This is a genomic window from Pedobacter petrophilus (genome assembly GCF_009674725.1).
Classification (GTDB): domain Bacteria; phylum Bacteroidota; class Bacteroidia; order Sphingobacteriales; family Sphingobacteriaceae; genus Pedobacter; species Pedobacter petrophilus.
This window is the reverse complement of sequence record NZ_WKKH01000002.1, coordinates 1-57,281: the sequence shown is the minus strand read 5'-3', so window position 1 is coordinate 57,281 and position 57,281 is coordinate 1. Positions and strand designations below refer to the sequence as shown.

The following is a 57,281-nucleotide window of genomic DNA, read 5'->3' as shown; positions in this document are numbered from 1 at the left end:
TCCGCTATGGTATTTAGTTTTGTCTGCATTTGTTCAAGGCATATTTATCTAGCCAGATCATGTTATTTTTAATTGGCTAAGATAACATGTAACAGCTTTTGCCAGCACAAAGGTACAACCTTAATAGACAAAAAAATCCAGGAAATATCATTTATAAGTAAAGGATATGGACTACCGTTTTTGCCTGATCCGGAACAATTTAAAGAAAAGCTGTTTGTAATAATTGATATCGAATAAAGCCGAGTCTACCGTGGCTTTATAGGTAAGAAAGGCAGCCAGCGGCGACAAAACAATCACGGCAATCCACATGGCTACAATCGGGTTGGTGGAACCTTCCCGGGCAGATTTTTCAGCAACGGTGGTAATGATATGGTAGATTAAAAAAAACGAAATTGCAATAACTACCGGTAAACCCATACCGCCTTTTCTGATGATCGCCCCTAACGGCGCACCAATAAAAAACAACAGGATACAAGATGCTGCCAGCGTGAACTTCCGCTGGTATTCTATTCGGGTAAAGATGTATTCGCCAACCAGATCGGTATGGCGTGGAGCCGTATTAGACAGATTCTGAACCATTCCAGATACAATGTTTGAGGCATTATCCAGGCTGGATTTTTTTGATCCGTTTGGAATATCTTTGACAATGTTATCACTGATCACTTTTGGCGCAACTTTCAGTTTGGAATATCCTTTAGCCGAATTGAATTGTTTGAAATTCGACGATGCCATTCTGGCCGAATACTGCCCCAAAGTATCCAGCAGTTTAGATAAAGAATCGCCCTTTTTACTAATTCCCCTTAGATTGAGCATTGGTGTACTGTTTCCAAACGCATTGGGATCGGTACGGTTCATATCGAAAGATTCCAGACTAAACCTGGGTTCTGTTTCTTTAAAACGGGTTCTGTTTAAAATCTGACGTGGATTATAGGCGCCGCTGGTGCTTGCCTGCTCTTCATATTGCACCCCATCCTTCAGTTTCAGCAGCAGGTATTTACCATCGGAAGTTTTATTCATCTCCCCTTCCCTCGCCATAATTACCTTCGGAATGCCATTGGTACCGCGATGGTCATAAATCAGGATGCCACTTAGTTTTCCGTTTTCATCTTTTGAATCTACCCGGATGGAAAAGTTCGGAATACTATTATTGAATACGCCTGGCTTAATTAGAAAGGAGAGCTTCTTGTTCCGGATATCATAAAGCAAAGAACTGAATTTCAGGTTTGCTTTAGGCAACATGTAGTTCGAGAAAAGAAATGAACTGATGGTGAGCAAAATGATCACCACAAATAATGGCCTCATGGCTTTCTGAAGGGAGATCCCGGCAGATTTGATGGCAACCAACTCGTAATTCTCACCGAGGGTACCAAACGTCATGATGGAGGAAAGCAATACCGAAAGCGGCAATGCCATGGCCACATTGGCGGCAGAGGCATAGTACATCAATTCTAAAATGGTGTACCATTCAAACCCCTTACCGATTAAATCATCGATCCACTTGAATAAGAAAAACATCAAAAGAATAAACATTACTACAAAAAATGTAGCAAGGAATGGCTTTATGAATGCTTTTATTAAAAGAAGATGTATTTTTTTCACCCTACAAAGGTAAGCAATACGGTTTTAAACTAGGCACCTAAAACGCTAATCAAATAGTCAATCTGGTTATCCCAGATTAATTTTTTCTCTGCCAGCAAGTCGTCTGTGGTGAAATCTGTTATAGAAAGCGCTACATCATTGGTCAGCTCATCCTGTACAATTTCCATCTCGAAGTAACACTGAGGTTCGTCGTCCAGCCACTTAAATTTAACTAATTTGTTCTCTTTGATCGAAACCAGCTTCGCTTTGAGTTGTTCGTCATCCCAGGTAAATGTGTAAACCTGGTCGCGAAAATTTACATCATCAGCGAACCATTGCGACAAGCCATTAGGCTCACTGATAAAGGTATACAATATTCGTGGTGACGATTTAACCTCGTACTCCAGTGTAAATTTTTTCTTTTCTGCCATGTTAATTCATTACCAGAATAAATCCGGATGTATTTTTTTTATTTTATTTTTCTAAAGAAAGGTAATTTATTCTATATTTGCAACTCCAAAAAATAACCAGCTAAATATTTGATAATATACACAAATATTTCAACCCGGCGGGGTAGCTCAGATGGTTAGAGCGCAGGATTCATAACCCTGAGGTCGGCAGTTCGATCCTGCTCCCCGCTACCATAGTAGGCAAATCAAAATTATCCTTTGATTTGCCTTTTTTTTTGCCCTCAAAAACCCCCTTTAAGGCGCCTAGAACGCGGATTGCTTCGTTTACCCGAACAGTTCGATGTAGCTCTCCGTCAAAAGTCCAATTTTCGGGATACATCGAACTAATTAAACGTCTCTTCCCTTCAGAATCTGCATTTAAATATGTTTTAGACAGGTTTGTGAGCATTCCAGTCGCTTTTGCAATAATCGGCCCTAAATTTAAATTTCCCCGCGAAATTTCTAAGAGTTTTCCTTCAAGAATTGTGATACTTCTTTCGCATTCAATCTTAATTTTACGATACTCGAAATCTAAAATTACATCCTGTAACATTTTATCTCGAGCCCGTATTATCTTTTGATTCAATTCTCCTATTTTATTTTTGAAGGTGATGGTCTCATCCTTTTCACCTCCTGAGATCGAATTATAGACCTGTGAGATTACCATATTATAAAGTTCATTCATTTTTGGATCCAGCGAATGCTTCTCTAGTTCTTTCACAAAGGCATCATTTACTTTATTAGCACTATGTCGCACCTTACATGCAGAAAAACAATGATAATAAAAGTAATACTTACTATATCCTTTAGAAGCACTGCCAGTCAATTTAAACCCGCATTTAGGGCATAATAAAAAACCTCTCAATGGCAATTCATCAGGAGCAAGGTGTTTATTTTTAGAATTTTTCTTCCTTCCGTCAAGAATATCCATTACAGTATAAAAAATACTTTCCGATACTATCGGCACATGTTGTCCTGTAACGATATGTGCCTCTTCATCTTTATATTTGGATATTTGAATCTGACCGCAATAAACTGGGTTACGTATAATTTGCCAAAAATTTTTACGCCCACACTTTAGACCCTTTTTGTGAGCTTCCTTCCAAACTTGGTCAATAAACCATTTGCCAGTGGCCAGTTCTTCGTAGGCCCACTTCATAATAGATGCTTGAGGTTCGATTGGACAAATGTATTTTTTCCCGCCTTCTGTGATTTTATTTGTGTAGCCAATTGGCGCTGAGCCCATGAAACGCCCCTCCTTCCTTGCCCTTCTCATTCCGAAAAAAGTATTCAGAGCTCTTCTATCGTTTTCCACCTCTGGTGCTGCAAGATAAAAAGCAAGCATCATTTTGTTTTCGGGAATAGAGATATCAAGCGGCTGTTCTATGGCTTGAGGCTCAATTTCCATATCGGAGAGGATCTTGATCATCATATAGGCATCGCCTGCATTTCTCGAAAACCTGTCCCATTTTGTAAAGAGAATAAGGTCAACTTGCCCTCTCTTTTTTTTAAGCTCTAAAAGCAACTTTTGCCATGCAGGTCTGTTAAATGTTTTTGCAGAATGATCTTCAAACACAACTTTCCTTACCTTAATTCCTTTCGATAGGCAATAGCGCTGTAAAACTTCTTCCTGGTTACGCTGAGAGTATCCCTTATCGGCTTGTTCTTCGGTACTTACCCTAATATATAGATCTGCTGTCATGGCTTTTTCATTGCTTGTTCTACTTCTAAAATAGCTAATGTATATAGCAATTCCAAGATTTCCTTGGCCTGTTGCTCATTAATTTCAAGACCTTTTTTCTTTAGTATAGCGATAGCAGTTTGTGGACTAATTTTCTCATACAGGTATTTTTTCATATGATTCAACCCTTGATGTGAAATAAGAAAAACCACCCATTAGGTGGTTTTTAGATTTATTGATTAACTTAAAAAAAAGCCGATTAACTCCTTAAAATGAGATATTTGGATCAATTATTGATGAATTTAGAGCATATCAACTGGTAGCTTATGAAGACATTATTTCTATTTCTATTGACCTGTTTCATTTCCACAGGCGCATTGTTGGCTTCGCTAAACTTGCATTATCCAATAATTGGATTCATTACTGCAGGATCTGCATGGCTTTTATTTGCCAAATATATTAGCAGGAGAAATACAGTAAGATTGAAAAGATCTAGACAACGGTAATTCATCTTTCAATATCCAGGATAAAGACTTCCTTATTCGGCACATAAATCCTACCATCGCTGATCAACTCATACCCTGATATCACTTCCGGATTGTACAAAGCCAAGGTTTTTGGGGGCCATCCCTTTGTAATATCTGACCCTTCCCAGTCTATCCCAATATCCTGCGGATAATAGTCATAGCTATCCCAAGCTCGTTCTTGAATCAACAGTCCATCGAATCCTAGTGCTTTGGTAAGATATTCGTTTCGGTTTCCTTCCCAACCGGCACCATAACATAAGAGGTCAGCAGACTTATAAAAATCTGTTAATTGGTCATCATTTCGATGCTCAAGGTATCGCTGTGGAATTCCAGCACGCGTCAAAATACTCCGGACGCGGTTAGCGTCCAGAGCCTTATCAGCATCCAGGATGCTTGAATCTTTATGTAACAGCACTTTATAGATTTTTGCAAAACCTACATTATTAAACGTCTCCTCTCCCTTTAATCTTGATTTCTGTAGCACTAGATGGCTAAAGAGGCGAGCGGCATCAACACTTACAGAAGTATAAAAGGCATTTCCCAGTGTAAGCGCGTTCCACCCAACTCCAATGCTCGAGCCAATCATTATCTTTCCTCCTTTTAATTCTAAAGAACCGTGAAAGAGATCTAAGGCCTCAGGTTTAAAAACCATTGCGTTATCCATTCTTAAATTTCTATTCCAAATTCTACCTCAAGATCGATTGGATAATTAGCAGTCAATACTTCTATTTTGCTCTTCCTCTTCCCTCCCTTGGCATTTACAGACACCTGTTGCTTTATTGACCATTGATGCCAACCATTTACCTTCGCGTACTTTTCCAGTAGCGGCGACGGATAGGAAGAAAGCAAAAATTTGCCCTTGATACCTGCCAACAAAAAAAGAAGGGCTTCGAAATCCTGCTCCGAATAGCCATCGTAATGGCCACAGTCAGAATTATAATAAGGCGGATCACAATAAAAGAAACTGTCTGTAGTATCGCGGCTAGCAATAATATAAAGCGCATCAGCGCATTCAATCTGGCAATTTTGTAGCCTAATAGCCATTTCTTCAACGAACCCCTCTTTTTTAGAATTTATTTTCTTGGTGGTCGTATTACTGGATTTATCATAGCCCCAGCTGCTGTCCAGCTGAGACGAAAAGCTCTGTGAAGAAGTCAACCAGACTGCCCATGCCCGTTTGATTTCCGAGAACATATCAGGGTTATTGTATATAACAGAAGCCTTCCTGTGCAGATCTCTGGAATGAAGAGAGATCCGAATTTCCTTCTCCAGCGAAGTAAAATCTTCCTTGGCTATCCTATAAAAGTTTATCAGTTCTTTATTGGTATCATTGATCACCTCTACCGTTGAAGGTTCTTTGGCAAAAAATACTGCCGCTCCTCCAATGAATGGTTCGCAATAAAGCACGTGGGGCGGAATCACCGAAACGATACGTTTGGCTAATTTTTGTTTACCCCCATAATAGCTTATGGGGGTTCGTAATTTAAATTTGGTCATAAATTTTAGTACAAATCATCAATGGTAAAATCAACCTTTTCACTATCAATCAATACTGAAACACGGCATTTAATATCCGGCTTAGCCATACTTTCCACTTGACACCGCTTACCGTTTAACTCATATAGAGGATGATCTTCCTTAAGATCGAGGGTAACCCATCCGCTTGCGCGGATATGGTCTATCTTAGCTAAAAGCTTTCTCATTTTTTCTTTTACCGTTAGAAGAATTATCGTTCTATTTCACTGCTTTTAGAAACATCGTCATCCCGCTGGTTTTCCCAGGGAAAGCGCTCCTCGGTATTGGATGCGTTGATCTCACTTTTTTGAGAAACCGTTTGCTGTATAGACGTATCGGTGCTCTTTTCCTTTTCTACTTTAGGGAAGATTTCATCCTGGCGAATAGGCACCATATTTTTATCATAAACATCGAGCCCCTTATATTGAGGATTCGCAGTTATAAATACTGGAACTGTTTTTTTGCCCACTAACATATCAGCCTGTGCCATATGACCACTTCGAAGCATTTTCATCAAACCATCTTTACCCGGATCTGTCAATCCCTTGAAAGGATACTTATCAATAGCATCAGATAGCTCAAATTTAAACTCAGGATAGAATTTTTTCAGGGGATGATTGCCATAAGCATCCTGCACATCAAGGCTCAGCTTAAACCACACCTTTTTCTTTTCAGAGGCCTCGCTGCTCTCTGATTTGATATAAACATCCCTTTCAAGAGAATTCCCAGAGAGAAGTTTATATGCCTGAAGGGCGGTGATACGGTTGTCCCTTTCCAGATCAAAAACCTGTTTGATTGGTAAAGCACTGCCGGCTTTCAACAGGCTTACTTCGTAATCATTCAAAAAATACATATCGCTCTGCTTCGAGCGGTTGAAGTTTAGCATGAAGCGGACCTGATCTGTCCCAAGTGCTGGGTTCTTTTTCATCTGGGCAGATGAGTAGGCTTGATTCACCCCTAGCGTAAATGCTGGGATCTCCCTGGATATTGCGGATTCAAGCACATCGTTAAGCTTGATTCCAAAACCAAGATAATCAAGGCTCTTTTTTAGGTATTCTAAATTTTGCTCATTCATAAAAAATAAAAAAATGGTTAAAAAATTAAAAGAGGCTGAGCTGCTGCTCAGGCTGAGGAGGTTCATAACCATTTTCTCTTGCTAGATGTTCACCAAGAGAAACGGCCAGCTCCTCAATGGATTTGTACTCGCAATCCTTTAAGAAAGCTGAAAAGAGAAAATGCGAACGGTAACCTGTTGAAGATATCACGTGTGAATTTGATCTGAATTCTAAGTGTACCACTAATGGTTCCTTGTCATCTTTTCTACTCTCAGGCCAGTTGTATACGTAATCTACATTTACCTCAAATCCAAATACTTTGATATCAAGACTGATATTCTGCTTAAAAATTTCCGGTATCATGAGGGGCAATTATTATAGACTTTTAGAAGCTTCACATTGGTTCTAAAGCCTGTGAGCCTGCAAAATCTATTAAGAGAAAAAATAGAAGCAGCACATGAAAATTCTGCATATCTGAATATGAAATGCACATGATCCGAATAGACACAAAAAGTTGCATCCAGGCCTTTTAGCCATAAAGAAATTTTGCAGGTTAAAACAATAGCCGGTAGATCGTTTCCGAAAACAGTTATAAATTTTGCATTGCGGAAAGCTGCACGGATAGTATCTATATTTCTGGGAGTGATCAGAAAATCCACTGCCACCAAAGCGACATACTTAAATCTCAATATAATTCGCCCGTACAAAATTTCTAGGACATCTCCCTTCTCATAAAATAGATAGACTGTACGAATACTAATCTTCGGCAGCCCTCCTGGGATTAAGTAACGAAAACTATCTTGGTCAATCCAATCATCGTCCATTTTTATCTGGATATACCATGAGCATATCCTCTGGAATATTCGCTTTTAAATTCTTCAAGTTCTCTCTGTTGCAACAGCTCATCGGAAGCTAAGCCATCAGCTTTCTTCATCTCAAGGAACGCAATTTCAAAGCCAGGTGAAAATGGAGTTTGATGGATACTTTCATCCATGATGGGCGAGATATCCCTCACTAAAAAACTCGTGGCATCACCATCTTTTATAATAGTGAGGATAAGGGCCGTCCGACTGGATAATATTCCCCTGGGCTCACAGGCCCTATGCTGGATCATTGTCCCGTCCGAGAGCTGAACAATACGACCCAAAGCAAACTCTTCCTTTTTCTTTGCATCTAATTTCTCTCCGTTAACCTTAAATGGAACCTCTACTCCTGCCGGGTCATAGGATATAAACTCCCTGGTTTCACTATCATATTCAAATACAACAATTTTATTTGTGCCATCCGGAAAATTGATGGGTTTTGCGATATTCCTAAATTCTCCTGCAATCAGCGCTTTGGCTTCGTGATCCAATAAATCTGGAGACAGTTTCGGCTCCTTGTAAATAGGATGCAATCTAATATCGTGGACACTATCTTCATCTAGATTAATGGATAGTTTAGCATCAAGGCTGTCTATTACAAAAGCCTCACTGACGAGGTTTTGAAGGTTTATCAGGCCAGTTCTCCTTCCTGAAAGAAGTGCGGTGAGGTCTGTTTCATTCAGTAAGTGCTTGGCGCCATCGTATAGCCCTAACTTAGAGAGCTCTGCTATTGGCAGAGCCTCTTCAATAATTAAATGTTTCATAATTGCTTGTTATCTGTTTAAATCAGTTAATGACTGGTGCTCTCCTTGATCAATGTTACTTTGGGACTGCTGACTTCCAAGCTCGATGCCTGTCTCCCGCTTGAGATATAGTAGCGCCGCGTAAAGCTTATCCTCCCGGCTTAATGTAAATGCATTACCATTAAGACTTTCCTGCATTTTGAGTCTTCCCTGCTTTAAGTGACCAAGTACTTCATATACCGAGCCGTTATAGTGTATTTTATCTCCTGTGGTGAGATAGCTCTGCACCTTTAAGGGAACTGGTTTGAGTGCATTTAAGGAATCATTTTCTTTGGTGAGCTCCTGTTTAGTTTCCAGCCCCATGATATAGCCAAGAATACGCTCAGCATCCATTGCCGCCGAAAAAATCTCAAAGGGGTTGTTCTCTAAGATTGATATCCAGCTTTCCACATAAGCGTAATGCTGCCCCGGATCATGCCCAATACCAAGCTCCTGGCCTAAAAGCATGGACGCGATCTCCGCCTTCAACTCCTCGCGGGCGTATGTTTGATCGCCAAAACCCTTGCCCATATCTCGGTTGAGTCTATCGGGGTGACCAGTCCAGTGCCCCAGTTCATGAAGAAGTGTCGCGTAATATTTGTGGCTTTCAGAGAACCAGTCCTTATACGGTAGCGTTATTGAATCTTTCCTAGGATCATAAAAAGCATTTGCCGTATATTGATGAAGCACTACTGCTCCGGAGGATGCGATAAGTTTTTCTGCCCGCTCAATTGGTTCCCAGGTTGCTCCGGGTTTCCCGAGTTCCAATTTCGGCATTCCTTCAATCTGGGAAGCATTAAAAACATAGGCATTTCTGACGATTGCGCGGGAAAGTTCATGTTTTTCTTTTAGCGGGTTTCCAAGCTCATCATGAAGTACTTTTCCCGAAGCATCGCGTTTGGTTCGCTCATCTGAAGTTTTTACAAACTGAATGAGCATGGATTTTTCTCCTTTTCTTACCTGCATTCCACTTTCTTCCGCCTGCCTGTAGGTCATCCATCTTGGATCTTCCTTACCTGACATCAATAGCGAAATGACATTTATTCCCCTATATCTCTTACCGCTCTGAAAATTATAAGGTAGTAACATCGGTAAACCTGCGGAATCCCAGGGGATTTGCCAGGGGGCTGTTCCTGCTCGAAGCGCTTCGATAACTTTCTCTGCAACCTGAACATGCAGGGGCTTATGGACTCCTTCATTATTCATCATCCAGATCCTCCCGGTCTGCAAAGTCAGCTCCATAAAGCCAGGCCTCCTCTAGGTTAAGTTCGACCTCTTCCACCATTGCGAGCAGTTCCAGCTTTTGCCTCAATGATAAATAAGCTGTACTTTCCATATTATTAGATTGATTAATTTTGGATACTTCTAGGTAGCGAAGAATAAAAAGCAGAGGATTGATATAGACACCTCCACTTTTTAGGCTGAAATGCAGATGCTCACCTGTTACCCTCCCAGTTGATCCTGTAACTCCAATAGCTTGCCCGGAATAAACCTCCTCACCTATTTCAACCAAAATAAAAGATAGGTGACCGTAAATACTTTCCAGTCCTCCATGTTCAATCCTTATGAACTTCCCGAGTATGGGATTATAACCGGTAGATGATACCTTTCCTGCAAAAAAAGCAAATACCGGCTCATTTCTGGCCCTTAGGTCAATGCCCCTGTGAAAATCCAATTTATGGGTAACAGGATGTATCCTTTTACCAAAACGGCTATTGATCTTTATTGAATTTAGCGGCATGGAAAGTTGGGCACAGCAAAGAATAGAGGATAGAATGAGCGGTAGCGCACTGCATATTGAAACGCTAGCGCTCAACAGAAGCCTCTTCGCTGACATCAATGATCCTGTTTTGGGATATATAATCTTCCAGGGAGATCATGCTTCTTTTCATGACCTCAGGATTTTCGATAGCAATTTTCATTGCCGCAGAGGTATGCCCATAATCAGAATATTCCTGTTTCATATTGATATCGAGCAGTTCTTTAAATGTATTGCTGTCCATGCCCATTACTCCGGTCATGATTTCCTGATACAACTCCCTCTTATCTTTTAGCACAAGAAGGGCATCTGAGGAATATCTGCCCAGAGGGCCGCCACCAAAGCCAACACTAATGGTATCGTTTTTTAAATCAGCCATTGCGATTACCCCAATCTGGCCCTGTCTGGAAACAGGGTCTATAGTCAGCTCGGGATGTACCACCGCAAGCCGGCCAGTTAGTTCTTCCATAAGAATTGATTTTAAGAATTAGAAAATAGATTTGTTTACCGCTTCATTCCCCCGGCCATAGATGCCTTAGGGAATTCTTCTTTTTTAGCTGATGCTGAATCCGATCGGAACTTTAAGACAAGTGCCTGAATCTCTTCGTTTATGCGAAGAAAGTTCTTTCTTAAGGTTTCCTCCTTCTTCCCAGCAAAATCATAATAGACTGGCATATCGGGATACGCTTTTTCTTCCATCGCTATCGCATCCATGTCCAAATTCACCCTGCAGTTGATTGCTGAGGTCTCATACTTACCCGTATATTCTTCGACTGCATCTGCCGCCAGCATACCAACAAGCTCGCCAGCTTTCAGCGATGCAATCTTTCCGGCAGGAATCAGTGATTCGAGCTTTTCTGAAAGCGAAAGGGAGGTCTTAGTTCTATCAATAGATAAGCTTTCTGATTGCTGCTTTACCTTTCCAAAGAGCCGCTCCAGCCACTCGAGGGTTTCTTTATTCCTAACTGAACCCGATAGCACATTCCCTACGACCGAGGTGATCGTTGTTGCGGTATCCTTTCCATATTGCTGCTGAAACTGGGGCAATTCCTGAAGCCCCATTAGCACAGCGACCTTATTGGATCTTGCGGTAGCAATAAGATTTTCGATGCGGTGAACAAATAGCGTTGGCAGCTCATCAATAATCAAAGCCGAAGGCCTATTGCCTTTAGAGTTGATCAGCCTAGTCAACCTGTTTAATACAACCGAATAGCAGGCAGAATTAATATTCTGTGTATTGGGATCATTCGCCAGAACCAGCATGGACGGTTCGTTAAGAGAAGATATTTTCAAATTGAAATCATCTCCCGAAAAAACCCAGAACGTTTCTTTAGTCGCTAGTCTGGAAATGAAAACTTTTAGCGTGCCAATCTGTCCCTCAAGTTGATTGAAAGCTTTTGCCTGCCAGGCTGTAGCAAAAGGGGAAAGCAGACTTTTGAGTTCAGGATTTGTAAAGAGCACCGAAAAAATCTGCTCATAACTGCAGTTCAGAAAGGATAATACGTGTGGAAAGGTAGAGTATTTACCGCCCTCATACTGAGAAAAAAAATAGATACAGGAAGAGAGAAAGTTTACCGCACTTTGGGTAAAGAACTGATCGCTCCCACCTGATTTATCGCCTTTTTTCAAGGCTTCCACTAGTGCTTCTGCCGTTTCCCCGGCATCGGCAAGCGTAAGAATGTAATCGGGACGGAGTACATTTATCCTTCGACTGCGCTCGACCTGGGTTAGATTGATAACATGAAAATCAAATCCTTCTAGCCTGCCCGCTTTTTTTCCCAGCAGATAATGGTAATAGGCAATCTGACCGAGATCGGGAAATTTAAAATCGTAACAGCATATACAAAACTGCTTATAAATCAGTTGCCGAATGAAGGGCATAACCACTCCAAAGCTTTTTCCCGACCCAGGGGTTCCGATCAAAAGCGTGCCGCGAAAAATGTTCTCTACACAAATAAAGCCGGCATGTACTTTTTTCCTGTAGTAAAAAAGGGAAGGTATGTTTACCGCAAAAGGGCCATTCACAGGCCTCCTTGCCTGCATAAAGGATTCCTCTTCTGTGTTCCATTTATCCTTCCCGAGCGAAGAGCTGATAATCTTGGAAACATTGTCCATAGCTACATGAACGAGTATTGTTCCCACAAGCAAGAAACCCATATACCCTACATCGGGCCAATTAGTGAGGTAGAAAACCTGCTCCCCAGATCCAGCGAAAAAAAAGATACTGGCGGCCATGAAGACCAAACCAAAGCTGAGCGGATAGATAATTGCTTTTTTAGCGTCAAGATCCTTTTCCTTTTTACTGAGCGTCCCGATGGATACCAGAGAAATAAGAATAAGTGAGAAAAACCGGCTGTACAGAGGATGCTCATAAATGACAATCCTTGACATGCGAATCAAAAACCTGCTCAACCCAACTTTTTGTGCACCCGCTTCTATTAGCAGTTTGGGCGCGTAGACAAACATGAGCACATCTATCAGTAACGCTAGATAAATGGCAAATTGGAGGAAGCGGTGCAGGCTTTGTTGTTCCTTGCTTTCTTCCATATTAACTTATCTAAAAGGTGTCTGCGCCCAGAATATCCGAGTAGCGAAGTGTTGCACGAAGGTTTCTACCTGAAATCTGCTTCTCTGATAATTCGATACTGAATACCTTATCGCCCGGAAATGTTGCTTTCTTGAATGCATAGATATTCCTGAAAGATTTTTTGAACCGCTCGAAAGGATAAAGCTGAAATGTCGGTTTTAGCTCCACCGACTGTACATTGGTGGATTTATTGATCTTTTTATCCTCAATTTTGAACCTTAGCTCGTCTACCTCAAATCCCAGGTTGGTGGTGTTATTAAAACTAAGGTCAAGAAGAACATAATCGCCAAGGGTAAAAACCTGGTTGACTGTTAATGATAATCCAAATGCAGAAACACTTTGCACATGACCATTTTCTCTTCGCTTTAAAAGGGAAAGTGCATTAATTTTCAGCTCGGTTTGCGATAGACCGACACCCGAAACATCCAATGGCCGCATGTGTTGGGGAATAATTTCAAGCTGTGAGGTAATTAAATCAGTACCTTTAGGATTAGTAAAGGTGAGCCTGTACTGCGCAATAAAGGTTTCGCCAACAATGGTAACAATCCCAGCTTCCCCACTTGAAATCAGCGATCTGGCAGAATCCGGAACTGCTTTGATCCGCAGAACGTTTTTTTCCGGAAGATCACCAATTAGCGAGCTACTGGAAAGATCAACATAAGAAATCTTTTCAGGAGAGATAATGTGCAGAGATACCCCGTCAGATATTGCGATGACCGGAAGTTCTGCAATTGAGACTTGAGGTATTTTTTGGGCATAAAGCGCCAGTGAGCTCAATAAAACTTGAGCTATTATCAAAATTCTTTTCATAAAAATCTAGTAGGATTGTTGTTTTCTTTTCAGCTCTTCGGGATCGATTAGATAAACCTGGGTGTTGTACTTAACCTTAACCTTGTTAGACCGGATCAGCTTATTTACGGCTGTTGTGGTAGATTGGAACATTTTGGAAAGCACCCCCATAACCAGCTGATTGTTGTTTTCGGCCATTTGCTGTATGGAAATCCCCTGCGAACTTGAGCTGCCCATATCCCGGGTAAACTCCCTAAATGCAGAAGAGGGAACATAAATTCCGGCAAGACCATCATTGTCATAGATTTGCAGATTTACCGGCAAAATTTCCCCGGCATAAAAGACAGAAGAAATCACCAAAGATACCCTTTGAGCTGAAAAACCGGAAATAGTTGCATACAGGTATGTCCCTTTTCGGATCAGAAACTTGCCGGCCATAATATCATCGACGAGCCGGATACGGAGCCTTGACCCTGAAAATCCGGTAATATCCTGGTCTATAATGGCGGCAATAGGACGCTGTTCATCACCAGAAACTATGGTATTAAAGCCAGCTGTTGCTCCAACAGCCCTTTTGACCGAAATGCTTTTTTTATCTTTAGCATCGTTTTCAGTCTTCCTCGCCAGTCTCTCCTTTTCTCTTTTTTCAATGAATGCGGGATCATTCGCTTTTCCCATGCTATCCACCAAGGCCATCTGTGCCCGAAAAAGCTGCATAGGGTCAGCTAGGTCCCTAGCGTTATTAGTTTCTGAATTCACTTTGTTCCCCTGCTTGATTTTAGCTAATGCGGTGGCGAGCGCAAGGTCCTGCTCGGAGCGGCTGGGACTACGTGAATAACCTTGTTCCTGCCTGATTGAAGAGTATTTTGGGGAAAAATTTTCTGCACTGCCCGCCTGTCCATATCTTTTTTTCATCACCTGATCAATGGAATCGAGCATCTGCTTCTCTCTTGAATTGTAAGATGAGCTTATCTCTGCCCGCTCCTTTGGTTCTTCGCCAATACTCCCAACAGCGGTGTAACCATCTGCCTGCTTAAATTTGTTTCTAAAAGCATCAAGCTTGCCAGATAGTTCCTGGTTTTTAACCTGTTCAGAAACTCGGGCCACATTGGTCTGCAATGAATCACGGCCAAGCACCATTGCGCCTGGTTTCCCAAAACTGCTCTTGTAAACATAAAAGAAAAGTAAAAGGAAGGGCAGACAAATTATGGGCAGCGCATAACGCGGCTTTTTAACATCTATTTTTTTCATAAATCTTGATTTATTTTTTTTGTCCTCTGGTTTTCTCCAACTCGACAATCATAGTCACCATTAACAGGCTATCCTGGCTATTCAGGGAATCTTTGGCCAGCAAAACTTTCAGCGCTTCCCGCAGTTCAAGTGTTCTTTGGAGTCTGCTGACTGTTGCGCCAATCTCAGTTAAACCACTTTCAACTTTCAAAATTGCCTTTTTTTCTACCGGTGATTTTTTATTTTCTATCCGAAACAGGGTAAAGCATAAAAGAAATGAACTGACCATCAATATCACCATTCCCGCAAAGATCACCTTGGGATATTTCACAAAATACCTCGACAGCGTGGCCCAGTGCCGACCGATCAGCTCAGAGAACTCGTTTCGGAGCTCGGAAAAAACAGTAACTTTTCTCATTGGAATGCATTTTTATCTGTGGTTGAAATATCCCTGTTCTCTAGTGTTTTCCACCTGGTGATGAGCACTGCGTGAGGATTATTATCCGATCTGGTTTCCAGATCAACCAGACTGCCTTCAGTGATCAGAGACCTGGTAACACTCGAACTCCTCCTGTCAATTTTTTGGGTGCCGTAGTAGCGGAAATACATCCGCTTTTCATCCAGAAAAATAGAATCGGTGCGCAGCGTAAGTACAGCAGAAGAGGATAAAATAGAGGTAAAAAAACCTTTCTCCTTCAAATTATTATACTGAAGTGCACCGCTTTCATCGATTAGGTACATAGCCTGCTTCATCTGATATTCTATAAATTTATCATCGGGCACCAGGGAAAAGAATAAGGAGTGGAATTTTGCGATATGGGCCCGGTATTCAGCGGCCCTGTTCATTGCCACATCGGTTTGTTTAGCCAAGATCGGCGTTCCTGAAGGATCAAGAATATAAATGCTCTTTCTGGAATCCCTCACATAGCCATAGGCAAAAAAGGAAACGACCGTAACAACGGCGAGGCAAAGCGTAAAGCTTCCAAGAGAAAGAAACGTAGCCAGCCGGATTTTGGATTCGATACTTTTTATCATCATTTTATTATCCTCCCATAATTTGTCCGGCGACCCTGGTCATACTGGATGCGCCCCTGCCCATAGAACTAGCTGCCGAGGATACCCCCGAGGTTGAAACAATCCAGGTCGAGATGCTTGGTACGGTTAGCATGGTTAACGCCCCAATAATAAAGGTCACGATCACCATTCCAAAAGAGAGCACGCCATTACTGGCAAACCATCCCAGCTTTTCTAGACTTGCTTCTCCAGTGCCGATAAGTTCCTGGTAGCGGGTTATCTCCGCCTCGAGCGCATAATGCTGGAATAAAGAAGCTACATACATCACCAGATAGGCAATTCCTGAGTAAAGGTTTACAGAAATAAATCTGGCCACCCAGGTTGAAAATGAATCCCTGAAAGCAGGGAGAATGGATACAGCTACCGAAAAGGGTCCGAGAATAATAAGGATTGTCGAAAATATGATCTGTATAATAAAAATAATATAGGTACAGACCCTGAGTATCCATATTGCAAGGGTCTCCAGTAGCGAGGTGGCAAACAGCTGAAGACCAACCTCAAGTCTGTTTCTCATCTCGACAATCGGGTTCCAAACTTCTGAAAAGCCTTCCTTAACCGAAGATTTAACAGATTCCCATGCATTTTCATACCAGGTATCTGCTTCTGTTTTTGCCGTTTCGCTTTGGGCCTGGACTTTCAAAAGCTGATCGGCTACTTCTACCATGAGCTTCGCCCGCTGGAGCCTAAGATCATTTATCTCTGCCTGGCTCCCATCAAACATCGCCGATGTCTTTTGCTCAATCACCTCGGTCGGATAAGCGAGTACCCGGGTAAAAATACTCCACCATAAAATAACCATGGTCAATCCAAAAGGCCGAAGCAGCGGCATAATTTCAAGCTGCTTATCCCCGGAAATCATTTCATAGCTTTTGATGGCAAAGAAAATAAGCATAAAAATAGCGGCCAGCGCCTGGGCATCTGCTATAAAGGCATCATAATGTGTCCAGATCGTGTTTTTCATCTCATGCAAGAAGTGCATCATCCCTTCCTCATAGACTCCATTCCCCTGGAGAAAATTGAAGGTATCCTTGAAAGAATCAGGGACTGCCTGCACCAAAAAACCGGCTGTGCCGGTTATCATATTTAAAATATCCATTAATTAGAGTTTTGATTTTTTAAGGATATCATTTGCAATCTGGATATCGCTTTTTGATGATATTGGTTTGGGGACTTCACCAGTTCTGACTTTCTCCACTGATGAGCGGATAGCGAGATAAGTCTTTACCCTGGATTTTTTACTTTCCCAGCTTGCCGAAAGTTTCCTGAATTCGGCCAGCATCCTATGATAAGCCATAATCCTTGATCCCCTATCTAAAGTCGTTGACCGCGCTATTTCCAGCCTTTCCAGCAGTGCATGGCTTTCCTCTTTATACCAATCAAGCAGGCCCGTAGAAATCAGATATTTTTGTTCGGCAGCTGAAAGTCCTGAAAGAAGTTCAGCATCAGCCTGGGACAACAATCCCTCAAACTCATTGCGATAATAAATTTGCCATAGGGGATCTGCGAAGGACAATGCCGAGGAATAATTGGATGCTTCGCTTAGTGCAGTGTTTCGTAGCGTGTCTGCGTGCAGTTTGTAAACATTATCAGTGTTCTGCATAGCTGCGGCAAACATCAGCCGCTGTGTCTGTGGTCCCACCGGCCCTAGTGGCCTTAAATCGGTCTTCGGGTAGTTGGGATGCAGCGCCCAGGTAATCCAATATTCGGGATTGAGTCCCAAAAAACCTGATTTGGGCGTAAACTTAGCTGCATCCCACTGCTTGAAGACCATCCGCTCCTGTTGATAGGTAATGTGCTTATCGGTAATTTTCTTTTGAGAATGCCCCAGTAAAGAAAGTCCGCATAAAAGCAATAGCAATAAGAAACTTTTCATCGTTTTAATAATTTTGATTTGAACAGAATATCGTTTCCTAAACGAAGATCCTGGTTTATGAAGCCCTGATAAGGATTAAGAGATCTGAACACGCCATTCATTTTTGCCCAATACATGGATTTTTTCATGCTAAATACCAGTGCCCGGATAACGCGAAGTTCCAAGGCAATTTTTTTCAGCAGCGCGTCGCGCTTTTCAAAATCCATCAGGACGTTCTCACCTTCTTTTAGCACAAAAACCGAAACTTCTGATAATAGATTCATTCCCCTATCCCTTACCTGCCTGGAGACATCCTCTGCAAATAATAGAAGGCGCGGATCCGATCTGGCGATATCAATCATGCCGACAGTTTCAGAAGAAATTTCAGCAACCAAAGTTCCAATCTGACTTACCGCAATGGCACTCTTGAGCCCCTGGTCAACTTCTCTGAGCGAAGAGAGGATTAGTGACTGGACAATCACAACAGCGCCGAGATTCAGGTTAATATCTGAAAGGCGATTATTGATCGTATTCAAATAGCTGTTGTAGGTGTTTTCCGCTGCTAAGCGGACGGCGCCATTTTCATTCACTATATTAAAATGGCCCCGGTCAAAAACTACCCGTTGCGCCTGGCCTTGAAAAGATAAAAAGAGGATAAGAATAATTGAAATGGATAACTTCATAAGATCAGTTTTTTAGAATGTCTCTTTTTCGCAGGATATCATCCACCAGTTTTTTATCGGTATTGATAAAATCTGAAAAAGGATTGAGTCCATTTAGCACCTTTTTTCTCGATGAGTACTGCAGGGTCACCGCGAGTCCGCGCGACGCACCAGCAATTAGCCGCAGCTCAGCCAGCACATGAGAAAAGAGCAGCTTTCGATTACTTGGCTTCATCTGATTAATATCGCCGGCTGACAGTGCAATCCCATATAAAAAATTTAGCAGCCTATAGGCCTTATCTCCCATATCGATTTCAGACTCAATTGCCAGAATGGAGAGTATAGGGTCATTTTTGCAGAGCGTATAAATACGCTCCTGACTTCGCGAGATATCATTTATTAAGGGGTAAGCTTCAATTCCAATCTGGGCGGCATCAATAGCAAGGCCTAGTGTTTTAAACCTGGACTGAATATCCCGGTACTTATCCTTTAGCCTCACCATTAATGTTTTGTTTACCTGCTCGTTTGCCGCAGATTCAACCTGCCTATCCCTGGCGTCTGACTGTTTGCCATGCTCGGTTTTGCTATCCCCCACGAGCTGGTGCAAAAGTCCAACATTTAACTGCGCCTTTCCTGTTAGTGAGAGAAAAAGTAGTATCGTTATAAACACTGCATTTTTCATTGCTTTAGCATTTTGGCATTCCTTAAAATATCATCCGCTATCCGTTTATCAATATTAATATACCCGGCATAGGGATTTAGCGAATTGAGAATGCCGCGCTGTTTAGCCCAGTACATCGTTCGATACATCCCATATGCTACTCCCCTAAGGATGGTCAGTTCAGTAACGATCCTATTGAGCAGTTTTGCCCTTTCCCCAGAATCCATCAACGCATCCTTACCATCCTTCAACACAAAGGCGCTTACCTCGGCGGCGAGATTTATAGAACGTGTTTTAAACTCCCGAGCGCCTCCTTCGGCGAAAAGTAGAAGTACCGGGTCATTGGAGGTTATATTTATGGCCTTATTCACATCAATAACGATATCCTGCGAAATCTCATAAATATCCTTCACCGCAAGCAGGGATCTCATTACCCCGGAAACTTCAGAAAGCCCTCTGTAAATAGTTGACTGGAGATCATTTACAATTCCAAGCTGTCCCGTTACGGCAAGCTGAGCTCTTTGAACTAATGTGAGGTTATTGCTCGTGCGCGACAAACCGCTATTCATAACCCCTGCGTGCGCGGCAGTGGCAGCAGCTGTCGTTGGGTCAACATAAATTTGGGCAGATGCACCTAAAGCAAATAGACCAATTAAAAAACAGATGAATATCTTTTGCAAAATCATATTATAAAAATTAGCTGGTGATAGATGAATTGACTTTTTTGACGAAATCAGGCAGCACAAGACAGCTGATTTTCATGTCTGCAACGAAGGCCTCGAGGCCTAACGGGTAGGAACCATATCGGCTTACGTAGGATTCTACAGCCGTCTTTTCCGGTTTTTCTGTCGTGAAAGTGAGATACTGAAAAATCGACACCTCTACCCCATACACCTCGCCAGTGCTTCCTCGCTTGATGTAAACCTCTTTAAATTTCCCTCTGCCAGCCTTATTATCAAGGGCATTAATGGTAAAGATCTTTCTTTGTTCCACATCATTCAGGGCCAAAAGTTTGGCCACCTCATCATAATTGCCTCTGAACTTAGACTGGTCTAGCAAGCATATGGTATCCGAGCTTGCCAGAATTGAGTCCTTGATCACCGCATTCCCGACTATATCACCAAGTTCCTGGGTCACCACTATCGGTTCTCCCCAAAATTTCCTCATGGTTTTATAGAGGTATAAAATGTAGTTTGCCATTAACGGAGAGGCAATTGCTTTCCACGCTTCTTCAATTATGAGTGCTTTTCGCTGGCCTGAACGGTGCCTCATTTTCTGCAAAACCAGATCCATAATGACCAGTGTTACAATTGGAAAAAGAACCCTATTTTCTTTTATGGAGTCGATTTCATAGACAATAAACCGCTCGGTAAAATCAGAAGAATCAGCACTTTCATTCAGTAGCCTGCCGTACTCGCCCCCCACACAAAACTTTTTAAGCACGTACCTGTATTCATCGAGATCAAAACTGATTTTTTCATTTCGCTTAATTTCTTCAATCTTTGCTACCGAATAATGGTAAAAGGAATCGAAGCAAAGCTCGAAATCACCTTCCCCTAAAAAGAAATCTGAATAGTAGGCGGAAAGCACATTTGAAAATACGGTATCCTCAATCTGTGAAACATTCCCATCTGCCCCTTTCAACAGCAGTCCGATCAGCGTTTTTAAAAAATCCTTTTTCTCTATGTTGTATTCTGGCTCGGAAATCAGAAAAGGATTCATTGTGATGGGATTGCCTTCAGTATAGGTATAATACTTTCCACCGAAATAACTGCAAAGACCTGAATAGGAGTGGCCTACATCTACAATCACCACATCATAGTTGTAAAGCATATATTGCTCCAATAAACTATTCATGAAGAATGATTTACCTGTTCCTGAGCTCCCCAGAACAAACTTTGAGCGGTTGGTAATCCGTCCGGAATCCATTGGAAGATCAGCAGGATCTATGCCAACTGGAATCCCTCGTCTATCTGTAAAACGCATCAAGAATTTGGACGGCTCATCGCGCATCAGTCTTTCTTTATAAAACAGGCAAAGCGCAGCATCCGAAGTAGTCAGGAACCAATCGTATTTTTTTAGTTCGACCGCATTGCCGGGCATGCAGCTCCTGAAAAGTTCCATCTGGTTATATGCATTTTTAGATGGAATGATTCCCTGTCCAAATAGCGAAGCTTCGATAAAATTACAGCTGGTATCCAGCTGGGTCGCGTCAGAACAAACTATTATAGAATAATGAGCGTTGACCAGTAGCTGATTCTCCCGTGCAACATCTACCAGTAATTGATCTATATCCTCTACGCACATCTGATTGGCCGGATCGGGAACTCCCGAATGGCGCTTTCGCTTAAGTTGAAGCTTGCTTAAGGTTATGCCTTGCGAAGGAATTTCGATCAATTGGTTATAAACAAGGCTAGAGATTCCCGGAACCGTGGATAAAAAGGAAAGATTATCCATCGGAAATTCAACAAGGCCTTTACCATCATTGACTGTTAGGTATGGCCCAATGGATTCAGGCATATCGATGGAGTCGATATTAACCAGGCTCATACAGCGGATAGCCTTTTTTCCCAAACCAATTTCGCTTTCACCAGCCTTCAGGTTATTTAGCGAAAAATGCTCAGAAGAAAAATCCATGGCAAGCATCCGCGACACATAGCGTTCGATTTCTCCCCGGGATAACACCTTTGAAAAAACTGATGCACCCTTTAGCAATTCACTGACTTTTGCAACGTTGGAGATGAAATCAAGAAGGGCTTTTTTGTCATAAACATACATAGCTCTTCGCTTCACTTGCCTGGTCAAAACCAGATAGCTTGAATGATTTATATATCCCCGGCCTGCGAAATGCTCATCATATTTTTGTTGCAAAGGCTCACTTTGCGATGTTACCTGAAAAGTCTTTTTGGCAAATACATCCTGTTTCTGCAGGATATACCCCTCTTCAAGAATTTTGATAACGTTCAAGAGCAGATGGTGAAAAGCCCGGTAAGCAGCCGGATCGGCTGAATAGATGAGCACCGGATTTTCAATCGAGATAATTACCGAAAAATCCCCTGCCTCACCATAAAGGATGGCAAGCCCGTTCATCTCTTCTATTCCAGCGTATGGCAATTTAAATTCCTGTTTTCCCATAACCCCGCCTTAAATGAATATGATGAATAAAAATTCCTTTTGACCTTGTTTTGTCATGCAGTCCTGATGACTGTTTTGAAAAAGTATAAAAGAGTCCTGCAGCAATTGAAAGAATTGTAACTAGACCACCTATGTACATATTTACAATTGCTCCGGTCATCCCGCCCATTACCAGTCCAAGCCCTAGAGAAGAAATTCCATAGGCAATAAACTTTCCCTTGAAACCCCGATACACAAGGGGCTTTTGCAGCCCCTTGTAAACTGGATACATCCTCATAATTAGACCCCGAAAAAGGCCTTGATCACTACCGACACCAAAACCAGAAATAGGCAGGATCCACCCCAGCCCATGATCTCTTTATTGATGTCCTGATCGCCAGAGTTCCATTTAATATAAACACGTACGCCGCCTATGATACCAACCACGGCACCAATCGCAAGGGTAAGTGTAGAAACCGGATCTACATAAGAGGTCAGCGAGGAAGTCGCTGCGTTGATCCCTGTTGTTCCGCCGCCAGTCTGGGCAGTAACCGTCTGCACTAAACCTAATACCGTGGCCAATGACAAAAGTTTTTTGCTTTTTCCTGTCATAAAAAAATATTAAAAAGTGAATAAAAAATTGCGTTACAGTCTGAATAGTCCACGCAGGAATACGCCGATGAGCGATAAAAAGAGGCATGAAAAGAACCAGCCCATAACCTGCGCATCGATGTGGTGCTTGCCCATCTGCCAGTTGGCATAAACCCTTAATCCCCCAAGAATTCCTGCTATTGCACCAATAACCAGTACCAGATCGGATAGAGAAAAATACCACCGGTTTACCTCAGCAGATGCTGAATAGAATTCTGAGATTCCAGGCTGGGCGTTGCTCGAAAAAGTGAAGAGCATAAAAAAAGCAGCTAGCGCTGCTCTTAAATAAAACAAATAAACCCTCATGAAGATTTAGTAAGGTATTGCCCTGGTATGTTCAATTAGGTTATCCTTAGCAAGAGCGAAAAGATGTTTCAGGCTGATGCCTCCACTGGAAGCGACCGTACCTGTTGAAATAGAGGTAATAGGCTTTTCTTTTTTGTAGGCCTCGTCCACAGAAGTAACCTCCTCTATTTTCTCATCCGGTGTAATAAGTTCCGGAGTAAAGGTCTGGGTAAAGAAAAGTTCATCTTCTGCAATCTCGCCCTGCGGAGTTCTGGGTGAGAGAAAAAGGTCAAAGAAGAGGTTCAAGGAATAATAAACCAGATAAACAATAAAAATTACGATCAGAAAATTAGTCCAGCTCATGGGTCATATTTTTAAGGGTTTGAGAAATGTATTGATTTAGCCAAGGGTGGGCTTTGAGATATTGATGAAGGGAAAAAACAATGACTCGGGTCATGTCGATGTTGCAAGCAGTCTTTAGCTGCTTTAGCAGATTCAGTGTTCGCTTATCTATCCGGATAAGAATTTTCTCCTGCCCATCCATATTATATTCCCGAAGGGATGAGAGAAAGCTATCCAATTGTTTAGCATCTACAACTATCTCTTTGGAGCCAACCTTTTTATCAAAGGGTGCACTAGAGGAAGTTTTTACCAACAAAATTTTCGATTCCTCTTTCTGCTCTTCAAGCTTCGATTTCAGCTGATCGGCAAGTGACTTAATTTTGCTCATGGTTTCTTGCCTTTCTGCATAAAGCTGCTGTAGATAAATTCCAGTGCCGGCATAAAAACAGGAATCACGTTAGCAGGGATATGAATTGTACCCACACGCTGAAAATCCACGCGATCGGCGATATTGGGCGAGACTTTGCCAAACCTGCACAACACCCTGTCTACCTCTTCTTTGGTTTCATACTTTACAGTCGTTTTAATCCGGTTAGGCACATATACCATTGGCGAAAGATTATTGATCTCTCTGCAGACCAGGGAAAACAGCACGGTGCTATCAACAGAAAATTCATCATAATTAAATGGACAGATGATTAGCTCAGCTGCGCTGATAATGGGAATCAAAAGATCATCATCCATTTTACCTGGAAGATCAATAAGCACGAACTCATCCCGATTCTGGTTTAAAAGTTCAAGCAGTGCAGGAAAATATTTTAGATCAGAGGGAATGACCTCATAAATGGGATCGTTCTCCAGTATCTTTGCCTTTTCAAATTTCCCCGAAATCGATGCTTGATAATCCATATCCAGTACGGTGACTTTCTTTTTTTTGATCATGGCAAGATAGTAGGCCAGTAACAGACAGAGGGTACTTTTACCGGCACCACCCTTCTGGTTTCCAATTAGTATAACCATAAGCATTTATTTTTAGCGTGTATTTGTTCTGGCTTTCCTTTGCTTTCTTCGGTTTCGTCCCAGAATCTGCTCATCGTCAATGTCATCAGATATATCAAACCCTATAGAAAAATCTCCTATCGATGAAGTACCTGATAGTTCACTATCCCTTTCGAAAAATTCACCATTTACCGGAATAGATAATAACATTTCTTCATTTGGAACAAATTGATCTCTGTTGCCACCTGCGCCAGGTTCTGAATAGTCATATGGAATATCGACATCAATGGCAGATTGTCCAACTTCCATAAATCTGGAAAGAGCCATAATCTCGCTGCCTTTGAAAACATTTTTTCCGGAATGGTCTAAAACTGTATAACCATAGGGAAGTTTTTCATCTTTAAAATGAAAAATAAACTGAATACCAAATGAAGAGGAAAGTTTATCGCAGAGATCAGATGAATATCCCAGCAACCTGCCCTGTCCACCACCGGGAAGCTTTTCCCTAATTAGATAAACTTCAGCACTTGTGAGTGATCTGTATTTCTCAAAGATTTTCTTTAACTGTTGTTTTCTTTCTTGAGAAGAACTACCGTTTGATATGCGCTCATCTACCCTCAATGAGTCTATGCTTCCAACCTGTTCGCCAAACTTTGAAACCTTGTAGGATCCATCCACTAAATGCAAAGAATAGCCCTGCTTTTCAAGAATCATCAAAAACTGTGGGCGTGTAGTAAAGCGATATTGCAGTGCCTTTACCAAAGCATTTTCTGCGGCAACCTTTTCATCTTTACCAGTAAGCTTATTAAGTACCCTGTAAGCACGGATATTTTCAAAACTGTCGGAAATCTTATTCCCCTCCCGGTCTACTCTCGAAGAAACCATATGAATATGGTTATTTTGGGTATCCTTATGAAAAATGAGAAGATAGGGCTGATCGCCATATCCCATGGCTAGAAGCCATTTTTCAGCTAAGGTGACCAGCTCATTTTTGTCTAGGGATCTTCCTTTTGGAGAGATCATCGCATGAAACTGTGAATTTATCACTCTTGGATTTCTGGCCGCCATTGCAGATAGGTAGTTAATATAGTCCTGCGGTTTTACTTCCGCTAATCCTTCCAATGCCCCAAAGCCAAATACCTTTACAAGTTCACCCTTATTTTTTTCTACTTTGTTGGTATTGTACCTGACTGCTTTAAAGGTCTTTGACTTCCAGAGAATCTTAACGATCATATCTTAAGCTTTCAAGAGCCGGAGCAGTTCACGCGTTTTTTTCTCCATCTCCCTAAACAAAAAAATATAGTCTGAAAATAACCCATTGAATTGTTCGACAATACCACTGGATAGCATACCTTGTTTATTCAGTGCGTTTGCATGTCTGGCAAGTTGGTTGATATTGTTTCCTGACCTTCCTATCTCTGCACCAACATCATCTAAACTTTTTAAAGCGTGGCCTGCGTTTATTTTAATTGAAACAGATGAAGGTTTTAAAATCTTCTGTCGGAGAAAATCACTTTCCTTTAAGCCAAGTTCTGTCCAAAGGTTACAAGCAATTGCATATTCTTCTTCATTAACTCTGGCTTTAAGGAATCTGGATCGCTTACCTTCAGGTTTCAATGGCCTACCATTTTTTTTCTTAGTCATATAAAGTGTTTAAATAACATCCTCCTAAAAAAGAAAAACTAGTTGCGACGTTTTTTCTAACCCCCGCTCGCCACCTTCGGCGAAAAAAGCGGGCAAGTTAAAGGGTTTTTGAGCAACAAAAACACAACTTGCAGACTAAAAAACCAAACGGTTTAGATATGTCTAAGGAGTATTTGAAGATTAAAATCTAAGAATTCAGGTAATTACCAATTTCTTTATATGTTGATGCCAACAAAGAGCATATCTAAGTTTAACTTTGGCAAATGGAGTTGCAGGAACTAGAAGAGTTTTTTAAGAATTGTCAAAGACCGGAAATGCCGGTATTTTTAAATCAAGCCACTAAGGTCCTGGATTTCGACCAATTTTTGGAAAGCCATTTTGGACCCCTCAGAGCTAACCCTGAAAGTAAGATCAATAAGCCTCTGTTGGCCAGGCTTAAACTAATGAAGCTCATTATCGAATCAAACTAGTATATATACATATATCCTGATAGGCAAATATATGAACATAGAGACATGCATTGTTTGGGATATATTAATCTACATCTAGGTAAATATAGCGCTATATAGATATTTGAATATAAAATATGTATTGCTACAAATAAAGTAACAACTACAACTAGCTAATATAGCGCTATAAACATATTTGAATATAGAAATATATCACCTACCAAAACCATTTTCGGCGCTGAAAATCATTGGCTTGTCCAAAGATTTTTTTGATGCACTTAAGCCAGCAGTTAGCTTTTCATTATAATCCTTAAAACCCTCATATTTAAAGGCGCAGTCCACGCTTCCCGCAACATCTGCAGCAAATTCCTCAGAGCCTAACATACCAGCCCGATCGTGGTCAAAGTATATTTCAATTGAGGCAAACTGTTTGGCGCGGGCTTTGGCAGATTGAAGAAATGAAAGTGAATTCAATATAAGCGTTGAAGCCGGGTCTTTTGGATTTTCGACCTTCCAGCTCATAAAATCATAAAACCCCTCAAAGACAGCTAACCGATTGGCTGCTCCCTGCAGAAAACTCATTCCCTTATGCCCTAGGCAGCCCTTGAAATATTTATTCCTTACTTCCCAGCCTCCGTTTTCGTTTGGCCACCCGGACGCAAAATAATTCCTGGACTTATTTTTACTATCAAGTATACTATAATGCAGTTCATACAAATGCCCGGCGGCAACCGAGCCTATTCCCCTCATATTAAGGTAGGCATTAATAGCAGGGTTAGTGATTGTTTCAGATATCGAATTGATCTGATAAGTGGACGATTTCAATGCCGTTTTTCGCTCTGCATAAACCGCTGGAATATCGTGGGATTTTTCCAGGGGAACTCCGGCATACTCAACAATCTTTTTCAGCACTTCAGGAAAGCTGGCCGGATACCAATATGCAAGGCCAAAATCGATAATGCTTCCGCTTTTGATACCCGATACCCCGGCGGCGCCGTGGTCATACCAAACCCCAAGCTTATCATTAACACAAAGAGAGGCTGTGTATTCTTCCCTGAGCATGCTAAGAAAAAAATGTTCACTACCGGACACTTTTTGAGCGGCAAAGCCAAGCTTATTCAATAGATTTAGTAAGGAAACTTTTTCCTTGATCTCATTCACATTAAGAAATTCGGACATAAGAATTGAAGTTAGAATCTGTAAACAAAAAAGGGGCATGCGCCCCTTAAATTTAAAGCTCAAAAGAAGAGCCTCTATATTATATGTTTTCGGAACTACTCACGTCAGCTTCTACAAGCCGGACCACTGTCTGCCAATGCGCTTTCACCTTTTTGACGTCATCTCAAAGCTTCGCAAAATTTCCCGCGGATAGCGAGATAATGTTTCATTCCTAAATGTCAAAGACCAACTCTTTTGTTGGCTCAAAATTGCATATGGAATGATGATGGGATTGACACTTTCAAAAAGGTGTTAGAGATTTTTATTTGTCTTCAAAACAGTATGGAAAAGGATATTCAAACTTAGGAAAGAGGAACAAAAAAGAGGAAATAGTAGTTGAAATTTAGTTAGAATTGAAACTGGTCTATCAGATTGTAATTTCTACATTTGTCATGCGCTTCAGCATTAATTTTTTTTGACACCTTTCAAAAGGTTCGAAAGAATTAACCATTAAAAATAGGTTTTCGCCAAATTTATTTTTTTGACCCACGAGAACCAAACCTATGCTTTTCAGTGATGTGATTATTGATCGCATCCCGCATTCCATCTAAATAAATTGTATATCCTTTGTTTTTTCGCCTGGTGATATCTATAAATTTTCGATAAGCAACTCCCAAATCCACATTAAGGGTTCGTTCGAGAACATCGACAACCTGCGATATATCAGCTTTGCCATCATTCAAAGATCCCATGAAGTAAATCCCATAAGCAAGTTCCACCAGCTTAACCTTGTCATCAGTCCACGTAAGTTTGGAGCTTTTAGTAACGAACTGAAAAATTGAGGAATCTTGATCAGTATAAATCAATCTTATCCTAACTAAAAGGAATTCTCTCAAGAGCTCATAGGCTCTGAACTTGGCGAAAATATAGTCTCCTTTTGTCTCAAATTTTCCAGGGAAAATTAATGCATGGATACTCTCACGGTTACGCCTGAGAAAATAATCGTTATCAAGTGAGCACTCATCGCTTAGATAATACTGGTACAAAAATTGGTTCTGGTCAAAATATCGTTGCAAAAAATCAATCTCTTTGGTGTAATAGCTTCGGATTCTTTCAAAAGTGTCAACAGGGACATTGGAGAACACATTATACTGTTCAATAATAAAAATTTTCCAGCTATAAAATTTTGGTTTAATAACCTTAAAAAACTGGATTTCTTCCGCGTCATTGGCAAAGCCGAGCTTCTCAAGCGATGATTGCAAATGGGTAACTGCACCTTCAACTATCGTAAGAGACGATGAGAGACGTTGCACATCAGTAATAAGTTTTGCTTTTTCTTCATGCAGCTTGGCGGTCATCTCCAAATAGATTTGTTCAGATTGAGTAATTAACATAGGGTTTTATTTAAAAGTTAAACAGTCATTATGGAGCCTGCTCATTGGCGCAGGATTAGCCTCAAATTAAACATAGGCCAACATTTAACTAAAATTACTTTCGCTGTAAAAAATTCGCACGGGTACATTATCTGTTATACGTGACAAAATAATAAAGTTGACATAACCTAAATTCTGATTAAACATTTGCCAAAAAGTAATAGCTATTGGCTTCCATGAAAAGGAAAGCTATTCTTCCTTCTCCTATTTCAAACCTAATCCAAGAAATAGTTATTGCGACATTTTGAACCAAATTGGGCCAATTGTGAACTACTGAGTAAGAATTTGGCTTAATCATGAGCTAAAGCGCACAGGCTATTTAGAAAAATCAAATTTATGATAGACCTAAATCCGCCCCTTTCTTACACTTTCCTTGTACTCATCTGCCAATAAGCTTTTATAAAATTATCCCCACCTGGAAGCTTCATCGGATGCAAAGCACCCTCGCGAACCTTGCGTTTGTAAGTACTCTCGCTAATGCCAAGATATTCTTTGACCTGCTGCCGGTTTAACTGTTGGTCGTCAGGTTCCGGTTCTCCTGCGGCATTTTTTAGATGATAGTGATGTAAAATAAAATAGATTTTTTGAAGGGTGTTAAAAAGAGCATCAATCTTAGTCATAAAGTGTTAATAGTTTAGAGTATTAATAGATGGTTATATGTTGCAAATGGACAAAAAGTTTAAATCTTGGTCAAGTTTCAAAAGGGTGGCAGAAAGTGCCACCCCCTTACCTTTTTCTCCGCATGAAGTGGTTTATATCTATTTGGGAAGATTAGATTTTATATGTTTCATAGTTCTCTTAGGCAGGCAGGTAAGCTATCCGTCACGGCCAACACCTATCTGCGCATAATAAAAAACCCCATCTGCGTAAAACTTTGGGTTTCAAAATTATCAGCCAGTAATTTGATAGAAAAATTACCGCTATGACATTTGAACTTGGATATTTCTGGCATTACTATAGTGTAATAATTGATAAAAACGAGGAAGACTTTAATGATCTAGATCCAATTGAAGACCTTCAAAATGAATATAACAGGATCATTAGCAACATAGACTGCTACGCACCAACAAATGGAAAAAAAAGCACAAAAAGCTTTATACGTTTTCAACAAAACAGTGTCGTCCGGCTTATAAAATTAATAGAGTTGAGGTTAACAAGCGCTGATAAACTGAGGGAATCTGAGGAAACTATTCTAAATAGGTTGCTTGAACTCTCTGAAAAGCTAATTGATCACCTTATCGATTTTCATGCTACCTACTTTGATTTTAATCAAAAAATATCTCAAACAAGGGCAAGAAGAATCGCTACAATTAAATTGAAGGACACACAAGCAATGATTGCCATTTTTCAAAATCTTGGTGCTGAAGAGGAGCTCACAAATACCTTAGAAAACATTTTAATGGAAAGTGGAGGAACTTTTAGCAAAATTCGGTATGAAAAAAAATTAGCAAAGTATTTCAACGATAATTTTAAATCCATAAAAGATCATCGGGATGTTAAAAACATTTTGTTAAAAGTTGGATTTGACCATCCTGATTTTATGAGCTACTATTATAAAGAAATCAGAAATAGCTCGTTAAAAGAGCGAAGCATTACGCAACAGTACAGGCAAATCATATCTACGAAAAAAGAATTAGAACAACTATTACCTTCTGGAAAAAAGCTATTTGACAAGCCTTCTAAAAAAATGAAGCAACAAATCATCATTTTTTTAGACGCTGAGCTAGAGTTCTTAAAAGAACTTGACTTTATCACCTCAGAGTTAATCAACGCCGGGATCCTAAATGCGAACTACAAAGTATCCCTTTCAGTAAAACAGCTAGCATTCTATGTGTTCTTAAATGTAGAGTGCGGAATTATAACAGAACAAAAAGCTAAAAAAATTCATGAGTATGTAATTGCAAATGTAGGAACTACAGAAAAAGATGAAATATCTGAGAAGAGCTTCAAAAATGCCTACTATGTTCACGCACCAGAGGATATTAAAAAGATTATAGAAAAACTTGGCAAAATGCTCGCCACAGCTCAAAATTACTACTAAATAGTTAATTAAATGTGGGGGTGGCCCGGGGTGGCAGTTTTAGCCACTTGACGAGCTTTTCGCAGAATGGTTTATTTGCTTAAAAACATGAACCATGAAAAATTCTTTGAAGTACTTGATGAAATTCATCAAACTTCACCAGGGCTAAGAGCCTATCTAAATGTTGCCCTTGCGCAACTAGATATCAAGAAACACGCTAAGCTAAGCCCAGAACACAACCAGATGTTTCCACTAACTTTTGTAGAACGTGGAAACCTAAAAACAAGCTTAGATAGTAAGCAAAATCCAGATAACCGTTTGGTACGCCTCCATCTTCAAAATACCTTAATCCCCAAATTTAAAGAGTTAAACACCGACGATTTCGAGCTAACCGTTGAGGCTATTGCTGATTCAGCATTAATGGTAATACCAAATAAACATATCTACACACTATACCAAAACTTCCCTGAGTTTCATATGCTCATGTCAAAAATAAGCGAGATCCAGTTAACTGAACTTTTACATCATGGTTTCAATTTACATGCACATGATGTACCTACAAGATTAGAAAACCTTTTAATAGAACAACCAGAAATTTTCCAGATCATACCAATAAACGATGTTGCCAGGTTCCTAGGAACCCACCCAAATACCTTAAGCGCAATTCGAAATAAAAAAGATTAGGATCTAAAATACGGTCCAATCTAAGCTGCATTTGTTTTGCAAAAAAATTTAATGCGCATTTTCTAAGCTGCAATAGCTAAGAAACAAATTTTCTGTATTCAACTTTGGTCTATCAATTAAGAAAATGAAAATAAAAACCAACATATGGCTGACCTATTGTACCAATGCGCTCATTATTCTGTGGGGTTATACTTCTTTATGGAAACTTGCAGAATTTGATAAGTTTAAACATGAATTATATCTCCAGTTTTCAAATAGAGAATTTTCTGAAATTTTCGTTTACCTGCTTCCTGCTGTAGAATTGTTTCTTGTTGTTCTACTTTTAATTGAAGCCACAAAAAAGATTGGATTAGTATTTTCGGTAGCATTATTAACAATTTTCACCATTTACATCGTGTTAATCCTCTCCCATTTTTTCAGGAGCACACCATGTATCTGTGGCGGTGTACTTGAATTGCTCGGATGGAAGTCACATTTTTTCTTTAATCTATTTTTTCTTTCCTTAAATATAATTGCTATCAAAATTTTGAACAAAACAAGAAAGGAGGTTACCGGAGCATAAAATATTCAAAAACAAGCCGGCAGCGAAAAACAGTAACGGTCCGCTTAAATATCATTTTAAACTTTAATAATTTACTTACCGAACTTTTTCGCTTGCTTTTTCAAAAGTAAAAAGCATTCTTAAACATGAAAACAAATATCTTTAATTTAAAAGGCTTATTAGCCTTTGCATTTACCGCAATACTTGTAGTGAGTATGTCTGCTTTTAAATCATCATCAGAAAAATCTGATAAGAGAGCCAGATATACTTTCTATTACAATGGTCCATTAGCAGCTGCTCAGGCTGATGTAGAGCAAGAAACGAATTGGGTTACAACACCGCCATTAAGCTGTGATAATGTTAACCAACGCCCATGTACCATCGAAGTGGATGCAAATTATGTAAACACAGGCAGCACACCAACTTTGAAATCTACCCTTAATATCAGTGCGGACTTAGATGCTATTCACGGAACATACTTTGTTGACGGCTCGGCAGACGGATCAATGAATATTACAAATAAATCCAATTAACTTATACAGGCAGGACCATCCAGTCCTGCCATGTATTTCCATTACTACCCTATTAAACTAATTATTTTGTGGCATTCCTGTTAAATCAATAATATCAGCGGGTAGTGGCAATGCATAAAAGCGGGAAGATGGTACTAACTGAATTAGTTTCCCATTCACAATCCGGGTTGGAGTAATGTTCGCACCTTCCTTATTCTGCCGTTTAATATCTGCCCATCTAGTTCCCCGCATCAACATCTCCTTTCTACGTTCAAATCGCACAATTGAAAGTGCCGAAGATTTATCAGAAGCAGAAAGGGGCGTAAACGGAACTGTTTTCCTCCACCGTTTCGTCAATAAAAAATTGACATCATTCATTGCGCCCGATACATCTCCTAGAAAGGCCTTGCATTCAGCTCTGGTAAGGTACTGCTCGCTAGTAGTAAGACCGCTGAAAAGGGTACTTGCGTTAGAAGAGTAGCTTCCTTTATAAACCGGGTAACCCGCTACAAGTCTGAAAAAGGCAGTTTTTCGGAGGTCATTTATGTTATAAGAAGCATAAAGGTTGGTGTCTATGGTTGCGTATACTGGTGCATGTAAATTAAGGCCGCCCAACATTTCTGTATAAAATATAGTTTCCCTATTGAATTTTTTAACTGGGACATTCGCGGTTAAGGCATTCAAGTCAGTATCTCCATTATAATCCATCAGCTCTGGCTTTAGCTTAATGGCAAGTTCCGAATACTTCAGGCCAAGGTTATAATCCCTTACATAAAGGCCTGCCCTTGCCAATAAAGCATAGGCAGCTGCTTTGGAGGGACGTAATGGGTGTTTTGGATAATTGGGCAGCAACTGTATCGCCTCTTGCAAGTCATGAATCACGAGCTCGTAACAGGTTTTTACGGTCGAGCGGACCGATAGGTCATTAAAATTCGAAGTCTCTCGGATAACAATACCCAGATCCTTATCCGAAGTCTGCTCATCATAGGCAAGGCCATATTGTGCAGTCAATGCCAAATAGTAAAAAGAGCGAAAAAACAGTGCTGACCCTTTAACATTGTCCCACTCTAAAGCATTTCCTGTAGTACGTGGAATCTTTTTTATCAGTTCGATGCTAAGATTGGAGTTGTAAATCGGCAGGTAACTTTTAGACCAGTCGTTGGAAAAATTAAGGTTAACCGGTTTCCATGAATAAAACTCCAATGTTATAGCGGGAAGTTTGTTAAGAGTAGCGGGAAGAAGAAAATAATCATCCGAACAGGTTTCCCCATATGAGGGCGTAACTGGATAATTCATAACACCAGCATCATCGAGAAGTCCCTGAATGTCCGCTAAAGTCTGCGGTACAACCAGTCTAGAATCAGATTTCTCCTCTAAAAACTTTTTGCAGTTCATTAAACTACTGCAAAATATAAGCAGTCCTAATATCCTTAAAATTCTAATATTTTTCATAATCATTATTTTTAAAAACTGCCTTTAAGGCTTAAAACATAATTTTTAGTATTATTAAATGAATTGAGATAATCCGGATCCAAATGTTCTGTATTTGCTGTCCATAAAAGACCAGCATTTTGGATCCCTGCCGTAAACTCAAGATTTCTCAACGGAAATTTCCATTTCCCCGATTCAAATCTGTAGGAAAGATTTACATATTGAAGGCGAATGTTATCTGCCCTTAACACATTAACATCTGAATTTCCAAAAAACACATCCCTATTTGCATCAACCGGATATAAAAACGACGGAATATTCGTTTGAGATTCATCACCAGGCTTTTGCCACCTTAAAGCATAATCACTGTGAGAAATACCTGAATTAATCAGCGAATAATAATTAATAGTCTGCTTTTGAAAGTAATATCCAAGTCTATAGCTAATATTAAAGGAAAGGCTAATCCGACCGTAGGTAAAGTTATTAATCAGGGAACCATAAACGGCAGGGCTTGAAACACCATTGAAGATTAAATTATTGCCTGTTGTACTTCCCTCTCTTAAAATAGCAGAATAATCTTTACTCAATTGCCCATTAAGATAGCCCAAAGGATTACCTGCATTATCAAGGCCTCCAAATTTAAATGAAGTTATACCGTATAATGGTAGCCCTACGATCGGAATAATTTCTTTTCCTGCTCCGATAAAACTATAAAGACCTGTCCCAGTTGGACGATAGTATTTAACGGTTTTGTTTTTGTTGAAATTAAAAAACAAATCAGAACTCCATTCAAAGTCTTTAGTAGTGATATTTTTCGAATGAAATTCTGCATCAACACCATAACCTTTCATGTCAGCAACATTGCGCGTTAGCTCGTTCCTTGCGCCCCAAGCTGTGTAATCATATGGAGCAGATCCATATAAATCTGTTCCCTTTTTAAGGAAATAGGAAATTGCACCAAATAACCAGCGGCCCCTTGTTTCGAAAGACATTTTCAAATCTAATTGAGATAATTGCTCCCATTTTAAATCAGGATTATTGATACTACTAATTCTGGTAAAAGGAAGTCCTGACTGGTTATTAGTTGCATATCCCGCTATCGGGAGAGATGTTTTTGTCAAATCAACATTTCCAGTATATCCAAAAGTTGCATTAAATCGAAGAACGGGAAGCCATTGGAGAGCATAGAATTTTTCATTGGATGCAACCCATCCTAATCCCAAAGACCAAAGTGGTTTCCATTTATCATTAGTATTGGCTCCAAAAATATTCGATCCATCTCTTCTCACACTTCCAGATGCGAGGTATCGGCCGAGGTAGCTATATGAAGCATTCCCATAGAAACTCATAAAACGATAAGTGGTATGGGTAAGGGCGCCATTACTCCCTATTTGTTTATTACTTCCGGTTAAAAAATCAGGATAGAAATTTACCACGTCAACATTCGAATAACTTAGCGGATCCCCGTTATAACCGTGGAATACCGAACTCGATCCTAAATTTTGTACATCCCTCGCCTCAAGCCCCGCTATCGCTCTAATCACATGGGCACCGAAAGATTTATCTAGATTCAACTGAAATCTACCAGTGCTAGACTGAGTCCTTGAATCGCCGTAATTCATTACCCCACCCAGTGGAACCGGATAAATAATCTGATTAGTCGCTCGGTTTAACTGGCTGAATGAGTTCACAATATCTCTCGAAAAAAAACTGTACTTATCAGATTCAAACTGCTCCTTGGAATTCTGGCGCTGCAATTGATAATTAAGTTCTGCATTTAGGAATTCGAATATTTTATAATTAGCGCCAACACTTCCATATACCTCCGACCTATTAATTTTTTGAATATTGTGTTTATATTCTTCAGTTGGATAGTATTTCCAATCTAACAATCTACCCGAACCGGCAGTATCAGTATAGGCATTACGGTAAGCCCTGGCGATAGTTAATGGGATACCGGATTCGTCGCTAAATATGGAATAAGTAGGATTTCTCTGCCCAATATTTAAGGTGCCATAAGCGGGCCGTCCAGACTTAAAAGTTGCAGTGGTGAGGTAAATATTAGTAGATATGGTAAGATTTTTAACCGGTTTAAACTGATTGGATAAGTGTAAGTTAATTTTATCACTCTTAATATAGTTTTCGGATAAAGAGTTATCATAACTTGCCCCCATTAGATAACTATAATTTTCGCCTCCCCCTTTAAGGTTTAGTGAATATTGCTGAGTTACAGGGTTAGTATAAAAATTGTCTTGATAGGATTTTCTAACATCCTGAGTTCTTAATTTATCCAAGAATGCATCAGACTGACTTTGATTAATCTTTCCTTGTTTAAGCGATAAAAAGTTCTCTACTGCAGGCGTTAAACTTAAGTAAGGAAATCTTGATATTTGATCATCAAAAAATCCAGCATCAAATATTAATTTTTCGACGTCTATATAATCAGAAGCAGTCATTAGCGGAATCTCCATCAGATTTGCCAAGGCCTGCACTTGCAAACTGCTTGAAAAACTCAATTGCATTTTCTGATTAAGCTTACCCTTTTTAGATGTGATTACAATTACGCCATTACCAGCTCGAGCGCCCCATATTGATGCGGCTGAGGCATCCTTTAATATAGATACGTTCTCAATATCGTTAGGATTAATGTTATTGACATCACCCTCATATATAAATCCATCAAGAACAATCAAGGGGTCAAGCGGGCCGTTAATGGTGCCTAATCCCCTAACTGAAATGTTAAGCGAAGCATTTGGAGAAGTTTTCCCAATATTCACTAGCAAACCAGAAGTTTGACCTGCTAACCTATCTAGGATATTAGTACCTTGAGTTGCATTTAGCGCTTTTTCGCTGATTATTGATACCGTCCCGTTAATTTCATTTGGCTTGAGCTTTTGATAACCTGTATTTATTTCTACTGAGCCAAGGTCCTTTGCATCCGGTACCATCCGGATAGTTAGAGATTCATTAAAATTATAGTTTTTCTCAACAATTCTTTTGGTCGAGGTAAATCCCAATAAGCTGAAGGTTAGCGTATCAGGCAAGACCCGAAGCTTGAAAGTAAATTCTCCGGAATCCTTCGATCTCAACGATCCGTTTTTTGATGATCGAATAGTGACAGATTGATTTATTCCTTCTGAAAGACTTACGCTTCCTGTTAAAACTTTAACACCAGTTTCATCCTGTGCAAACGCCGATGCGATTGAAAATAATACCATAAGTATGGCTAGAAACCAAACCACAATGTATTGTGGTTTACCGTTTTTTAAAGTCTCCATGTTATCCCTCCTTAAGTTTTAATTCCAGGTCAAGGCCTGCCATAAGGCTTTTGACATTTTGTTCAGTAATCCCTTCGCTACCAGTTATAGCTTTGACCCTTCCATCTGGTCCAATAAGTATGTAATGAGGGATCGAGCGATGGGGAAATAATAAATCTAAAGACGCTTCATTGAAAACAGTCGGTATAGTAGTCTGATAACCGTTTTCTTTTCTCCTTTGAATAAATTCCCTTATTTTCTCAGGGTTGTCCCGGTCCGAATTGTCGACAAGAATGATTTTTAAGTTTTTAAGGTACTTTTTCTGAAGTTCTTCCAGGTGAGGGAAGCCTGAGATACAACTTGTACACCAAGTTGCCCAAAAGTCAATTATTATTGCTTTTCCAAAAAGTGCTGTCGTAGAAAACTGCTCATCCTTTGAGTTAATCAGTTTTGTAAACAAGATTTCTGGTATTTTATCTCCAATTGTTAAGGCTTTAATTGCCATCGTTTGCTTCGGCTTGATCATCTTTTGTTGAGCATGCGCTCCAAAAAAAAGGCAAAGCACAGCCACAACGATTAAAACTGTCGTTTTTTTCATAAAAAATAATAGTTAGTTGATTAATTAATTGGTTCCTGTTTGGTTAGAATAGGATGAAATAACAGGGCGGGCGAACCAATACTCAATTTAATTTTTGTATGACCGCCCTGTTGTAGTAATTAAGGCTATACTGGATTTTTTGGCTTCAGCGCATACATCCTGTCAAAGGGACAAGTGACAATGGCTAGAAAAAAAAAGTTGATTTGAAGTCGGGATTTTTGAATAAAGCAGTGCCTCTTCACCAAAGTAAAAGGGAAAACGTAAACTAATCTAAAGATGCTTTGCTTCATACCCGTATTGGTTATACGAGTCTTAAGGGTTGGGTTCAATAAATGTGAGAACTACCAACCGTGGTGCAATAAAGTTTCTGACGCCTTAAGTGACACGGATTTACAGCAGTTCCCACATCTATTTCGATATACAAATATAGTAGATCTACGCATAGATATGGGTATTAACCTGCTGTCCTACGTCACGGCGTCAGATATTGCGACCGTAAGACTCTTTAATACCTATTTTATATGTCCAAATATAAACAATTAAATCAAAAACCCTGCTATATCAGGGCTAACATTTTTTTTGTTTTTATTTACTTCGTTTCAATGGGTAAAGCTTCAGAAATTGAACAATACGTTATTGATAAGGTCCGTGAAATCAGGCATTTGAAAAAATTTGGTCAAAAGAAACTGTCTGAAGAAATGGGTTTGAGCGGTAAATTTATAGGCAATGTAGAAAGCCCTAAAACGCCTGATAAATACAACATTAATCATCTCAACAAAATTGCAGAAGTTCTTGGATGTTCAATAAAGGATTTTTTCCCTGAGAAACCATTTACAACAGATCTTTGATTCTCTCTTACCTTTTTTGATCGCCAAATCCGTTAGTCTGATAATTAATATAAAAAAATACTATTTGAATAAATAAATACTCAAAAAAATCTACTTATAAACTCACTCTCAAACCCTTTTTTACCTATGACCAATAAGATAAGATGTGTCATCGTAGATGATGAAAAACATGCTATTGCCTTACTATCAACCTATATAAGCAATATGCCCAATCTTGAACTGATTAAAACATACAACAATCCAGTTCATGCACTTTCGGAAATCAACAAAAAAGATCGTATTGACATTTTATTCCTCGACATCGAAATGCCGGACATTTCAGGAATGGAACTAGCAGTATCCTTGAAACCGAAAACTAAAAGTATAATTTTCACCAGTGCATACGAAAAATATGCGTTAAAAGCATTTGATGTTCGGGCTAATCACTATTTGGTAAAACCCATAAAACAAGCCAAGTTCAGTCAAAGTGTAATGGAAGTAGTAGAACAGGATCTTCCTAGACTGCATAAGTGCCTGAAGAATGCAGTGTTTTTCAAGACCGGTGAGAAAGGCAAACTTACGAAGGTAAAAAAACAAGATATTATATATTTTGAAGGTGCAGGGAATTATGTCAAAATGGTTACCACTAAGGGCGACCCCCTTGTTTACCTTACACTTGTAGATGTGGAGAAAATTTTCAAAGACGATCTGTTCTTTAGAATCCACAGATCTCACGTTATCAATGCTAAGAAAATCGATAAAGTTACAGGAAATCTAATTTATTTTAAATCAGGACATAAGCTCCAGATGACTGAATATTACAAGAAGAATCTTATCAATTATTTTGAGGAAAACACAATAGAAACCGGCCGGTTTTAATTTTTAAAAACGCTTATTGAGCAACATGTAAACGTGTACCATTTGAAATAATGGTGATACTACTGGTTGTCGGGTCGGTATTTTCTAAACCTATCCTTTGCATTGAACGATAAAAGAATACCGTTTTCTTTTTTAACTGCTTTTGATGCTGTTTCATAATTAATTTTTCTATGAAACTACCCTGCAGGCTTTCCTTTGGGCAAGTTATTACGCAGGAGCTAATTATTATTACGTAGGAAACTAATATTGCCGTGATGAAAAATATTTTGAAAAAACTTAAACCATATAAAATACATATCTTCAGCTGGGTGGCATTGATCGCATTGGAGATTTTAATTGTCGGACTTGCAAGCGGAGGCTATGGTAAACCAGGAAATTACTTTACGCATTATTTGCTCAACATATTACTCTTTTATTTATGTGGAGACGTTTTCTACCCAAGAACGTTTAACAACGGGCTGAACTGGATTTGGAGATTTCCATTGGGACTTACTATTGTCTTTTTTCTTTACCTTGCAACAAGTTTTGTGCTTGATCTTGAGATAACTCTACATACCACCTGGAATGAGATTGATGATTTATTTATGGATTATAGGTTTGTCTTTAGAACATTATGGCGGGCACTCCAGTTTATGGGTTATGCCGGTTTTTATTTTCTGTTTAAAGAATACCAGAAAGGGGTCAGGGAAACTCAATTGGCCAGAGAAGAAATATTTAATAATTCTATAGCTAATAAGAACATGGAAATTCGGCTAAACGAGGCTCAGAATTCTTATCTAAAGGCTCAAATAAACCCACATTTATTATTTAATACAATAAATTATCTTTATCAGGATATATTAAAAACCTCACCAAAATCTGCAAACCTTCTAATGACCCTGTCAGATGTGATGAGATATAGTGTCAACTGTGAGTTTGAAGACAGTACAATTCCCTTAGAAAAAGAAATCGAGCAAACTGAAAATTTAATTAGGCTACAGCTTTCAAGATTCGAAAGTGAGCGTTTTATTAATTTCACCTACGACCCGATCGTCAAACGTGTCAAATTTATTCCACTTGTATTAATCACCTTAGTGGAAAATGTCTTTAAACATGCCAAGCTCTCTGATAAAAATCACATCGCAGAAATTTCCGTTACTTACATTGATAATACTATTGAGATACGTACCACCAATCTCATTAATAAAGCGAAAAAAATACCAAGCCTGAATACTGGATTAAAAAACACCAGGCAACGGCTCGAAATGGCATATGGGAAAAATGCAGTATTGGAGTGCAATTCTGAAAATGGTATTTTCAGTTTGCGTCTTTCCGTATCACTATCGAATTAGCGAATTATTTGATAGTGCTCTGGGCATTTTAAAGTAGAGGATTATGCAAAAAAAGATATCGGAGATTCTACTTTACCACATTATAACATTTTATTAATCCCACTGATTTATAGAATTTTATTGGTTTTAGCACTACTGGACAAACCAATGCATTTGACCCCTTTTGGCCGATTTACAAACATTCAGGTAAGCAAGTATTTACAATGAATTTATTTCCGGTTAGACGGGGTCAATTTAGTCTGGTTTATCCAGGCAAGCGCTATTGGGTTCTAAATTTGAAGATCTTGGTTTATACAAAATAACCAAAAACCTGAAAGATGTAGGTGCATTTAGAACGCCTTCTTTAAGAGAGACCAATATAACCAGGCCATGGATGCACCACGGAAATTTCCCCTCACTAAAAGATGTTATCGAATTTTATAATCTAGGCAATCCGATTACCCAACAACGTGCCTTGAAAGGTTCCAGATTCTTTAAAAACACCTAAATCGGCGATGTTGCGCAAGTTAGATCTTACATTAACGGAACAGAATGCTTTGGAAGCGTTTTTAAAATCGATAAGTACACGTGTAAATAAGATAAACCCACCGAAGCTTCCAAAATAATGCAAAATACTGACAGTGCAAACCCTACTATTAGATAAGCACTGTCACTTTAGTAATAAATTTTACCGGTGCTTTTTGGGATATTCATTTGCTTGCTTGAAGTAATCTTGGTGATACTCTGTAAAAAGTTTAAGCAGACAATTATCATTCGGGCAGTCTGGTTATATTAAAATGGCCTTAAATGTCTCAAGAGACGAGAAAATCAGATTCGCAACGTTAATTGCGCTTTAGCAGCTGCATTAGTTTAAATTGAACCTTCCCCAAAAATGGGAACAGTTTTAAATTGATTACCTAATTATGGTTTAAATAATTGCTGTGGTTAACGATGCGCTCTAACACTATTCCGCTTTCAGCCATACTACTTTCCCATCCATAGTACTAACAATTAGATTTTTCCCGTCTACAACATTTACCGTATTGATCATGGAATCGTCTATCTTGTGTGCCCAGGTAGTTGATTGTTTTTTTGGATCGATCGCATAAACTACCCCGTTTCTTGTACCAAAGAATACATTTCCATCCTTTTCAATTAACATGGATGGTACATGCTCGTAGCCAAAACCAGCATTATATCTCCAAAGTATACCCGGATTTTGAGATTGGGTTTTGTATGCAACTATTTCATCCTGCATTGTTTTACCATAAATAACGGTACTATCTGTAGAAATACCAATTGATTCCCTAACGGTGGCTTCGTTATTTCTCCAAAGCGTATGGCCAGTGCCAGCATCAATCGCAGTCAAGAATCTATCAGGGGCTGCAATGTATACAATATCGTTGTATGCTACAGGGGTGACCATAGCAGGTGAAAACATTCGGTTTTCCTGGCCGTTATTCCATTTCCAGAGTAGACTTCCATTACTGATATCAAGAGCGTACAAATACCCTCCCCAGGAGCCAAAAAATATTTTGCCACGATAAATAAGCGGTTTGCCGGCAATTGCACCTTCAACTTTTTTAAATGACCAAATTTCTTTTCCCGTTTTTATATCCAGTGCCCTAAAAGTGTTATCGCTACCACCGATATAAACATTCTTACCATCGATAACCGGGGAACCCAAAACAGCATTAGCAGTTTCCTTTTTCCAAACCAGTTTACCTGTTTTTTCATTTAATGCATAAATCGTTCCATCACCAGAGCCTAGCATTACAATGTTATTTGATATAACGGGTGAAGAATAAATGGCGCCTTTAGTACTGAATGTCCATATTTTTTTACCTGTTTTTTTGTTTAACGCCTCTATTAAACCTAAACTATTACCAAAAATAACATGATCTAAAGAAAAAGCAGGTGTGTTTACTACATTTGCGTTAGAGTGATAAGTCCATAACTGCTTAATCCCGGCAAATTTTTTATTTATCGAATAATCTGACCTGGGATATTTTTTGTTATCATCCTGAAATGTCTTAAGTTTTATTTTTCTCCATGCCGCCATTACCGCCTGCGCAGGCCTTTTGTTTTGAAAAAAAACACTGTCGTTCATCATGCTTACAATGTTGTATCCGCCAATGCTATCTTTTGCTCTCAGGTTCGAGCGCCCCATTGTTGATTCAATTCCTTCAAAATTGTAAGATTTATCTGTATGGCCGTGGCCGCAAATAGCATATTGTATATTGTACTCTCGCAATCTGTCGGTTGCCTCATACCAATTATCTAAACTATTAGTGAGTGGGTAATGGTTTGCAAATATTATTGGCATATTCTTGGGCATGGCTTTTAACACGCTATCAAGCCAAATTGTGGCATCTCTTGGTATATGACCATCGCTCATTCTAACATAAGGACCGGATGCGCAGGCAATAAAACGAAAGCCATTGTGATCGAATACAAACTTGTCGTTTCCAAATTCCTTGATAAATCCTACTCCCCCAGTTTCTGACCAACCAGTATCATGATTACCTGGAATAATGTAAAATGGTTTTTTCAACTTTAGTAAAATTTCTTTAGCCAAGGCCAATTCTTTATTGGTTCCCATTTCGGTGATATCGCCAGTGATAATGGTAAAATCGATATCGGTTAATTGGTTGATATCTACAACTGTTTTCCGAAGGTCTTCCTCACCTGTAGGAGATCCGACATGAGTATCCGTTACAAAAGCATATTTAAAATTCTGTGCCTTTAAATTGGATGTCATGAAAAGTGTAAAAAGAAAAAAAATAAATATTTTCATATAATTTAACTTAAAATAAGTGTGTAAAACCGTTTTTTAATCGAAAAATCTTGTAATTTATTTGAAATAACAGCGATTTTTTTTTGGTAATTGTAAAATTTCTGACAATTCATTTCCGGCATAAATGAACCCATACTAGGCACTTTGGCTTTTAAGTAAAGAATTAAAAGATGCAGCTGCGCCTAAGATTGCAGATTTTTCTCCCAACGAAGCTCTATGGACCTCAACCTTTAGCGAAGTTAAACGATGACTAAACAAGTAGAAAGCATTGGAAATATTACCCCCCAGAAAAATATGATCAAATTTGTTCCTGCCACACATTAAAGAAATCACGTTACAAAGATTGTCTCCAAACTCTTCGAAAATAGAAGCAACCAGCCCGGCATCCTGATCTTGTTCCAGAAGTTCCTTAACACCTCTAATGTATTTCCCAGTCATCGTATGGTATTTAGTAATAAACCATTGCGTTGATAGATAATCTTCCATAATTCCACTGCGAAATGGCTGGCACCAGAGGTTTGCATCTGTAAATTCCCCATTTATACAGGTAGTACTGCCCAGGCCGGTTCCCAAGGTTAGGCCGAGGGCATTTTGATCCTGTTCAATTAATTTATGAAACAATTCACCTTTTAAAAAACACAAGGCATCATTTTCGATATGAATAGTAAGCCCAAACTTATTCATTGCGCCTCTCAGTTCATCCTTTACATTTACCCGGTACAGGGATCTGAACTTTTTTTGATCCTTAATCAGGATAATTCCATTTTCATAATCCATCGGACCTGGAAGCGCAAGACCAATATGCGTTATTTTTTCAGGGGCAGCATCCACAAGCTCGAGAATTACTGATGCCCAAGATGATATGATCTCCTGCTTACTGGCAGTGGCATCTACTTTTCTTTTTAAAAAACTATTGTTCAAAAGGCATCTGCCAGAAAGATCTATAAGACCTGCGCTAATATGCGAACCCCCAATGTCGGCTCCGATAACAATATTCATGTGCTTGTGTAAATATAAATTGAGATGCTTTTTTTGTGTATGCTATGGTTGGAAATCTTTCGATATTTAATTTTTTGTGCCATAGGTTTTGAAATATTCCGGATGAAGTTTTAGTCCCTCGTAAAAGAAAAAAACCTCGCCCTTTATTCCATTTTCCCGGTTGGCTTTGACCATTTCCTCCAAAAACCTGCGTTCTGGAGTATAGTTATCTACCTTAAGAAGCAATCCGGGATAGAAACAAGATTTTTTCCCCTCGGGTACATATTTTAAGCTGGCTTCGAGTGTTGCCTTATATTTTTGAATATCGTAACGGTAAATCTGCGGAAAAACATAATCTACATAACCTTCTTTTAACCATGTTGGCCAGTCCTGAAGATATTCCTCCTTACTCCATGGAAAAATGCTTGGAGCCATTGTCACCAGCATATTTGGCTTTTCCTTTTTAACCATGTGGTAAAGATCCTTTAAATAAAGATTTAACCGGTTAGCTCTCCAGCTTAGCCATTCTGTATCTTTATAATTCGTTGGAGGCGCTTTACCCCCGTGCTCTTTTTTGTATGCTCCTACCGTATATTTGTCGTACCCCGCTGTTGAGGGCTGTGCCGGAAGACGATCATCGCCTTGAATACCATCAACATCGTATTTTTTTACGACTTCCAAAATTAGCTTGTTCATGAAATGCTGCACTTCTGGCAGAAACGCATTCATCCACTCGAAATTGTTTTTGCTTACCAATTTCCCTTCGGCGTTTAATGCAGCCCATTCGGGATGTTTTGCAATGATGTTGCCGCCGTTATCTTTAAATGATGAGGAAAAACCGAACTCGAACCAGGCGTGTACTTTTATATTCCTTTTATGGGCCTCCTCAATCATTTCCTGCAAAGGATCACGGCCTTTGAATCTGCTATCAATTTCGACTCCAAATTTCTTTTTCATCACCTTGCTTGGATATAGCGTATTGCCCCTATTCCATGTTACCAGAAATATTGTATTAATGCCACTCTTCTTACAAAGCTCTACGGCCTCTACAATGTTGCTTCTGGAATCTAAAACTTTACTGGCTACATTCGTTAGCCAAACACCTTTTATTGGTGCTTGCGCATTTACTTTCAATATAGCGCACATCAGCAAAATAAAAAAAATTACTCGTTTCATATTTAAAAGGTTTTAAGTTTGTGTTCCTCTATTTTCTCCAGCGTTTTCCAAACCTGGAGGAGACCTCTTGGAATGTGAAAGCACCCTTTCCATTTACCACCCTTTGCAGGAATAAGTACCTTACCTTCCCGATTCAGATAACCGAACCACTCGCCATATTGCTCATCCCTAAAGTGACTCCATATATATTCGTGAACGATTTCAAACCATTTTCTACAGGCCTCACTTCCAGTTAATTCATAGCCTTTGGCCAGGCACACCAAAGTCTCGATATGCACCCACCAAAGTTTCTGGTCCCACTCTAATTGTTGCATAGGTCTTCCGTCTACGTCAAGAAAATAAAAAATCCCTCCATTTTCTTTATCCCATCCGGCATTAAGTGTATTCAAAGCAATTTCTAAGGCACGGTTGATCAGTTTTTCGTTCTTAAGCCGTTTTCCAAGATCCATAATAAACCACATCGCTTCAATTGTATGTCCGGGGTTAATACTTCTCCCTTCAAAACAGTCAACAAAATCGCCATTGAGTGCTACATTCTCCAGTATCAGGCCACTTTCTTTCTGATAAAAAACATCCATTACTTCATACACCACCTTTTCAATAAGCTCATCAACCACACCTTTATCTAACAGGTGTTCAAGTTCGAGCGACAGGTTACAAAGGATCATCGGCAAAGCAAAATTCTTAAGCGGCCGTGTTCCAGGAAAAGCCTTGGTGTAGATACCCTTTGGATCATTGCTTTTTTTTAGAATATTCTGAAATGTTTTTGTGGCAATCTCAGCGTATTGTTCTTGTGCATCTATTTTATATAAAGCCCCAAATCCCATTGCAGCAAAACAATCAGAAAAAATATTGTAAGGCTGAATGAGTGGCTGGCCCTGCCTGTTTAAAGAAAAATACCAGTCACCGGCTGCGTCTCTTCCATATTTCATCATAAAGTCTGCACCGTGCTTTGCAATATCAAGCCATTGCTGATTTTGCTCAACCTGATGGTACATGGTTGCAAAAGTCCATATCTGCCGGCCCTGTAGCCAGGCAAACTTATCTGTATCATAAACTTTGCCTTCGCGGTCTAAGCAAGTGAAATAGCCGCCATGAGTTTTATCGATAGAATGCTTTTCCCAAAACGGCAGTATATTGTTTAGTAATTCTTTTTTGTAGATGTCGTGATAGATGTTCATGTTAAAGTAATGTGTTGATGTATTCGCGGTAGCGGTTATATAAATGTCCTGCCTGCAGGTAAGATGACTGAGGACTCATAAAATGTGAAAATTCGAAAGTGATGGCTTTATCGTAGCCGGCTGCTCTCGCCGCCTCAAGTTTTAAACGGAGTTTTTCAAATTTTATAGGTAAAAACTTGATTGGCATATCTCTGTCGAAACTTTCTGCATTGGTCCAGCAGGATAAACCAAAGTTATCTGCCATTTTTTTATTGATAGCAAAGAAGTCGCCCAACTCGTGATAGTCAATATGTCCGTCTTGAAAAGCGACAGCATCTACCGAACCTCTGAGTCCGGAAAATATTTCTGACCATTCTTTTTCATGGGTTTCCAACGAAACTGCATCAGCTTTACTCAAGCTTGAGGATGCCGCCATCACCGCTTTCTTTCCATCAATCCAAGGAGAAATTAAGGTTGGCAATCCATTGCTTACACCTTTACATTGAAGCCCAAGCGTATTAAAAGCGTCGGTTGCCCCTTTAGTTTTTCGGCTTATTTCCATACTCAGGTACCAGCCTTTAAAGCTTTTATGATGCCCGTAATTAGCCCATACCTCATCTATTACATACCGATTGGAATCGATTTCGTTTTGCATATTTCCGGTATCCCAGTAGTGGCCACTATCGTATAATCCGAAATAAAAATTCATATTTAAACGGTCGGAAATCTCAAGAAAAAGCGACACCAGGTCGACAGGGGGCTGATAACAGCCAAATTTGTTTTGCAAATAAGCCGACGGATAGCTTATGAACTTGCGGTAACCGCTACGGATCAGAATAACGGTATCAATACCTACTGATTTCATGTGCATAAAATCCTGTTCCCACTCTTTAGCTCCCCAGTTTTGATGAGGAATATCATGCGATATTTCGTCGATAAAAGTTCCGGTTATTTTCATCTGTTTTATTTTTATTTCCTATTTAACAGGTTTACAGGTAGTTTTGATCATTTAAGTACTTTACCCATTTCAGATATGCATTCGGCTTTAAATGTAATCCGTCAGTACTAAGTTTTTGTTGCAATTGTCCTTCTTTATTGATCATTACCGGCCAGAGATCAATGTAACTAACCTGAAGTTTTTTACAGAGCTTTTGCAAAGCACTATTCATTTTTGAAATGTCGTGGTTGTTTAAACGCTTATAGATTTCGGCCAGCATTTTTTCATTTACGGGCAGTGTACTTTGCATGAAAATTTTAGTTTTAGGCGACTCTGTTGTTATTATGTTGATAATCGCTTTCTGTCGCGCTGTAATTTCAGAGATGGGCACCCCTATTTTTAAATCGTTTATTCCAATCATTACAAAAATGGCTTTCGGCTTTGAAAGAATCTCTTCATGCAGGCGATTAATAACACCTAAAGTAACGTCTCCGCTAATCCCCAGGTTGAGTATGTTTTTGTCGGGAATTAGTTTTTTCCATTCGCCAACTTCAGTAATACTGTTACCGATAAAAATTACCTGGTTTTCGCTAACCGGAATTTTGCGAAAAGACTCAATTTGTTTTTTGTAATGCGGGGTTAGAAAAGCAGAATCTGCCGGTTTCTGCGCGGAAACCACCTTGATAAAACCAAGGATGAAAATTACGGTGAGTTTTATTCTATTTATCATCTTAACCAATTGTTTTTTCCTCTTCTTCGATAGGTTTTAGCGGAACCAGCCATGTAACGATAAACGCGGGTATGGTTGCGATTAAAACCCAGATAAAAAATGTTTTGTAACCTAAATAATCACTTAGCAAACCACTGATCATTGAAGGAAGCAAAAACCCAAGATTTACCAAGCCACTTGCAAATGCATAATGCGCCATTTTATATTTTCCAGGAGCAATATTTTGCATAATAAATAAAATCAGGCCCACAAAGCCAAATCCATATCCAAAATACTCTATTGCTACTGCAGATGCTATAATGTACAGGTTGGTTGGCATAGTAATAGCAAGAAATGCGTATGCCGCAAAAGGCAAATTGAAAAAAGCGCAGAGAATGAGCAGTGTTTTCTTGTTTAAGCCCTTATTGGAAACAAAATAGCCTGCTATTAAAGAGCCGAGCACGAAAGCAATTGATCCGAAAACACCATAAAGCAGCCCAATTTCTGAAGTGCTGAGCCCTAACCCTCCCAATGCCCGGGAGGCCTTGAAAAAAAGAGGCGTGATTTTAATTGCCTGGCCTTCGGCAAAACGATAAAAAACGATAAAACACAAACTGAACCAAATATTCTTTTTTTGAAAAAAAGTTATAACTACATCTTTCAGCGTTTTAAAGCCATCTTTTAAGCTGTGAATGTTTTCAGATTCTTTTCCCGAGGGAATGGCCCTCATATTGTAAAGGCCTAGAAGTACCATGATGATGCCATAAATAAACATGACCACCATCCATGCATTTGGAATGCCTATCTTCTTTTCGAGTTCTCCAGCCAGATAAACCAAAACACCGCCCGACAAAACTTTTGCGATATTGTAAAAAGCACCTTGCCAGCCCACAAACTTAGCCTGTTGTTTTGCGTTTAGTTCGTCAAGGTAAATACCATCTGCCGCGGTATCGTGTGTAGAACCAGACAGCGCAATAACGGTGAGGATCGCTATTGAAAAACTAAAAAAATGATCCATTTGCAGGGTCAATGCCAAAAGTCCAAAAAGCAATCCAGTTAGAAGCTGGGTAAAATAAACAAAGAATTTCTTGCTGCGATACAGCTCTAGAAATGGCCCCCACAAGGGCTTTATTGTCCACGGCAACATAATAAGTGATGTCCAGAAAGCGATCTTCGTATCTGACACACCCATATTTTTATACATGATGGAACTTGCACCCGATAAGGCGACAAAGGGCAATCCCATGGCAAACCAAGTTGTTGGTATCCAATAAACAGGACTTAAGTTCGACTGCTTAGTGTTATTCGTAATATTTTTAACTTTCAATTGGCTATAATTTTGAGCTTTGGTAAATGCCGTTAAAATTTATTTTAAGGCTAAAGGGATTAAGAAAATGATCTATAATCCGGGCAATTTCATGCCTTTTAAGTGGTTTAGCGAAATCGATTTTTTCGTTTGTTAAAAATTGATCAAAGGTTGTTTTGCTGATCGCTGGATTTACTGCAGAAAGTAATTTGAAACAAGATCGCGCATTAACATATTCATCTTTGCCTGTGAGTTTAGCCGCATCTGGATAACATGAAGCTATTCCAGCTATGAGAAAAGATTCTTTTATTGCAGAATCGGGATAAAACCAAGTCTGATTGGCCCATTTATATGGCACACCTTCTCCTTTTATTATCCCCATTGCACCAATTCGTTGAATAGGCTCAAAATCACGGTCATCAGGTTTCACATCTTGATAAGGCATCAAATAAGCCTTACTGTTTAACAGGGCTTGCTGAACTTTTCTTATATCAACATCTTTTGGCTCCTGACTGTTTATAATTGCTGTAGCTGCGAGTGCACCTGCAGCCTGCCCCACCAATAAAACAACCGGCTGCAACCGGGTAGTACCTCCAACAATATTGGTTACGCTGATGTTTTTTTCAGCAGCAATCAAACCTTTCGTTTCCCTTGGAATCAGGCTTCCGAGTGGAATAGAATACGAAGGCACTTTTATTTTGATAAAATCAATTTTGGGTGCATCTGGGTTTTTAAGGTGATGATGATCGATGGGATAATCGCCAACAGCGATGCCTGTTCGGTAAAGTGCCGTATTCTGCGAATAGGGATTCATTAAATCGTTAGCCGTAAAATTCGCCATCCCCTTTAGCCGTCTGGATTCGCGGTAATAAGGAATCATTGGCAGCTTGTCTTTAGTCGGGTATTCATCATCTGCGAGGCCAAGGTTTTTATACCCCAAAACGGTTTGGATGTAGTATACAAACTGAAGGCTGCGCAGTTTCGCTGCTTTCAAAGCTAGTTCCCTGTTTTCTTTGCTCATCTCTACAATATTCAGGTAAATGTCGTTGCCGCATTTTGGCCAGTTGATCATAAACTTGCCATTTGGAAGTTTACCATACGCAAGCATTTTCGCACAATCATTCTGTACTTTTATTGCATTGGAAGATGGATCCGAAACATCGCACGCACATTCAAACAATTTAGCATTATACGCCAATGGCTTTGCAATTGTTTTATCTGCATCCTTACCGTAATCCTTTAACGTAACTACGTATGTCAAATCCTGAACAATATCGTTTGCCACTTCAGGAGCAAAAACTTCACCCGTTTCCTTACGGCTATCCATCCCCAGCGAGTAAGGAACTTTTAGAAAAGCCATAACATCTCCGAGCTCCGTAGCATCAATAATCAACTTCGAATGAATTTGTATTTTTTTGCCTTCTCTCAACACCTCGGTCGTCCAGCTGTCGCCATTACGGTTTATTTTTTGCCAACTTGTGTGGTAGTAAACATGTAGCTTCGGATTTTTCGCCATATTCCTTAATATCATTTGGCCCACCGAGGGTTCGAACAATGTATTGCTTACCCAACCGGTTTCTATTTTTTTTGGTCCGCCATAATGTTGATATAACCTGTCCCTAAATTCGCCCCAAAGCCCCGAAGGTAAATTATGGTTACCATCAATAGCCGAAACCCCACCCGAGGTGAGCATACCTCCAAGCCATTCTGTTTCTTCCACGATCAAAGTATTAATACCCATTCTCGAAGCCTGTATAGCGGCCATGGTTCCACTGGCACCGCCACCTATAATAAGCAGATCTGTTTCTATCTTTTTCTGAGCATTAACAAGCACTGCACTACACAGCAAGGCTAAGAGTAATATCGTTTTTGGAAAATTTAACTCCATAATAGGTTATAATTGAGAAGAAGTTTAAGTTTTCAAATATATAATTTTTTTAAAAAAAATTAATAATTACTTTTTAGTTTTTAAAAAAATTAAAAATATAATCTAGCAATCTGAAATAAGCCAATCATTTTTATTATTTTTAAAAATTGAAATCAAAAGAATTAAATTCCGACGTGAAACATTTCAATAACCATGACATTTTTTGAAGAGATAAACGAAGAGAACCTTTCAGGTGTAGCATATAAAAACATCACACTAAAAAAATCAATCATCTCATTTTTCGTAAAAAACGGCCATTGTACAATAGCAGAAATATGTGCCGCTGTAGGCCTTAGTGCGCCAAAAATTAACACAGTACTAAACGAGCTTATAAACGATGGGCTAGTACAGGATTTTGGTAAAATCGAATCGAGAGCGGGAAGGAAACCAAATCTTTACGGACTGGTACTTGGCTCTGGATTTTTTCTTGGTGTAGATGTTAAGCAGAACCACTTGAACATGGGCATTACCAATCTGGAGAAAAACATTGTACACCTATCTGTAGAGAAACCCTTCAACCTACAAAACAGCAACGAATCGCTCACAGAACTCTACAGCATCATTAATAATTACATAAAAGATAGCCGCATACAGAAAGATAAAATTCTGGGCATGGGACTTAATCTTTCGGGCCGCATTAATTACACTACCGGGTACAGTTACAGCTTTTTCAATTTTGACGAGGAACCACTGAGCAAAAAACTAGAGCGCAACCTGGGAATGCGCGTTTTTTTAGAGAATGACTCGAGAGCTATGGCGTATGGCGAATATTCCACCGGAGCTGTTCACGAAGAAAAAGACATCCTGTTCATCAATATGGATTATGGTCTTGGCGCAGGAATAGTGATTAACGGGCAGTTATATTACGGAAAATCCGGGTTTGCAGGGGAGTTTGGACACATACCAAGCTTTAACAATGAAATTATGTGTCGTTGCGGAAAAAAAGGTTGCCTCGAAACCGAAGTCTCAGGACTAGCCCTTACCCGTATTTTCAAGGAAAAACTTGCTTCAGGATCCTCATCGATTCTTTCGGGCATGGAGGTAGAGAAGATCAATTTTGAACACATTATCAATGCAGCAGTAAACGATGATGTACTGGCGATAGAAGAAATTGCCTCGATGGGAGAAAAATTAGGCAGGGGGATCGCGGTATTAATCAACATCTTCAACCCCGAACTGGTAATATTGGGCGGTAGCCTGGCAGAAACCGGAGAACACATCCGCCTACCTATAAAAAGCGCCCTTAATAAATACTCTTTAAGCCTTGTAAACAACGATACCCAGATCAGAATGTCGCAGCTTGGCAAAAAGGCTGGCGTTATCGGAGCATGCCTCCTTGTCAGAAACAGACTCCTGTCAACTAGCTAGAAATTTTAAAGCCAGCAATCAAACGAATGCTGGCTTTAAAATTTAATTTATAGAATAGGGCCAATCTTCCGGCCTGATCGCACGTGTTTTGTTAGGCTTGCTGCCCATGTAAAAAATAAGCTTCCCACCGCCCAGAATCTGCGAATGCGTAATAAATACCTTAGGAAGATCTTTTCCATTCAACACTATTTTTTGAATGTATTTATTCGCTTTCGAATTGTTGTTAACCAAAATAGTTAACGATTTCCCGTTAGGCAATGCCATCTCTGCCCGATCAACAAGCGGCGAGCCGAAAACATACTGCCCAATTACGGGATTTGCCGGGTAAAAGCCAATGGCATTCCATACAAACCATGCACTCATTTGACCACAATCTTCATTTCCAGCGTAACCATCTGGCCTGTCGTGATACATTGAGTCAGCAATCATCCTTACCTTTTCCTGCGTTTTCCATGCCGCCCCCACATAACTATAAAGATAGGAAATGTGATGACTAGGCTCGTTACCATGAGCATACTGCCCAATCATTCCACTTATATCACCTGAGGCATTGCGGCCTTTAACTTCAGAACTTACAGAGAATAAGGAATCCAGCTTTTTTATAAACTTATCATTGCCTCCGTGCAGCTTAGCAAGGCCCCGCGGATCTTGTGGCACAAAAAAAGAATGTTGCCAGGCATTACCTTCAATATATTCTGCCTTTTCTTCGTGCTCCGAAAAATACGGATCAAAAGGCATAGTAAACTGTCCGTCAGAATTTTTTGCCCTTACAAAACCTGTCACCGGATCAAAAAGCCTGGTATAAGCCACAGCCCGCTGCATAAAAAGCTTATAATCACTCTTCAACCCAAGTTTATTAGCCACCTGAGCAATGCAGAAATCATCAAATGCATACTCTAATGTTACCGTAACACTCCAGCCACCTTTATCTTGCGACAAATAACCATACCTTATATAATCAGGAACATTCCTTGTTTGCTGCATTGCGCTTGCTTTCATCGCCCGGTATGCTTCTTCAATATCAACTCCCTTAATACCTTTCAAAACCGCATCGGCCAAAACCGGCACTGCATGATAACCCGTCATTGTATTGGCCTCCCATGTACTCAAATCCCAAACAGGCAACAAACCATTTTCACGATAGAAAGCCATCATACTTTTCACAATATCAGGGTATCTTTTTGGTTGGGTTAAAGTGAAAAGCGGATTTAAAGCCCTGAACGTATCCCATAACGAATAAACCGTATAGCGCTGCGAACCGTTAGCCATTCGGTGCTGCTCTGAGCGCGAATTCTGATAATCACCATCACCATCTGAATATAAACCAGGAGACAGGCACGTATGATAAAGGGCTGTATAAAACGTTTTCTTCAAAGCCACATCTGCGGTTTTGATTTTGATTTTCTGAAGCTCCTTTTCCCATTTTTCTGAGGCAATATTTTTGGTTTTCTCAAAGTCCCAACCCCCAATCTCAGAAAGCCCGGCGAGTGCTTTTTCCGAACTTACACTCGACAGCGCAACTTTAAGCATTACCCTCCCCCCGGAAGCGCCAGCAAAAAAGAGCTGCACCCTGGCAGCAGTATCCAATACCATAGCTCCATTTATTAACTTATTTCCGGAGTAGAGTTTAAACTTGCTAAAACCTTTGGATGTTCTGGCAGCGAAATAAACTTTTTGGTTCTTTGCCCAGCCGGTAGAGAACCTATAACCAACCAATGTACTGTCATTCAAAACACTAACGCAGGCTCCCGTTGTTTTATCCCAGTTAATATGAAAACCCAGATCAAACTGGATCATGGGATCAGATCCAACAGGAAAATCGTAAGCATGAAACCCGCACCGCTCCGTTACAGTAAAAGCGGCAAGTATCCCGCTATTCAATTTAACGGCATAATATCCAGGTTTGGCAATTTCATCCTGATGCTTAAACGTTGCTTTCACTTTGGCATCGGAATTTACAAATGGCATTACAGAAATATCGCACCAGTCACCGATGCCCGTACCATTTAAATGGGTGTGACTAAACCCTGTAATTGTAGAATCGCTATAATGGTAACCACTGCTCCAATCCCAGCCAGAGCGGCCATTATCCGGACTCAACTGAACCATTCCAAAGGGAACTACAGCACCGGGATAGGTATGCCCGTGTCCACCGGTACCAATAAAAGGATCAACAAAATCTGTTAGTTTTTGCGCATACAAACCTTGAAAAAAAAATAGCGCGAAATAAATTGTAAAAAGGTAACGAATCATTTTAATTTGTTTCAAATATAATTTGTTGATTAGACGTAATCAATCCTGGCACATAAAACTCAAGCGTTGCATCAAAAGTTCCTGTCGGAATTGTCCATGTAGCGAGTTGCTTTCTTGGATTGTTCAATTGGGTGTAAACATCAAAAGCAGCTCCGTTCAATTTAACCTGGCCATTCCATGTCGCATTGCTTTGTGCAGCATTTACAGAATTAGAGGCAAAGTAAAATTTCACGGTTTTCACAGATGAATTGTTATTAAACAAATGAAATTTGACAGAATATTTATGCCCATAATTGCCATACGAACTTGATGAAGAACCCGTTAAATTCATCAACTTTACAGCAGTCTGGTTTTCGATTGTGGGCGCAAATTTGTTCGTTGTATTAAGTGCATAACCAATGTGCGCCGGCTGATTCGGGATGTAAACGTCGTTTTCAGCCTTAACCTCAGAATATTGATAAACCCCTGCCTCTCTGCCATATGCATTAGCAGACTCTGCGAGATAAGTTCCTGCAGCAGGCAAACCCTGCGTCGCATTAATCGCATCGCTTAAATCACCGGTTGAAGTCACAACAGTATAATAATAGGCATTGGCCGAGGTGTTTAGCTCGAAACGTGCATCGATCATATTACTTATATTCGCCTGAACCTTAAAGACCTCCACCACTTGAGACGGATTAATGGTTACAGGAGCTGTTTGAACCTGGCGCAAAGTATTGTCTAACCAATCTTTTGCCACAAAGTAACTTGGCCCTGTACCTACCCCCGTAAGCGGTTTTTCGCTATTATTATAATACGAACCTTTACTGGTTAAGGTAATTGGCGCAGTGCCCGGATTTGAAACCATTAAATGATAATACTTTACCGATCCGCTTTGGTTAATATGAAACATGTACGCAGCAGCATTACCACTAAGCGGATAAACATTTCCACCTCTCGTTGCATCTGTTCTTGAACTCTGCATGAGCCACCCATTTCCAGTAAAAATTTCCGGATTGTTACATTTAAAGATCTTATTTCCGCTAAGAACCACATTGAGTGGCTGAAGCTCTGCATTTGGCAATACTTGCAATGCCGGATCAGTACTGACCGAAAGTGGCCCAAGTGTCCAATTTGTCGGATCGATTAAACTGGTCCGGTATTTTCCCTGAACAAGATTTTTAGAAGTGTCGATTTTCTTTTTACAGGAAGCGAATGCCGCAAGACATACAAGCATCAGGGGTAAAAATTTTGATTTCATATTGAAGTTTTTGAATTTAAAACTAAGTTATTAATAATTTTTAATAATTACCTTGTAAACTTTAAAGTTTTATATTTTTGACACAACCAAGCCAAAAACAATAAAAAACACATTAAAAGCAAGTTAAATTCAAATAACTACCTTGTAAACTCAATATATAATTTGAATAAATCTAAAATATTTAATAATATTTTTTATTAAATACTTTTTTATTATTAAAATAATTTATTAC

The 57,281-nt window shown here is 39.7% G+C and carries 60 protein-coding genes and 1 tRNA gene (1 of these 61 running past the window's edge); 11 read left to right on the top strand and 50 right to left on the bottom strand.

Annotation, left to right across the window (positions count from 1 at the left end):
* The 3 genes from GJU39_RS01500 to GJU39_RS01490 all read right to left on the bottom strand — a co-directional run.
* On the bottom strand, positions 1-29 hold the 5' portion of the coding sequence (locus GJU39_RS01500) for a bifunctional 3,4-dihydroxy-2-butanone-4-phosphate synthase/GTP cyclohydrolase II (protein ID WP_154278920.1). It extends 1,183 nt beyond the left edge of the window; only the first 29 of its 1,212 coding nucleotides appear in the window; the start codon lies at positions 27-29; its stop codon lies beyond the left edge, outside the window.
* Between the two features lie 142 nt (positions 30-171).
* The gene (locus GJU39_RS01495; RefSeq protein WP_342448162.1) at positions 172-1,599 is read right to left on the bottom strand and encodes an LptF/LptG family permease; all 1,428 of its coding nucleotides are present in this window, start codon (positions 1,597-1,599) and stop codon (positions 172-174) included.
* Positions 1,600-1,628: 29 nt separating this feature from the next.
* Positions 1,629-2,009 carry an START-like domain-containing protein gene (locus GJU39_RS01490; RefSeq protein WP_131562254.1) on the bottom strand — a complete coding sequence of 127 codons (381 nt, stop codon included), beginning with the start codon at positions 2,007-2,009 and terminating at the stop codon, positions 1,629-1,631.
* A gap of 136 nt (positions 2,010-2,145) precedes the next feature.
* On the opposite strand from GJU39_RS01490, the gene GJU39_RS01485 reads away from it, so the two are divergent.
* Positions 2,146-2,222: transfer RNA gene (locus GJU39_RS01485), tRNA-Met, on the top strand.
* On the opposite strand, the gene GJU39_RS01480 is transcribed toward GJU39_RS01485, so the two are convergent.
* From GJU39_RS01480 to GJU39_RS01340, 30 genes are all read right to left on the bottom strand, one after another.
* Positions 2,179-3,729: a recombinase family protein gene (locus GJU39_RS01480; protein ID WP_154279063.1), complete on the bottom strand. Its 1,551-nt coding sequence runs from the start codon at positions 3,727-3,729 to the stop codon at positions 2,179-2,181. The two genes, GJU39_RS01485 and GJU39_RS01480, sit on opposite strands and share 44 nt — an antisense overlap.
* Positions 3,726-3,884, bottom strand: a complete 159-nt coding sequence (locus tag GJU39_RS23385; RefSeq protein WP_167515628.1) for a hypothetical protein — start codon at positions 3,882-3,884, stop codon at positions 3,726-3,728. Before GJU39_RS23385 ends, GJU39_RS01480 begins: the two co-directional genes overlap by 4 nt.
* Positions 3,885-4,215: 331 nt before the next feature.
* Complete coding sequence (locus tag GJU39_RS01475) at positions 4,216-4,899, bottom strand: hypothetical protein (protein WP_154278919.1); 684 nt, start codon at positions 4,897-4,899, stop codon at positions 4,216-4,218.
* Positions 4,900-4,901: 2 nt separating this feature from the next.
* Positions 4,902-5,732: a DNA adenine methylase gene (locus GJU39_RS01470; protein WP_154278918.1), complete on the bottom strand. Its 831-nt coding sequence runs from the start codon at positions 5,730-5,732 to the stop codon at positions 4,902-4,904.
* Positions 5,733-5,737: 5 nt separating this feature from the next.
* Entirely contained in the window at positions 5,738-5,938 is a 201-nt protein-coding gene (locus GJU39_RS01465; protein ID WP_154278917.1) for a hypothetical protein, read from the bottom strand.
* A 23-nt stretch (positions 5,939-5,961) separates the two neighbouring features.
* Positions 5,962-6,825 (bottom strand): hypothetical protein, encoded by an 864-nt coding sequence (locus GJU39_RS01460; protein WP_209437574.1) that lies wholly within the window; start codon positions 6,823-6,825, stop codon positions 5,962-5,964.
* Positions 6,826-6,850: 25 nt separating this feature from the next.
* Positions 6,851-7,168, bottom strand: a complete 318-nt coding sequence (locus tag GJU39_RS01455) for a hypothetical protein (protein ID WP_154278915.1) — start codon at positions 7,166-7,168, stop codon at positions 6,851-6,853.
* Positions 7,169-7,631: 463 nt separating this feature from the next.
* Positions 7,632-8,432, bottom strand: coding sequence for a DUF4099 domain-containing protein (locus tag GJU39_RS01450; protein WP_154278914.1), 801 nt, complete (start codon positions 8,430-8,432; stop codon positions 7,632-7,634).
* 9 nt (positions 8,433-8,441) lie between these two features.
* Complete coding sequence (locus tag GJU39_RS01445; protein WP_245227651.1) at positions 8,442-9,680, bottom strand: ArdC family protein; 1,239 nt, start codon at positions 9,678-9,680, stop codon at positions 8,442-8,444.
* Positions 9,649-10,287 (bottom strand): M23 family metallopeptidase, encoded by a 639-nt coding sequence (locus GJU39_RS01440; protein WP_154278913.1) that lies wholly within the window; start codon positions 10,285-10,287, stop codon positions 9,649-9,651. The genes GJU39_RS01445 and GJU39_RS01440 overlap by 32 nt, the downstream gene beginning before the upstream one ends.
* A complete protein-coding gene (locus tag GJU39_RS01435; RefSeq protein ID WP_154278912.1) occupies positions 10,256-10,678 on the bottom strand; it encodes a hypothetical protein in 423 nt (140 codons plus the stop codon). The genes GJU39_RS01440 and GJU39_RS01435 overlap by 32 nt, the downstream gene beginning before the upstream one ends.
* A gap of 35 nt (positions 10,679-10,713) precedes the next feature.
* The gene (locus GJU39_RS01430) at positions 10,714-12,756 is read right to left on the bottom strand and encodes a type IV secretory system conjugative DNA transfer family protein (protein ID WP_154278911.1); all 2,043 of its coding nucleotides are present in this window, start codon (positions 12,754-12,756) and stop codon (positions 10,714-10,716) included.
* Between the two features lie 10 nt (positions 12,757-12,766).
* On the bottom strand, positions 12,767-13,606 hold the full coding sequence (locus GJU39_RS01425) for a DUF4138 domain-containing protein (protein ID WP_154278910.1): 840 nt from the start codon (positions 13,604-13,606) through the stop codon (positions 12,767-12,769).
* 6 nt (positions 13,607-13,612) lie between these two features.
* Positions 13,613-14,836 carry a conjugative transposon protein TraM gene (gene traM / locus GJU39_RS01420; RefSeq protein WP_154278909.1) on the bottom strand — a complete coding sequence of 408 codons (1,224 nt, stop codon included), beginning with the start codon at positions 14,834-14,836 and terminating at the stop codon, positions 13,613-13,615.
* A 10-nt stretch (positions 14,837-14,846) separates the two neighbouring features.
* Positions 14,847-15,233: a hypothetical protein gene (locus GJU39_RS01415; protein WP_154278908.1), complete on the bottom strand. Its 387-nt coding sequence runs from the start codon at positions 15,231-15,233 to the stop codon at positions 14,847-14,849.
* Positions 15,230-15,853 carry a conjugative transposon protein TraK gene (gene traK / locus GJU39_RS01410; RefSeq protein WP_154278907.1) on the bottom strand — a complete coding sequence of 208 codons (624 nt, stop codon included), beginning with the start codon at positions 15,851-15,853 and terminating at the stop codon, positions 15,230-15,232. Before traK ends, GJU39_RS01415 begins: the two co-directional genes overlap by 4 nt.
* Before the next feature lie 4 nt (positions 15,854-15,857).
* Positions 15,858-16,985, bottom strand: a complete 1,128-nt coding sequence (locus GJU39_RS01405; RefSeq protein WP_154278906.1) for a plasmid transfer protein — start codon at positions 16,983-16,985, stop codon at positions 15,858-15,860.
* A 3-nt stretch (positions 16,986-16,988) separates the two neighbouring features.
* Positions 16,989-17,762, bottom strand: coding sequence for a hypothetical protein (locus GJU39_RS01400; RefSeq protein WP_154278905.1), 774 nt, complete (start codon positions 17,760-17,762; stop codon positions 16,989-16,991).
* Entirely contained in the window at positions 17,759-18,424 is a 666-nt protein-coding gene (locus GJU39_RS01395; protein ID WP_154278904.1) for a hypothetical protein, read from the bottom strand. Before GJU39_RS01395 ends, GJU39_RS01400 begins: the two co-directional genes overlap by 4 nt.
* Before the next feature lie 4 nt (positions 18,425-18,428).
* On the bottom strand, positions 18,429-19,085 hold the full coding sequence (locus tag GJU39_RS01390; protein ID WP_154278903.1) for a hypothetical protein: 657 nt from the start codon (positions 19,083-19,085) through the stop codon (positions 18,429-18,431).
* Positions 19,082-19,750, bottom strand: coding sequence for a hypothetical protein (locus GJU39_RS01385; protein WP_154278902.1), 669 nt, complete (start codon positions 19,748-19,750; stop codon positions 19,082-19,084). The genes GJU39_RS01390 and GJU39_RS01385 overlap by 4 nt, the downstream gene beginning before the upstream one ends.
* Before the next feature lie 10 nt (positions 19,751-19,760).
* A complete protein-coding gene (locus tag GJU39_RS01380; RefSeq protein WP_154278901.1) occupies positions 19,761-22,199 on the bottom strand; it encodes a TraG family conjugative transposon ATPase in 2,439 nt (812 codons plus the stop codon).
* Positions 22,180-22,470, bottom strand: coding sequence for a DUF4133 domain-containing protein (locus tag GJU39_RS01375; protein WP_245227649.1), 291 nt, complete (start codon positions 22,468-22,470; stop codon positions 22,180-22,182). The genes GJU39_RS01380 and GJU39_RS01375 overlap by 20 nt, the downstream gene beginning before the upstream one ends.
* 8 nt (positions 22,471-22,478) lie before the next feature.
* A complete protein-coding gene (locus tag GJU39_RS01370) occupies positions 22,479-22,766 on the bottom strand; it encodes a DUF4134 domain-containing protein (RefSeq protein ID WP_245227647.1) in 288 nt (95 codons plus the stop codon).
* A gap of 57 nt (positions 22,767-22,823) precedes the next feature.
* Entirely contained in the window at positions 22,824-23,135 is a 312-nt protein-coding gene (locus GJU39_RS01365) for a DUF4134 family protein (RefSeq protein ID WP_154278898.1), read from the bottom strand.
* 6 nt (positions 23,136-23,141) lie between these two features.
* The gene (locus GJU39_RS01360) at positions 23,142-23,477 is read right to left on the bottom strand and encodes a hypothetical protein (protein ID WP_154278897.1); all 336 of its coding nucleotides are present in this window, start codon (positions 23,475-23,477) and stop codon (positions 23,142-23,144) included.
* Positions 23,464-23,844 (bottom strand): hypothetical protein, encoded by a 381-nt coding sequence (locus tag GJU39_RS01355; RefSeq protein ID WP_154278896.1) that lies wholly within the window; start codon positions 23,842-23,844, stop codon positions 23,464-23,466. The genes GJU39_RS01360 and GJU39_RS01355 overlap by 14 nt, the downstream gene beginning before the upstream one ends.
* Positions 23,841-24,476 carry a ParA family protein gene (locus tag GJU39_RS01350; protein WP_154278895.1) on the bottom strand — a complete coding sequence of 212 codons (636 nt, stop codon included), beginning with the start codon at positions 24,474-24,476 and terminating at the stop codon, positions 23,841-23,843. Before GJU39_RS01350 ends, GJU39_RS01355 begins: the two co-directional genes overlap by 4 nt.
* A gap of 12 nt (positions 24,477-24,488) precedes the next feature.
* Positions 24,489-25,688 carry a relaxase/mobilization nuclease domain-containing protein gene (locus GJU39_RS01345; protein WP_154278894.1) on the bottom strand — a complete coding sequence of 400 codons (1,200 nt, stop codon included), beginning with the start codon at positions 25,686-25,688 and terminating at the stop codon, positions 24,489-24,491.
* Positions 25,689-25,691: 3 nt separating this feature from the next.
* Positions 25,692-26,099, bottom strand: coding sequence for a plasmid mobilization protein (locus GJU39_RS01340; RefSeq protein WP_154278893.1), 408 nt, complete (start codon positions 26,097-26,099; stop codon positions 25,692-25,694).
* Between the two features lie 263 nt (positions 26,100-26,362).
* On the opposite strand from GJU39_RS01340, the gene GJU39_RS24250 reads away from it, so the two are divergent.
* Positions 26,363-26,569 carry a DUF6965 family protein gene (locus GJU39_RS24250; RefSeq protein ID WP_379102844.1) on the top strand — a complete coding sequence of 69 codons (207 nt, stop codon included), beginning with the start codon at positions 26,363-26,365 and terminating at the stop codon, positions 26,567-26,569.
* A 192-nt stretch (positions 26,570-26,761) separates the two neighbouring features.
* Here GJU39_RS24250 and GJU39_RS01335 read toward each other — a convergent pair whose 3' ends face one another.
* The 3 genes from GJU39_RS01335 to GJU39_RS01325 form a co-directional block, all read right to left on the bottom strand.
* On the bottom strand, positions 26,762-27,727 hold the full coding sequence (locus GJU39_RS01335; RefSeq protein ID WP_154278892.1) for a toprim domain-containing protein: 966 nt from the start codon (positions 27,725-27,727) through the stop codon (positions 26,762-26,764).
* Between the two features lie 512 nt (positions 27,728-28,239).
* Positions 28,240-29,100, bottom strand: coding sequence for an RteC domain-containing protein (locus GJU39_RS01330; protein WP_154278891.1), 861 nt, complete (start codon positions 29,098-29,100; stop codon positions 28,240-28,242).
* Positions 29,101-29,501: 401 nt separating this feature from the next.
* Positions 29,502-29,759, bottom strand: coding sequence for a MerR family transcriptional regulator (locus tag GJU39_RS01325; RefSeq protein ID WP_154278890.1), 258 nt, complete (start codon positions 29,757-29,759; stop codon positions 29,502-29,504).
* A 302-nt stretch (positions 29,760-30,061) separates the two neighbouring features.
* Between GJU39_RS01325 and GJU39_RS01320 the strand changes: the two genes are divergently transcribed.
* The 4 genes from GJU39_RS01320 to GJU39_RS01305 all read left to right on the top strand — a co-directional run bounded on the left by GJU39_RS01320 (position 30,062) and on the right by GJU39_RS01305 (position 32,917).
* On the top strand, positions 30,062-31,180 hold the full coding sequence (locus tag GJU39_RS01320; protein WP_154278889.1) for a hypothetical protein: 1,119 nt from the start codon (positions 30,062-30,064) through the stop codon (positions 31,178-31,180).
* 87 nt (positions 31,181-31,267) lie between these two features.
* Positions 31,268-31,843, top strand: coding sequence for a Crp/Fnr family transcriptional regulator (locus GJU39_RS01315; protein ID WP_154278888.1), 576 nt, complete (start codon positions 31,268-31,270; stop codon positions 31,841-31,843).
* Between the two features lie 124 nt (positions 31,844-31,967).
* Positions 31,968-32,405 (top strand): MauE/DoxX family redox-associated membrane protein, encoded by a 438-nt coding sequence (locus tag GJU39_RS01310; protein WP_154278887.1) that lies wholly within the window; start codon positions 31,968-31,970, stop codon positions 32,403-32,405.
* A 125-nt stretch (positions 32,406-32,530) separates the two neighbouring features.
* Positions 32,531-32,917, top strand: a complete 387-nt coding sequence (locus GJU39_RS01305; protein WP_154278886.1) for a hypothetical protein — start codon at positions 32,531-32,533, stop codon at positions 32,915-32,917.
* Positions 32,918-32,974: 57 nt separating this feature from the next.
* Here GJU39_RS01305 and GJU39_RS01300 read toward each other — a convergent pair whose 3' ends face one another.
* Genes GJU39_RS01300 through GJU39_RS01290 form a run of 3 tightly spaced genes read right to left on the bottom strand, consistent with a single transcriptional unit; the run spans position 32,975 to position 38,182 of the window.
* Positions 32,975-34,348 (bottom strand): RagB/SusD family nutrient uptake outer membrane protein, encoded by a 1,374-nt coding sequence (locus tag GJU39_RS01300; RefSeq protein ID WP_167515627.1) that lies wholly within the window; start codon positions 34,346-34,348, stop codon positions 32,975-32,977.
* A gap of 11 nt (positions 34,349-34,359) precedes the next feature.
* Entirely contained in the window at positions 34,360-37,605 is a 3,246-nt protein-coding gene (locus GJU39_RS01295) for a SusC/RagA family TonB-linked outer membrane protein (RefSeq protein WP_154278884.1), read from the bottom strand.
* A gap of 1 nt (position 37,606) precedes the next feature.
* The gene (locus GJU39_RS01290; protein ID WP_154278883.1) at positions 37,607-38,182 is read right to left on the bottom strand and encodes a TlpA family protein disulfide reductase; all 576 of its coding nucleotides are present in this window, start codon (positions 38,180-38,182) and stop codon (positions 37,607-37,609) included.
* A gap of 602 nt (positions 38,183-38,784) precedes the next feature.
* On the opposite strand from GJU39_RS01290, the gene GJU39_RS01285 reads away from it, so the two are divergent.
* The gene (locus tag GJU39_RS01285; RefSeq protein WP_154278882.1) at positions 38,785-39,030 is read left to right on the top strand and encodes a helix-turn-helix domain-containing protein; all 246 of its coding nucleotides are present in this window, start codon (positions 38,785-38,787) and stop codon (positions 39,028-39,030) included.
* A 126-nt stretch (positions 39,031-39,156) separates the two neighbouring features.
* Complete coding sequence (locus tag GJU39_RS01280; protein WP_154278881.1) at positions 39,157-39,888, top strand: LytR/AlgR family response regulator transcription factor; 732 nt, start codon at positions 39,157-39,159, stop codon at positions 39,886-39,888.
* 13 nt (positions 39,889-39,901) lie between these two features.
* On the opposite strand, the gene GJU39_RS01275 is transcribed toward GJU39_RS01280, so the two are convergent.
* Positions 39,902-40,045: a hypothetical protein gene (locus GJU39_RS01275; protein WP_154278880.1), complete on the bottom strand. Its 144-nt coding sequence runs from the start codon at positions 40,043-40,045 to the stop codon at positions 39,902-39,904.
* Between the two features lie 97 nt (positions 40,046-40,142).
* Between GJU39_RS01275 and GJU39_RS01270 the strand changes: the two genes are divergently transcribed.
* Both GJU39_RS01270 and GJU39_RS01265 read left to right on the top strand, forming a co-directional pair.
* A complete protein-coding gene (locus tag GJU39_RS01270) occupies positions 40,143-41,219 on the top strand; it encodes a sensor histidine kinase (protein ID WP_154278879.1) in 1,077 nt (358 codons plus the stop codon).
* A 262-nt stretch (positions 41,220-41,481) separates the two neighbouring features.
* Positions 41,482-41,706 (top strand): hypothetical protein, encoded by a 225-nt coding sequence (locus GJU39_RS01265; protein ID WP_154278878.1) that lies wholly within the window; start codon positions 41,482-41,484, stop codon positions 41,704-41,706.
* 456 nt (positions 41,707-42,162) lie between these two features.
* On the opposite strand, the gene GJU39_RS01260 is transcribed toward GJU39_RS01265, so the two are convergent.
* The 8 genes from GJU39_RS01260 to GJU39_RS01225 form a co-directional block, all read right to left on the bottom strand.
* Positions 42,163-43,995 carry an outer membrane protein assembly factor BamB family protein gene (locus GJU39_RS01260; protein WP_154278877.1) on the bottom strand — a complete coding sequence of 611 codons (1,833 nt, stop codon included), beginning with the start codon at positions 43,993-43,995 and terminating at the stop codon, positions 42,163-42,165.
* Positions 43,996-44,130: 135 nt separating this feature from the next.
* Positions 44,131-44,994 (bottom strand): ROK family protein, encoded by an 864-nt coding sequence (locus GJU39_RS01255; RefSeq protein ID WP_154278876.1) that lies wholly within the window; start codon positions 44,992-44,994, stop codon positions 44,131-44,133.
* 66 nt (positions 44,995-45,060) lie between these two features.
* Entirely contained in the window at positions 45,061-46,149 is a 1,089-nt protein-coding gene (locus GJU39_RS01250; protein ID WP_154278875.1) for a glycoside hydrolase family 10 protein, read from the bottom strand.
* Between the two features lie 2 nt (positions 46,150-46,151).
* On the bottom strand, positions 46,152-47,330 hold the full coding sequence (locus tag GJU39_RS01245) for an AGE family epimerase/isomerase (protein WP_154278874.1): 1,179 nt from the start codon (positions 47,328-47,330) through the stop codon (positions 46,152-46,154).
* A 1-nt stretch (position 47,331) separates the two neighbouring features.
* Complete coding sequence (locus GJU39_RS01240) at positions 47,332-48,267, bottom strand: DUF4434 domain-containing protein (RefSeq protein ID WP_154278873.1); 936 nt, start codon at positions 48,265-48,267, stop codon at positions 47,332-47,334.
* A 31-nt stretch (positions 48,268-48,298) separates the two neighbouring features.
* The gene (locus tag GJU39_RS01235; RefSeq protein WP_154278872.1) at positions 48,299-48,976 is read right to left on the bottom strand and encodes a GDSL-type esterase/lipase family protein; all 678 of its coding nucleotides are present in this window, start codon (positions 48,974-48,976) and stop codon (positions 48,299-48,301) included.
* Position 48,977: 1 nt separating this feature from the next.
* Positions 48,978-50,282 carry an MFS transporter gene (locus GJU39_RS01230; RefSeq protein WP_245227645.1) on the bottom strand — a complete coding sequence of 435 codons (1,305 nt, stop codon included), beginning with the start codon at positions 50,280-50,282 and terminating at the stop codon, positions 48,978-48,980.
* A gap of 4 nt (positions 50,283-50,286) precedes the next feature.
* Positions 50,287-52,149 (bottom strand): FAD-dependent oxidoreductase, encoded by a 1,863-nt coding sequence (locus tag GJU39_RS01225; RefSeq protein WP_154278871.1) that lies wholly within the window; start codon positions 52,147-52,149, stop codon positions 50,287-50,289.
* A 192-nt stretch (positions 52,150-52,341) separates the two neighbouring features.
* On the opposite strand from GJU39_RS01225, the gene GJU39_RS01220 reads away from it, so the two are divergent.
* The gene (locus GJU39_RS01220; RefSeq protein WP_154278870.1) at positions 52,342-53,556 is read left to right on the top strand and encodes an ROK family transcriptional regulator; all 1,215 of its coding nucleotides are present in this window, start codon (positions 52,342-52,344) and stop codon (positions 53,554-53,556) included.
* A gap of 42 nt (positions 53,557-53,598) precedes the next feature.
* Here GJU39_RS01220 and GJU39_RS01215 read toward each other — a convergent pair whose 3' ends face one another.
* Positions 53,599-55,824, bottom strand: coding sequence for a GH92 family glycosyl hydrolase (locus GJU39_RS01215; RefSeq protein ID WP_245227644.1), 2,226 nt, complete (start codon positions 55,822-55,824; stop codon positions 53,599-53,601).
* Positions 55,811-57,049, bottom strand: a complete 1,239-nt coding sequence (locus GJU39_RS01210) for a DUF3370 family protein (RefSeq protein ID WP_154278869.1) — start codon at positions 57,047-57,049, stop codon at positions 55,811-55,813. The genes GJU39_RS01215 and GJU39_RS01210 overlap by 14 nt, the downstream gene beginning before the upstream one ends.
* Positions 57,050-57,281 lie beyond the last annotated feature (232 nt).

What these genes read in the sequence shown, in the direction of transcription:
- GJU39_RS01490 (WP_131562254.1), bottom strand. Translation starts at nt 2,009, where the DNA reads ATGGCAGAAAAGAAAAAATTTACACTGGAGTACGAGGTTAAATCGTCA.
- GJU39_RS01480 (WP_154279063.1), bottom strand. Translation starts at nt 3,729, where the DNA reads ATGACAGCAGATCTATATATTAGGGTAAGTACCGAAGAACAAGCCGAT.
- GJU39_RS23385 (WP_167515628.1), bottom strand. Translation starts at nt 3,884, where the DNA reads ATGAAAAAATACCTGTATGAGAAAATTAGTCCACAAACTGCTATCGCT.
- GJU39_RS01475 (WP_154278919.1), bottom strand. Translation starts at nt 4,899, where the DNA reads ATGGATAACGCAATGGTTTTTAAACCTGAGGCCTTAGATCTCTTTCAC.
- GJU39_RS01470 (WP_154278918.1), bottom strand. Translation starts at nt 5,732, where the DNA reads ATGACCAAATTTAAATTACGAACCCCCATAAGCTATTATGGGGGTAAA.
- GJU39_RS01465 (WP_154278917.1), bottom strand. Translation starts at nt 5,938, where the DNA reads ATGAGAAAGCTTTTAGCTAAGATAGACCATATCCGCGCAAGCGGATGG.
- GJU39_RS01460 (WP_209437574.1), bottom strand. Translation starts at nt 6,825, where the DNA reads ATGAATGAGCAAAATTTAGAATACCTAAAAAAGAGCCTTGATTATCTT.
- GJU39_RS01455 (WP_154278915.1), bottom strand. Translation starts at nt 7,168, where the DNA reads ATGATACCGGAAATTTTTAAGCAGAATATCAGTCTTGATATCAAAGTA.
- GJU39_RS01450 (WP_154278914.1), bottom strand. Translation starts at nt 8,432, where the DNA reads ATGAAACATTTAATTATTGAAGAGGCTCTGCCAATAGCAGAGCTCTCT.
- GJU39_RS01440 (WP_154278913.1), bottom strand. Translation starts at nt 10,287, where the DNA reads ATGTCAGCGAAGAGGCTTCTGTTGAGCGCTAGCGTTTCAATATGCAGT.
- GJU39_RS01435 (WP_154278912.1), bottom strand. Translation starts at nt 10,678, where the DNA reads ATGGAAGAACTAACTGGCCGGCTTGCGGTGGTACATCCCGAGCTGACT.
- GJU39_RS01430 (WP_154278911.1), bottom strand. Translation starts at nt 12,756, where the DNA reads ATGGAAGAAAGCAAGGAACAACAAAGCCTGCACCGCTTCCTCCAATTT.
- GJU39_RS01425 (WP_154278910.1), bottom strand. Translation starts at nt 13,606, where the DNA reads ATGAAAAGAATTTTGATAATAGCTCAAGTTTTATTGAGCTCACTGGCG.
- traM (WP_154278909.1), bottom strand. Translation starts at nt 14,836, where the DNA reads ATGAAAAAAATAGATGTTAAAAAGCCGCGTTATGCGCTGCCCATAATT.
- GJU39_RS01415 (WP_154278908.1), bottom strand. Translation starts at nt 15,233, where the DNA reads ATGAGAAAAGTTACTGTTTTTTCCGAGCTCCGAAACGAGTTCTCTGAG.
- traK (WP_154278907.1), bottom strand. Translation starts at nt 15,853, where the DNA reads ATGATGATAAAAAGTATCGAATCCAAAATCCGGCTGGCTACGTTTCTT.
- GJU39_RS01405 (WP_154278906.1), bottom strand. Translation starts at nt 16,985, where the DNA reads ATGGATATTTTAAATATGATAACCGGCACAGCCGGTTTTTTGGTGCAG.
- GJU39_RS01400 (WP_154278905.1), bottom strand. Translation starts at nt 17,762, where the DNA reads ATGAAAAGTTTCTTATTGCTATTGCTTTTATGCGGACTTTCTTTACTG.
- GJU39_RS01395 (WP_154278904.1), bottom strand. Translation starts at nt 18,424, where the DNA reads ATGAAGTTATCCATTTCAATTATTCTTATCCTCTTTTTATCTTTTCAA.
- GJU39_RS01390 (WP_154278903.1), bottom strand. Translation starts at nt 19,085, where the DNA reads ATGAAAAATGCAGTGTTTATAACGATACTACTTTTTCTCTCACTAACA.
- GJU39_RS01385 (WP_154278902.1), bottom strand. Translation starts at nt 19,750, where the DNA reads ATGATTTTGCAAAAGATATTCATCTGTTTTTTAATTGGTCTATTTGCT.
- GJU39_RS01380 (WP_154278901.1), bottom strand. Translation starts at nt 22,199, where the DNA reads ATGGGAAAACAGGAATTTAAATTGCCATACGCTGGAATAGAAGAGATG.
- GJU39_RS01375 (WP_245227649.1), bottom strand. Translation starts at nt 22,470, where the DNA reads ATGTATCCAGTTTACAAGGGGCTGCAAAAGCCCCTTGTGTATCGGGGT.
- GJU39_RS01365 (WP_154278898.1), bottom strand. Translation starts at nt 23,135, where the DNA reads ATGAGGGTTTATTTGTTTTATTTAAGAGCAGCGCTAGCTGCTTTTTTT.
- GJU39_RS01360 (WP_154278897.1), bottom strand. Translation starts at nt 23,477, where the DNA reads ATGAGCTGGACTAATTTTCTGATCGTAATTTTTATTGTTTATCTGGTT.
- GJU39_RS01355 (WP_154278896.1), bottom strand. Translation starts at nt 23,844, where the DNA reads ATGAGCAAAATTAAGTCACTTGCCGATCAGCTGAAATCGAAGCTTGAA.
- GJU39_RS01350 (WP_154278895.1), bottom strand. Translation starts at nt 24,476, where the DNA reads ATGGTTATACTAATTGGAAACCAGAAGGGTGGTGCCGGTAAAAGTACC.
- GJU39_RS01345 (WP_154278894.1), bottom strand. Translation starts at nt 25,688, where the DNA reads ATGATCGTTAAGATTCTCTGGAAGTCAAAGACCTTTAAAGCAGTCAGG.
- GJU39_RS01340 (WP_154278893.1), bottom strand. Translation starts at nt 26,099, where the DNA reads ATGACTAAGAAAAAAAATGGTAGGCCATTGAAACCTGAAGGTAAGCGA.
- GJU39_RS24250 (WP_379102844.1), top strand. Translation starts at nt 26,363, where the DNA reads ATGGAGTTGCAGGAACTAGAAGAGTTTTTTAAGAATTGTCAAAGACCG.
- GJU39_RS01335 (WP_154278892.1), bottom strand. Translation starts at nt 27,727, where the DNA reads ATGTCCGAATTTCTTAATGTGAATGAGATCAAGGAAAAAGTTTCCTTA.
- GJU39_RS01330 (WP_154278891.1), bottom strand. Translation starts at nt 29,100, where the DNA reads ATGTTAATTACTCAATCTGAACAAATCTATTTGGAGATGACCGCCAAG.
- GJU39_RS01325 (WP_154278890.1), bottom strand. Translation starts at nt 29,759, where the DNA reads ATGACTAAGATTGATGCTCTTTTTAACACCCTTCAAAAAATCTATTTT.
- GJU39_RS01320 (WP_154278889.1), top strand. Translation starts at nt 30,062, where the DNA reads ATGACATTTGAACTTGGATATTTCTGGCATTACTATAGTGTAATAATT.
- GJU39_RS01315 (WP_154278888.1), top strand. Translation starts at nt 31,268, where the DNA reads ATGAACCATGAAAAATTCTTTGAAGTACTTGATGAAATTCATCAAACT.
- GJU39_RS01310 (WP_154278887.1), top strand. Translation starts at nt 31,968, where the DNA reads ATGAAAATAAAAACCAACATATGGCTGACCTATTGTACCAATGCGCTC.
- GJU39_RS01305 (WP_154278886.1), top strand. Translation starts at nt 32,531, where the DNA reads ATGAAAACAAATATCTTTAATTTAAAAGGCTTATTAGCCTTTGCATTT.
- GJU39_RS01300 (WP_167515627.1), bottom strand. Translation starts at nt 34,348, where the DNA reads ATGAAAAATATTAGAATTTTAAGGATATTAGGACTGCTTATATTTTGC.
- GJU39_RS01295 (WP_154278884.1), bottom strand. Translation starts at nt 37,605, where the DNA reads ATGGAGACTTTAAAAAACGGTAAACCACAATACATTGTGGTTTGGTTT.
- GJU39_RS01290 (WP_154278883.1), bottom strand. Translation starts at nt 38,182, where the DNA reads ATGAAAAAAACGACAGTTTTAATCGTTGTGGCTGTGCTTTGCCTTTTT.
- GJU39_RS01285 (WP_154278882.1), top strand. Translation starts at nt 38,785, where the DNA reads ATGGGTAAAGCTTCAGAAATTGAACAATACGTTATTGATAAGGTCCGT.
- GJU39_RS01280 (WP_154278881.1), top strand. Translation starts at nt 39,157, where the DNA reads ATGACCAATAAGATAAGATGTGTCATCGTAGATGATGAAAAACATGCT.
- GJU39_RS01275 (WP_154278880.1), bottom strand. Translation starts at nt 40,045, where the DNA reads ATGAAACAGCATCAAAAGCAGTTAAAAAAGAAAACGGTATTCTTTTAT.
- GJU39_RS01270 (WP_154278879.1), top strand. Translation starts at nt 40,143, where the DNA reads ATGAAAAATATTTTGAAAAAACTTAAACCATATAAAATACATATCTTC.
- GJU39_RS01260 (WP_154278877.1), bottom strand. Translation starts at nt 43,995, where the DNA reads ATGAAAATATTTATTTTTTTTCTTTTTACACTTTTCATGACATCCAAT.
- GJU39_RS01255 (WP_154278876.1), bottom strand. Translation starts at nt 44,994, where the DNA reads ATGAATATTGTTATCGGAGCCGACATTGGGGGTTCGCATATTAGCGCA.
- GJU39_RS01250 (WP_154278875.1), bottom strand. Translation starts at nt 46,149, where the DNA reads ATGAAACGAGTAATTTTTTTTATTTTGCTGATGTGCGCTATATTGAAA.
- GJU39_RS01245 (WP_154278874.1), bottom strand. Translation starts at nt 47,330, where the DNA reads ATGAACATCTATCACGACATCTACAAAAAAGAATTACTAAACAATATA.
- GJU39_RS01240 (WP_154278873.1), bottom strand. Translation starts at nt 48,267, where the DNA reads ATGAAAATAACCGGAACTTTTATCGACGAAATATCGCATGATATTCCT.
- GJU39_RS01235 (WP_154278872.1), bottom strand. Translation starts at nt 48,976, where the DNA reads ATGATAAATAGAATAAAACTCACCGTAATTTTCATCCTTGGTTTTATC.
- GJU39_RS01225 (WP_154278871.1), bottom strand. Translation starts at nt 52,149, where the DNA reads ATGGAGTTAAATTTTCCAAAAACGATATTACTCTTAGCCTTGCTGTGT.
- GJU39_RS01220 (WP_154278870.1), top strand. Translation starts at nt 52,342, where the DNA reads ATGACATTTTTTGAAGAGATAAACGAAGAGAACCTTTCAGGTGTAGCA.
- GJU39_RS01210 (WP_154278869.1), bottom strand. Translation starts at nt 57,049, where the DNA reads ATGAAATCAAAATTTTTACCCCTGATGCTTGTATGTCTTGCGGCATTC.